The sequence below is a fragment of the Embleya sp. NPDC005575 genome (assembly GCF_040605455.1).
Lineage (GTDB): Bacteria > Actinomycetota > Actinomycetes > Streptomycetales > Streptomycetaceae > Embleya.
In genome coordinates this window covers 1-43,420 of sequence record NZ_JBEXCV010000066.1, presented here as the reverse complement: position 1 = coordinate 43,420, position 43,420 = coordinate 1, and the positions used below count along the sequence as shown (strand labels likewise).

Below are 43,420 nucleotides of genomic sequence, written 5' to 3'. Positions count from 1 at the left end.
CACTACTTTTTAGTCGTCTGGCGTAGATCCCTCGCCTCCCTCCCCCCCCCCCCCCCCGGGCCCCGCCCCGCGCCCCCGCCCCCCCCGCCGGCAGGGCGCATCGGTGTCGCACCCGGCTCGGCCCGTGCGATGCCCGCGGACCGCTTCGGGTCCCGTCGGATCCGTCCGGTTCGCGGGCGACCGGCACTCGGTCGAGCCGGGTCGGCACACGCCGTCGAGGGCCGGTGGGCACCCACTAATCTCAGCCACATGATCAGCACCGACACGCACGTACGAGTCGCCCGCCCCTCGCGCGACCTGGCCGCCGCCGAACGCTTCTACGTCGAGGGGCTGGGCCTGGAAGTCCTGTGGCGCACCACCGAGCGCGTCTCGGGCGAGTGGGACCTGGTCATGGTCGGCATCCCGGGCGGCGGTTGGCACTTCGAACTGACCATCGACCCGGAGAACCCGCTGCCGCCCACGCCCACGGTCGAGGACCTGTTCGTGCTCTACCTGGGCGAGCCGATCGACCCCGCGCTGATCGACCGCCTGGTCGCGGCCGGTGGCACCCGGACCACCGCGCACAACCCGTACTGGGACGAGTACGGCGTCACCGTCGTCGACCCGGACGGCTACCAACTGGTGCTGTGCACCAGGACCTGGAACGCGTAGTGCGGGTTGTGCGATCCGCGTCCACTCAGGCCGGCTGCGCACGCACGGGCACCGGCCGAACGCCGGCGGCGAGCGCGCGGCCCAGCGGATAGGCCAGCGCGTTCGGCGGCAGCGTGCCGGGGCGTCCGCTGAGGGTGACCTCGACCGTGCCGGGCAGCGCGTCCGGGTCCTCGGCCAGGCCCAGCCGGCGCAGCGTCTGGCGGGCGACCGCCTCGGCACTGTCGTAGAGCCCCACCCCGGCGGGCAGCGCGGCGGCGATCCGGTCGGCGACGAGTGGGTAGTGCGTACATCCCAGAACCACGCCGACGCAGTGCGCGGGGGTACGCCGCGCGGCGTCGGCGATGGCGGCCTCGACGGCCGGCTGATCGGCCCGGTCGATCGCCTCGGCCAGGCCGGGGCAGGCCACCCGCTCCACGGTGTGGCCGGCGGCAAACTCCTCGATCAGGCGGGCCTGGTACGCACTCGCGGTGGTGGCGACGGTGGCCCACACCGCGAACGGGGCGCCGGAGCCGGCTGCGGGCTTGATCGCCGGCACGGTGCCCACCACCGGTACGGCGGGCTCGCAGCGCGTGCGCAGCGTGTCCAGGGCGGTCACGGTGGCGGTGTTGCACGGCACCACGATGCCCTCGGCACCGCGCTCGGCGGCCAGGTCCGCGGCGGCCAGCACCCGTCGGGTGATCATCGCCTCGCCGCGGTCGCCCCAGGGCATGTGATCGGGGTCCATGCACAGCAGTAGGTCGAGGTCGGGCCGCAACCGTCGCAGCCACCCCGCCGTCGGCAACAGTCCCGTCCCGGAATCGATCAACGCCACAAGCATGCCGTCCAACCTAGCCGCCTCGGCTCGCGCACCCGACAAGGGGCGCGATCGTGGGCGTGGTGCCCGTCGGCCGACCGGCTCGCCGCGGTCCGCCGACCGACATCCCGCCCGCTTGCCACCGGCAACCGACGCGATTCCGGGGCCGGTGCCCGCCCGATCGTGGCCGTCGAACCCGGCCGGCCACCAGGGCCGCCACGACGCGCGGCACGACCACCCCGCGTGGGCTGTGCGGCATGCGGTTTCCGTACCGAGACGCCTGCGCCCCGCGTATGCGGCGGGACCGAGCGGGATGGATGCCGGTATCGCCCCGTGATGAGCGGGGTCGGGGGCATCGGCATGATGAGGGCCGCCGAGTCGCTCGGCACCCCACGCACCACGCATCACATCGCATGGCGCACTCACACAGCACGGAGACACGGTGGACCACGACCGCGCCGACACCTACCTCACCCTTCTCGATGCCGCGCGCCCCGCACATCCCGACGCTGCGGCCCTGGCCGATCTTCAGTGGCGGCATCTGCTCGCAGTGCCGTTCGAAAACCTCGACATCCACCTCGGCCGGCCCGTCGAACTCACCGAGGAGGCGCTCCTGGCCAAGATCCTGGACCGGCGCCGCGGCGGCTTCTGCTACGAACTCGGCGGCGCGTTCGCCGCGCTGCTGCGCGCCCTCGGCTACCGGGTCACGCTGCTCGCCGCGCGCACGTACGACGATCAGGGCCGCCTGGGCATCCCGTTCGACCACCTCGCGCTGCGCGTGGACCTGGACCGACCGTGGCTCGCCGACGTCGGATTCGGCCGGTTCACCCACCACCCGGTGCGTCTGGACCTGCGTACCGACCAGCGCGACCCGGGCGGGGTGTTCCGCGTAGTCGAAGGCGAGTACGGCGAACTCGACATCCTGCACGACGGCCGGCCCCAATACCGCCTGGAGCCGCGACCGCGCGACCTGCGCGACTTCGTGGCCGGCTGCTGGTGGCATCAGACCTCGCCCACGTCGCACTTCACCCGCGCCCCCCTGTGCTCGCGCCCGACCCCCGACGGCCGCATCACCATCAGCGACCGCACCCTCGTCCGCACCACCGGCACCGACCGCCACGAAGAACACCTCACCGACGACGCCGCCGTCCTGGCCGCCTACCAGGACCACTTCGGCATCACCCTGCCCCACCCCCCAACCCGCCCCACCCCGACCGGCATCCCGGCCACCACCCCCTGAAGCCGGCGTCGTTCTCGCCCGCGCCCGCAGTGTTCATGTACCAGCGCCGGCCGTCACCCACGCGTCTCCGCCACCCCGATCCACTCACCCGCCCACACGAAGTTTGCGTCGCAAACCTGTTTGCAACACGCCGATCGAGCCGTAGAGTCTGTAGCACAAACCAGTTTGGGGAGGATCGCAATGGATCGTAAGAGCCTCGAATCGGCTGCGGCGGACTACTCCTATCTCAGGGGACTGCTCTCGATCCCGGCCGGCGTCCTGTTCATCGTCGCCGGAGTGACGAACCTGCGATGGGGGCCGCTGGATCACGCATGGGTCACCTGGACCGCGGGGGCGCTCGTGGGCGTGGCCGGGGCGGTCTACCTGTGGGCGGCCCGCTACTACGCCGAGAACTACGGTCGGGTCACCCCGTCGGGCCGAGCCCGCACGCGAGCCGCGATCGCCACCGCCGCGGGTGCGGCCCTGGTCGCCGGCGCGGTGAACCTGGACTGGCACGTCGCCCTGCCGCTCAGCACCACCACCGCCGCGCTCGCATCGGTGATGTACGTCTCGTACGCCGTCGGCATGCGGCCGAGGCCACACCATGTGGCCGTCTGGGGCACGCTCGCGGTGGCCGGCCTGTTGCCGATCTGGGGGGATGTGGGGGCTGCGGGCAAAATCAACGGTGGTCTTATGCTCGTCGGCGTGGCAACGATAGTGACGGGGGTCCTCGATCATGCGGCGCTCCAGCGCGCCTTCGGTCCCGCCCAGGGTCCGGACCTCGGCGGCAGCGATGTCGGCGCCTAGCGACGGGCCGATCCTCGATCGGCTGATCCACGAGCCGGGCCGGCTGGCCATCATGACGGTGCTGTCCACCGTGGAGTCCGCCGACTTCGTATTCCTCCAGCGCGCAACGGGACTGACCAAGGGCAACCTCTCCAGCCACCTGACCAAGCTCGCCGAGGCCGAACTGGTCACGATCGAGAAGCGGTTCGTACACCGCAAGCCCAATACGAACGTCGCCCTGACCGCGACCGGCCTACAGCGCATCACTCAGCACTGGGACCGATTGCACAGCCTGCGCAATTTCTCGGCGCAATCCCTCTCGGAGTAGCCCGACTTCGCCGCACACCCGGACGCCGACCGACACCCCCCACCGCCACCCCGACGACTCGACACGCCGTGGCGCCGTGCTCACGCCGCAGGGGCGTCCGCCAGGTACGGCGGAGCCGGCTCGTACTGGATGTAGCGGCGTACCGCGCGGGCGTGTTCGACTCCGTGCAGGCGTCCGATCAACCACAGCGCCATGTCGATACCGGCGGAAACACCCTGACTGGTGACCAGGTTGCCGTCCACGACGTAGCGGGCGTCGCGGACCACGGTGATGTCGCCGCGTGCCGCGAGGGTGTCCTCGAACGCGTGGTGGGTGGCCACTCGGCGCCCCCGCGCGGGGCCGGCCTCGTGCAGCAGCAGCGCTCCGGTACACACGCTCGTCACCCACGCGGCGTCCCTCGCGGTACGCGCGATCCACCCGATCAACGCCTGATGGCCCACCTCGGTCCAAGTCCCGACCCCGCCCGGCACCAACAGCACGTCCAGGCGTGGGTGTTCAAGGAAAGTGTGCTCGGGTAGCAGGCGCAATCCCTTGGCGCAGCGCACCGGTTCGACGCCGGCCGCGATCGTGGTGACGGTGTCCACGCCCTCGCGCAACATCGCGGACGCGGTGAACACCTCCCAGGGCCCGACCAGGTCGAGCTCTTCGAGTCCGTCGAACATCAGCAGCCCGTAGATGGTCATAACGTCTCCTTCATCGACACAGACGACTCGGCCGACACGACCGACTCCACCGAACCAGCCGAACCCGCCGAACCCGCCGAACCGGCCAAATCCGCCGGCCTCGCCGAATTCACCGGGCCCGTGGACCGAAACCGTTCCCGATATTCACTGGGCGTGACCCCCAGATGCCGATGGAACATGCGCCGCAGCGTCTCGCCCGTACCGAATCCACACCGGCGCGCGATCGCCTCGACCGGATCCGCGCCCTCGGCCAACGCCCGACCGGCCGCCTCGACCCGCACCCGTTCCACGTATCCGGCCGGCCCGACGCCCATCTCGGCGGTGAACCGGCGCTGGAAGTGCCGCTCGCTCATGCCGGCGCGTCGGGCCAGGTCCGCCACCGAGTGCCGGGCGCCGGGGTCGGCCGACACCGCGTCCACCGCACCGCGCAACGGATCGCCCACCGGACGGGTCCCCCACAGCGGCACACCGAACTGGGACTGGCCACCCGGTCGACGCAGGAACAACACCAGCTCGCGGGCCACTTCCAGGGCCACCTCACGGCCCGCGTCGTCCTCGACCAGGGCCAGTGCCAGGTCCATCCCCGCGCTCACCCCCGCCGACGTCCACAGCCGCCCGTCCCGGACGAAGATCGGATCCACGTCCACGAACGCACCCGGGTAGGCACGCTCCAACTGCGCGGCACAGCGCCAATGCGTGGTCACCCGGCGCCCCTCCAGCAACCCGGCGGCGCCCAACAGGAACACCCCAGTGCACACCGACGTGACCCGGCGCGCCGAGACCGCCGTCGCCGCCACCCATGCCACCAACTCGTGGTCGGCGCAGGCCGCGTCCACGCCGGCCCCACCGACCACGACGAGCGTGTCCACGGTCTCCGGGGCCACGTCCCCGATCCCGAACCCGGCGGACACCGGCAACGCGCTGTGCGAATCCACCATCCCGGCCCGCCGCGCCAGCACCGAACAGCGATATCCGCCGGCCTGGGCGAACACCTCGTAGGGACCGACCAGATCCAACGAATGGAACCCGTCGAAGACGACGAAAACGACCTCGCGCTCTTTCACCCCTCCAGCGTCGCGCACACCGACCATGGCGTCCACGACACGTACCCCACGAATTACGCCATCACTTCACGGCGTCGCGACTGTCACACCCGGTCACGCCGCCGCGTCAGTGTCCGCGCGCCCGCAAGACCTGCCGGACCGCCTCGGCGACCGTGTCGCCGTCGGGCGTCGCGGGCAGTTCCAGCGGCTCGGCCCAGCACACCGCGGCCGGTTCCACCGCGCCGTACACGTGCGGGAACAGGTCCCCACCCCGCGACGGCTCCCAACGCAGCGTGGGTCCCAAGGCGCCCGGATCAACCGCGACCAGGGTCAACGCGGCGCGGCCGGCGAAGTGGCGGCGCGCAGTCTCGGCCACCTGCGCTCCCGTGGACAGGTGCACGTACCCGTCCACCAGGTCGATTCCGGACCCTTCGAACGTCCCGCGCCGCATTGCGGTCGCCCATTCGTCGGTGCCCACCAGCTTGTACACGGTCTCGTCGCTCATCCCTCGACCCTAGGACGCGCGAAACGACGCGCGAAAACGACGCGCGAAAACGACGCGCGAAACGACATGCAACACGACTTGCGAAAGCAGTCCCGCGTGGCCGCGCCGTCACTCACCACCACGCGTCCGCCTCCTCCGAGTGGGTGACCACGCTCCACGCACCGCCGACCCCGCACCGCCGCCCCGGGCCCCCAGCCCCACCCTCAGGAGCGTTCGACCCACGTCTCGTGCAGATGCCGCCACCGCAACCCGTGCACCGTCGAGGCGTCCCGCTCGAACACGACCGTCGCAGCCCGCACATCCCCGCCGCCATCCGCACGCACCTGCACCTCGCGGTACGACGCCGGCCATCACGAACTCACTCGCCGGGGCCACCACACGCACGTCCTCGATGCCGATCCGCAGCCCCGGCAACACACCCCGCGCTCGGCTCCGTCACCGACATCCCACTCCCCTGTCGAACCACCGGACAAGGCACCCGTATCCCCGCCCGACACCAACGTATCCGTCCCGGCGCCCCACACTCCCGTGCCGGCTCGGCCCCCTTCGAACGCGACCGACCGAGCCGACCAGGTCGGCCGCGACGTCACCGGCACCGCCCGATCCACTCCGCCAAGCCCCCGAGCCGACCAAGACGCCCCGCTTCGAATCCACCAGCACCGCCGTGGATTACCGCGCCCATGCTCCGACGTTGTCCCCCGCGACGCACACGAACGGACCCGGCCGCCCACCGCGATGAGCGCCCCGACCTCGGGAGACCCAGCGATGACCATCCACACCAGCCCCGACGATCCGGATCGGGACGCCGCCGGTCGGCACCTCGAACGCGAGGCCGAGCTGCATGCCCCGTTCCTGGAGCAGGCCGCAGCGCGCCTGCGCGATCTCGCGCTGTACGGCGACCACACGCTGGCCCGGGTGGACCGCATCCTCGACCTCGGCGGCGGCCCGGGCATCGCCTCCTGCCTGCTGGCCCGCTACTTCCCCAACGCCGACGTGGTCACCGGCGCGCACAGCCCGAGCCTGCTGGCCCGAGCCGGCGCCCGGGCCCGGCGCGAGGGCCTGGGCCACCGGGTCCGCACCCACCGGGTCGACCTGCCCGCGGGCCTGGACGCCCTGGGCAGCGCCGACCTGGTCTGGGCCGGCGACGTCGTACACCACCTGGGCGACCAACAGGCCGCGTTGGACGCATTGGCCCGGGTGCTGCGCCCCGGCGGGGTGATCGCGGTCGTCGAACGCGGCCTGGCCCCACGCTTCCTGCCCCGCGACATCGGCATCGGCCGGCCGGGTCTGCAGGCCCGGCTGGACGCCGCGCACGAGGACTGGTTCGCCGAGTTGCGCGCGACCCTGCCCGGTGCCCGCGCCGAGGTCGAGGACTGGCCGGCCATGCTGGCCCGCGCGGGCCTGGTGCCCACCGGTTCGCACTCGTTCCTGATCGACCTGCCGTCGCCGCTGGACGCCGCGCCTCGCGAACACCTGTACGCCGAACTGACGCACCGCCGGGCCCTGTTGGCCGACCGCCTCGACGCGCAGGACCTGGTCACCCTGGACGCCCTGCTCGACACGGACGCCGACACCGGCATCCTGTGGCGCCCGGACGCCTTCTACCTGGCCGCCACCACCATCCACACCGCCCGCGCCTGCGGTCGAAAGTGAACCGCGCCGGCCCCATCACTCGCCCGGGCCCCGAGCCCGGATCGACTCACGAGCCGGCCACCGAACGACCGCGGACATGCCACCGGGCGGCGGGGGCAGGGGTACGACCGACGCCGAGCCGATCGTGTCCCCGTCCCCGCCGCCCGGTCGTTCACCGCAGGTTCGACGTCTCCCCTGCCCCAACCGCCGCCTTGTCGCCCACCCCATCCGAAACAGCGCCCGAACTCGCGCCGGAATCCGCATGCGATCCCGCAGTGCCCTCCCCCGCACCACCACTCGCGATCGGCACACCCCGCAGGAACCGGACGCAGTACGCCGCCGCGACCACCATCACCACCACCGCCCCGACCGCCGCCGCGTTCATCCCGTCGCAGAACGCGTCCCGAGCCGAGTCCACCAGCGCCCGTCCGGAGTCTTCCGGCAGGTGCGCCGCGGCGGCCTGCGCCCCGCCGAGCGTCTCCCGGGCCGGGCCGCTCGGCGCCGTGTCCGCCATCGCGCGGTGATAGACCGCGTCGCCGATCGTGCCGAGCAGTGCCATGCCCAGCGCGCCGCCCAGTTCGCTCCCCGACTCCAACACCGCGGAGGCGGACGCGGCACGATCGGCCGGCGCGACGCCCATCGCCATCTCGGTCACCTGGGTCATCACCGCGACCACGCCCGCCGCGTACACCGCGGACCCGCCGAGCAACAGCCCCAACGAGGAGTCCGGCCGGGCCCCGGTCAGCACCGTGAAGCCGCCGGCGGCCAACACGAATCCGCCGAACATCACCCACGCCCGATCCATCCGTCGGGCCAGCACGGTGGCCACCGGAGTGGCCACCGCCACCGCCCCCGAGGGCACCAGACTCCACAGCGCGGCCCGCAACGGGCTCATCCCGAGCACCGATTGCAGATACTGCGTCGTGAAGATGGCGAAGCCGACGATCGCGAACATCGACAACACATTGGCCACCACCGAGCCGCCGAACGCCCGCATGCGCAGGAGTTCCAAGTCCAACAGGGGGTGTGCGGCCGTGAGTTGACGACGCACGAACAACGCGCCGACGATCAGCCCGAAGCCGATGCTCAGCACCGGCAGGGTGGCCGCGCCGGAGCGGGCGATCTCCTTGATCCCGTACACCACGGGCAACAGCGTGCCCAGCGACAACACCGCGCCGATCAGGTCGAACGGCCCCTGGGCAAGGCCCCGATGGCGCGGCACGAACACCGGGACCAGGAACAGCAGGATCGCCATCGCCGGCACGTTGATCAGGAAGATCGAGCCCCACCAGAAGTGTTCGACGAGCACGCCGGACAGGATCGGCCCGAGCGAGATCCCGCCGGTCATCACGGCCGTCCAGATCGCGATCGCGGTCCCGCGCTGCCTGGGGTCGGCGAACATGGTGCGAATCAGCGCGAGCGTGGACGGCATCAGCGCCGCGCCGCCCACACCCAGCAGCGCCCGGGCCGCGATCAACGTCTCCGCGTTGTGCGCGTACGCCGCCACCAGCGATGCGCCGCCGAACAACGCCGCGCCCGCCAGCAGCAGTCGACGCCGACCGATCCGATCGCCGAGCGCACCCATCACGATCAGCAGACCGGAGAGTACGAATCCGTACATGTCCAGGATCCACAACTGCTGCGTCCCGGTGGGCTCCAGCGCACGGCCGATGAACGGCACCGCGAAGTAGAGCACCGACACGTCCATGCTCACCAGCAGCAGCGGCAGCAGCAGAACGGCCAGCCCGATCCACTCCCGCCGCCCCGCCAACGGCACCGACTCGGGCCGCTCGGATGTCTCGATGTTCGTCACTGGGACTCTCCCCCGCTGGTGCACCTATACGGCGTACGCTGATGTCTCGTACAGGGTACGCATGCTTGACAGGTGGATGCAATGGCGCAGATTTCGTTGCAAATAAAGGCTTCTCAAGTAGTGCACCATAACTAGTGCACTAGGCCTCAGAGCCACGCGTGCCCTATAGTGCACCAACAACCGCCCTAGTGCACCGCCGTATCGCCTGCCCGACCGCCCGCCCAACCCGCCCGGGAGGCCCCGATGCCCCACCCCAACGACCCGACCGCCCCCTCGATCCGGATCGCCGCCGAACTGCGCCGCCGGATCGAGAGCGGCGAGTTGCGGCCCGGCGACCGGGTCCCCTCCACCCGGGCGATCACCGCCGAGTGGGGCGTGGCGATGGCCACCGCCACCAAGGTCCTGACCGCGCTGCGCGAGGCCGGCCTGGTCCGCGCCGTACGCGGCATCGGCACCGTGGTCGCCGATCCCCCCGGCCGGGCCGACCGCCCGGGCCGCCCGCGTCCGCGCGCCGAGACCATCGCCGTACCGCCCGTGCATCCCCCGCGCACCGACGCCGAACTCACCCGCGAGCGCGTCGTCTCGGCGGCCGTGGCGATCGCCGACGAACGCGGCCTGGCCGCCGTGTCGATGCGGCAGATCGCCGCCGAACTGGGCGTGGCCGCGATGACCCTGTACCGGCACGTACCCGGCAAGGAGGACCTGCTCGCGGCGATGGCCGACAACGTGTTCGCCGAGCAGCCCATCCCGTCCCACGAGCGGGTGGGCTGGCGGGCCCGGCTGGAGAGCTCGGCCCGGCTTCAGTGGCAGATGTACCGCGGGCACCCGTGGCTGGCCCAGGTCATGTCGATGACGCGTCCGCTGCCGACGGTGCGCGGCATGGCGCATGTGGAGTGGGCGATGGCCGAGTTCACCGGGCTGTCGCCGCAGGTGATGATCCACATCGCGGTCACGATCTTGAACTACGTACGCGGTACCGCCGTCAACATCGCGGCCGAGTTCGAGGCCGAGCGTGCCACCGGCATCTCCAGCGACGAGTGGATGCAGGCGCAGGACGAGACGATGGACCTGATCCTGCGCAGCGGTCACTTCCCGTTGTACACCGCCGCGCTGAGCGATCCGGGCGTGGAATTGAATCTCGATTCGCTCTTCGACTTCGGACTCGATCGCCTGCTGGACGGCATCGCCCTGCTGATCCCCCCGACCGGGTGAGCGAGCCGCGCCCGAATGGCGGGGCGTCGAGCACCGTTCACTCGCGCGGCAGGGTCACCAACCGCAGGAAGAATTCGTCGATGCCGCGCACCGCCGCCAGGAACGACTCCAACTCCACCGGCTTGGTCACGAACGCATTGGCGTGCAGGTCGTAGCTGCGCCGCACGTCGTCCGGTGCGGCCGACGTGGTCAGCACCACCACCGGGATCGTCCGCCACCGCTCGTCGGCCTTCATTGCCGACAACAACTCACGGCCGTCCATCCGAGGCATGTTCAGGTCCAGAATCACCAGGTCCGGCCGAGGGTGGGCGCGCAACCACTCGAGGGCCTCCATGCCGTCCGCGGCCCGGCACAGCGTGTGTCCCTGCTCGCGATCGAGCAACGCCTCCTCGATCATCAACGCGTCGCCCGGATCGTCCTCCACCAGCAACACCGTCAGCGTTCCTGTCATCGCGGTCCGGCTCATCGCACCCACCCTCGGTCACGGCCCCGACCGACCCGCGCCCGGACCGGCCTCACTCGGCGAATTCGGCGCGCTCGCACCACCGACTCGCGTCGAAGGCTAACGCCTTCCGTCCCTCGCCCAGGAGGGCGCACCGCACCCGCCGCCCACATCCTTGACGCAGCCCACGACATGGCCCATCGTGGTGCGCCGGCCACACTCGGCAACCAGGGGGAGTACGCCATGCGGATGAACACGGTCGAGAAGATCGTCGTCGCCAGCCCCCTCCGCCGGGCCCCGCAGATCTGGTACGAGACGCCGTTGCTGCTGCGCCTGGGCGGGCGGCTCGACCCCGGTGCGCACGCCCTGGAGATCGGCTGCGGCACCGGCAGGGGCATCGAGTTGATCCTGAACCGGTTCGGCGCGGCTCGGGTGGACGGCATCGACCTGGACTCCGCGTCGCTCGCCAAGGCCCGCCGGCGCTGGCACGGCAACAGCCGGGTGGCGCTGGTCGAGTGTTCGGCCACCGACCTGCGGGCCGGCATCGGCGCGGCGGACGCGAGCTACGACGCCGTCTTCGACTTCGCGATCGTGCACCACATCACCGACTGGCGCGCGTGCCTGGCCGAGGTCGGCCGGGTGTTACGCCCCGGCGGCCGGTTCTACTTCTCCGAGATGACCGCTCGCGCGCTGGCCCGGCCCAGCCTCGCCTTCCTGTTCGACCACCCCACCGAAGACCGGTTCGGCGACCGGGACTTCCTCGACGAACTCCCCCGGCACGGGCTCGACGTGATCGGCAGCAAGACCCTGCTCGGCGACTACTTCTTCGGCGTGGCCCGCCGTCGCTGAGCGGCCGACCGTTCGCCGAGTCTCGGACCCTCGCCGCGTAGCCCCGTCACCACCGGTGCGACCGCCACCAAGTGGCCCGGCGTGCCCGGGTGCAAACCGCTGCCGAGCGGCCCGCCGTCACCGCGCCGTCGAGCCCGACCCGTGCGCGACCCGCGCCGCGCGCGGCTAGGCTTTTCCGGCCATGCACACACCACATCCCACCTTCACGAGTTTCGTCGCGGTCGGTGACTCCTTCACCGAGGGCATGTCCGATCTCGCCGCCGACGGCACCTATCGCGGCTGGGCCGACCTCCTCGCGGAGCGGCTGTCCGTCGACACGCCGACGTTGCGCTATGCCAACCTCGCCGTGCGCGGGAAGCTGATCCGGCAGATCGCCGACGAGCAGGTCGACACCGCCACCGCGCTCGGCGGCGACCTGATCACCCTCGCCGGCGGCCTGAACGACGTGCTGCGCCCACGCTGCGACGTCGGCGCGGTATGCGCGGTGTTCGAACAGGCCGCCGCCAAGCTCGCCGCCGGCGGCGCGCATCTGGTGCTCTTCCGCAGCACCGACCCCACCCGCCGGCTGCGCTCCTCGGCCCGACTGATGCCCCGGATCGAGCAGTTGGTCGCCTTCGTGGACACCGTCGCCGCGCGGCACGACGCCACCGTCGTCGACCTGTTCACCGCGCGCGCGTTCGACGACCCCCGGATGTGGGCCGACGACCGTCTGCATCTGTCCACCGAGGGGCACCGCCGGGTCGCCGAGGCCACCGCACAAGCTCTGGGCCTGCCCGCCGAGTTCGACTGGCGCGCGCCGCTGCCCGCCGCCCCGCCGCAGGCCTGGACGGATCGCCGGCGCGCCGACGTGCGCTGGGCCAGGACCCATCTGGGCCCCTGGCTCGCCCGCCGCGCCACCGGCCGCTCCTCCGGCGACGGCCGCCCGCCCAAGCGCGCCGACCTCACCCCGTGGCGGTGAACGTCTGCTCGGCCGGGCACACCCTGCACAAGAGAGCCACCCCCGAGGAACAGCCCGCGACCCGCGCTGGTTAGGTATACCTAACTGGCACGGGACCAGTCGCAGAGCGCAGGTGAGGAGAACCTCCATGGCGGAACGCCCGGTACGCAAGAACCGCAAACTGATCGAACTCCAGGTACACAGCAGCGAACGGGTCGGTCCGCATCTGGTCCGGATCGTCGCGGGCGGCGACGGATACCGACACTTCACCGACAACGGCTACACCGACGCCTACGTCAAGGTGCTCTTCCCGCTGCCCGGGGTGACCTACCCCGAGCCGTTCGACATGGAGACCATCCGCGCCGAACTCCCGCGCGAGCACTGGCCGCGCACCCGTACCTACACGGTGCGCGCGAACAACCCGAACACCGGAGAACTGACCATCGACTTCGTCCACCACGGCGACGAGGGCCTGGCCGGCCCGTGGGCGGCGAGCGCCCGCCCCGGCGACACGCTGCGCCTGATCGGCCCCGGCGGCGCCTACGCGCCCGACCCCGAGGCGAACTGGCACCTGTTCATCGGCGACGAGAGCGCGTACCCGGCGATCAGCGCCTCGCTGGAGCGGCTCCCCGCCGCGGCCAAGGCGATCGCACTCCTGGAGGTGGGCACCGCCGCCGAGGCCCCCACCGGCACCCTGCCGGCCACCCACCCCGAGCTGGATCTCGACCTCACCTGGATCACCCGCGACGCGGGTCCCGATCTGCTCGAAGCGCTGCGCAAGCTCGACTTCCCGACCGGTCGGGTGCACGCGTTCGTGCACGGCGAGGCGGGCGTGGTCAAGGAGTTGCGCCGACACCTGGTCGACCAGCGCGGGGTCGACCGCGCCGACATCTCCTTCTCCGGCTACTGGCGCAAGGGCCGCGACGAGGACGGCTTCCAGGCGGACAAGGCCGCCGAGAAGGCCGCCGAACGCGCCACCGAACAGCGCGCCTGACCGGCAACCGACGGTCGGCGGCCCGGGATCGGGCAACGGTCCCGGGTCGCCGGGCGGGCCGCGCACGAACGTTCACTCGTCCGGTTGCCGATAATTGCGGCAAGCCCCGGGACGGGCCATGCCACCCGGGTGAAAGGGCGCCTCGGGCACTACCGCGAGCGACGAAGCCGGCACAGGGTAAAGCGCATGAGACGTCCACCACACGCCCTCCTCGCCATCGCGACCGCCCTGACCCTCACCGCGGCCGGCGCAGCCGGCGCGCACGCGAGCGACGCCCGGCCCACTCCCGGCGCACCCGGAATCGGCGATCCACTGCTGCCGCTGAGCGGCAACGGCGGCTACCGCGCCGACCATTACACGCTCGACTTCGACTGGCAGGCGCCAGGCACTGCGTTCCCGGCGACCACCACCATGGAGGCCACCGCCACCCAGGCGCTGTCCCGATTCGACCTCGACTTCGCGGGCAACACGCTCGGCCGCGTCACGGTCGACGGCAGACCCGCGACCGCCACCCGCGAGGGTGACGAGTTGGTGATCACCCCGGCCCGGCCGCTGCGCAAGGGCCGCTCGTTCACGGTGCGGGTCGAGTACACCGCCGACCCCACCCAACAGCGGCACCGCGACGACGCGATCGAGACGTTCGGCTGGATCCCCACACCCGACGGCACGGTGATCTACCCGCAGCCCGACGGCGCCAAGATGATCTTCCCGAACAACGACCACCCCAGCCTGCGCACCCGCACGACGGTCCACATCACCGCCGCCGACGACCTCGTCGCGCTGTCCAACGGCACCCTCACGCACAAGGGGCGGGCCGCGCCGGGCCGCACCCGCTGGACCTACGACAGCCGGCAGCCCGTGGCCGGCCAGCTCTTCCAGCTGGCCGTCGGCAAGTACAAACTGATCGACGGCCAGGCCGCCGACGGCACCCGGCTGCGCGACGCGGTCCCGCCGGAACTGGTCGACCGAGTCGAGCGGTACCGCTCGCTGACGCCCCGTCATCTAGCTTGGGTGGAGAGCAGGCTCGGCCCCTATCCATTCGACAGCTACGGGCTGCTCGTGGCGGACACCGACCTCGGCGTCGCGTTGGAGACCCAGTCGCTGTCCCTGATCCCGAAGGCCGACCTGCTCGGCGACAAGGTCAACGCCGAACGCAACATGGTGCACGAACTCGTGCACCAGTGGACCGGCGACAGCGTGGCCATGGAGCACTGGTCCGACCTGTGGCTGAGCGAGGGGCACGCCCGCTACTACGAGCGGGTCTACAGCGAGGAGAACGGCGGTGCCAACCTGGAGGCGCTGATGCGCGATGCCTACCGGCAACACGACATCTGGCGCCGTGACACCGGCGCGCCGGCCGAGCCCACCGAGCCCAACCTGTTCAAGCGCATGCGCTACGACGGCTCTGCGCTGGTCTTCTACGCGCTGCGCGCCGAGGTCGGCGCGGACACCTTCGCCCGGATCGAACGCGCCTGGACCACCCGCTACCGAGGCCGCGCCGCGAGCACGGCCGACTACATCAAGCTCGCCTCCGAGGTCGCCCGCCGCGACTTGGCCCCGTTCCTGACCCCGTGGCTGTACGGCGCCCACACACCGCCGATGCCCGGTCACCCCGACTGGACGGTCGACCCGGCCTGACCGAACCCGATCCGGTGACGCGGCGGTCGACGACGAGCCGGCCGCCGCGTCGGCATGTCGGGCCGCGTTGGGTCGGGGCGAAAGCGGCTTGGTCCGCCGCACGCCCCGTGATAGAAACTGGAACGAACGTCCCACTTTATTTTCCTATCGACGGGAACTCCCGTGCGCAACCCCTACCGAGAAATCTTCACCGCGCCCGGCGCCAAGGGATTCTCGGCAGCCGGCTTCATCGCCCGCATGCCCATCTCGATGAGCGGCATCGGCATCGTCACCATGCTCTCCGAACTGCGCGGCGAGTACGGTCTCGCCGGCGCGGTGGCCGCCACGTTCGCACTGGCCACCGCGCTGATCGCGCCGCAGATATCGCGCCTCGTGGACCGCTACGGCCAGGGCCGGATACTCGTCCCGGCCACCGCCGTCAGCGTGCTGGCGATGGGCGTGCTGCTGCTCTGCGCCCGCTACGACGCCCCGGACTGGACCCTGTTCGCGTGCGCTTTGCCCGCCGGCTGCATGCCCAGCATGGGTGCCATGGTCCGTTCCCGCTGGCTGGTGCTGTATCGGGGTTCGCCGCACCTGCACACCGCGTTCTCGTTCGAGTCCGTGGTGGACGAAGTGTGCTTCATCCTCGGCCCGATCATCGCCGTGCAGCTCTCCGTCGCGGCCTTCCCCGAGGCCGGCCCACTGGCCGCGATCGTCTTCTTCACCATCGGCGTACTCCTGTTCACCGTGCAGCGCGGCACCGAGCCCCCGCCGCATCCGCGCGTCGCGGGCAGGACCACGTCGGTGATGCGCATCCGGGGCCTCCAGGTGCTCGTGGTCACCCTGATCGCGATCGGCGCGATCTTCGGCACCGTGGACGTGGTCACCATCGCGTTCGCCGAGGAGCACGGCCAACGCGGCGCCGCGAGCTTCGTGCTGGCCACCTACGCGGCCGGCTCCTGCGTGGCCGGGATCGCCTTCGGCGCCTTCAAGTTCGCCACCCCGCTGCCCCGGATGTTGCTGATCAGCATCGGTTGCACCGCCGTCACCATCCCGCCGCTGCTGCTCGCGGGCAACCTGCCCGTACTCGCCGCGACCGTCTTCATCGCCGGCATGACGATCTCGCCCACCATGATCCTGACCATCAGCCTGGTCGAGCGCCTGGTCCCACCCGCGCGGCTGACCGAGGGGATGACCTGGACCACCACCGGAATCGGCATCGGCGTCGCGACCGGCTCCTCGCTGTCCGGCATGGTCGTCGACCACTTCGGGGCCCGGGCGGGCTTCGGCGTCGCCGCCGGCGCGGCCCTGCTGGCGGCCTCGGTGGCGCTGGGTGGATACCGTGTGCTGCGCCGCACCGCGCCGCGCGCGACCGGGACCACCGTCGCGCACAGCGGCTCGCTGCCCAGTGCCGCCCCCGTACGAGAAGGTGAATCCCACTGATCGAGGAAGCCGTCGACGGCCGCCGGGCCAAGGGCGAACGCCGCCGTCGGGCGCTGATCGAGGCCACGCTGCGCGTGGTCGAGCGCGACGGTGCGGCCGGGGTCAGCCACCGCACCGTCTCGCGCGAGGCGGGCCTGCCGACCAGCGCCTCCACGTACTACTTCGCCGGGGTCGACGACCTGCTCACCGCGGCCCTCACATCGTGCATGACCGCGGACGCGATCCACGTGCGCTCGATCGCCGCCGCCCCCGGCGACACCCGGCGCGCGCTGGCCGAACACCTGAACCACATCTGTACCGCGCCCGGCCTGCTGGTCGCCGAGTACGAACTGTTCCTGCTCGCCGCTCGGCGACCGGAGCTGCGCGAGTCCACCGATCACTGGATGGCCGCGGTCACCGACTTCGCGCTGCGCTTCACCACCGACCCGGTCCGGGTCCGGGTCTTCGTCGGCGCGCTGGACGGCCTGCTCATCCAGGCCCTGCTCACCGACGCGCCGCCGAGCACCGACGAGTGGGAGGCGATGATCCGCGACCTGTTGCCCGGCCCCTGCCTGGCACCGTCGCCGCCGACCCCCACCGGGTAGGCGCGACGCGCCCCGGGTGGGCCAGAATCGGGGCATGTCCCGACGCACCTCACGCCCTCGACCCCACGCCGTCACCGCCGGCTCGCCGTGCCCCTGCGGCCTGTCCGACACCTACGGCGCCTGCTGCGGCGCGCGGCACGCCGGCTCCCCCGCGCCCACCGCCGAGTCGCTGATGCGCTCGCGCTACAGCGCGTTCGCCGTGCACGACGCGGCCTACCTGCTGCGCACCTGGCATCCCGACACCCGGCCGGAGCGGCTCGATCCGGACGCGGGCACGCGGTGGCTTGGTCTGGAGGTGCTCGCGAGCACCGACGGCGGGCCGTTCCATCAGGAGGGCACCGTCGAGTTCATCGCGACCTACCGCGAGCACGGGCACCAGGACACGCTGCGCGAGCACAGCCGGTTCGTCCGCCACGACGGCGCCTGGGTGTACGTCGGCCCGCTGCCCCGCTGATGCCTCAGGCGCCGATCTCCGGGCGGATCGGCGCCAGTCGCGGATCGCGGCGCCGGGTGCGGAAGGCGCCGTCCGCGTCGACCACCATGAAGGCGCGGTCGTGGGCGAGCCCGGCGGGCGTCAGCAGCGCCCGATCGCACGGTGTGCCGGCGCGGCCCTTGATCGGATAGCAGATCGGTTCGACGACTGTGGCCATCGGGCGACCCTATCGACGGCGATCCCGCGGGCGCGGCGGCCCGCCGGCGGCGCGCCCGCGTATCGCGCCGGCCGCTCGTGTGGCACGGCGCGGCCACGTGCAGGCGCGGCCGTGGGGTCGCCCGCGGCCGCTCACGCGTCGGCCGGATGCAGTTCCTTCCAGACCCGCTGTGCGAACACCGTCTCGCCCGCGAAGCGATCGGCGTCCGCGGCGGTGGCGAGCCAACCGACGATCTCGCCCGGGATGTCGGGCGTGGCCGCGGTGAAGTTGGCCTGGAGGTGGCCGCTCGATCCGCGGGCCTTCTGCGACTCGGTGAGCACGAAGCCGGGGTCGACGTTGAACGCGCGCAGCCCGCGCTCGCGATACTCCGCGTGCAGCACGCCGGCGACCCGCCCGAACGCGGCCTTGGACGCGGCGTAGGCGATGCCCCAGCCGCCCGCGCCGGCCGGGCCGGGCGGATTCAGTCGGGCCGAGCCCGAGGTCATGTTCACCACGTGGCTGCGCGGGTGTTCGAGCAGGTGCGGCAACAGCCGCTGGATCAACACGAGTTGGTGCAGGTAGTTGCCCACGAGCAGGTTCTGCGCGGCCTCGATCGGCAGGTCGAGGATCCGGTCCATCGCACCCGGGCCCTGGTGGATGGCGTTGTTGAAGAGCAGGTCGACCCGGCCCCAGGTGTCCAGGGCCGTGTCGCAGGCGTCGAGGATGGAGCGCCGGTCCATCAGGTCCATCCGGATCGGCAGCGCCCGCCGGCCCAGCGCCTCGATCTCGCCGGCGGTGCTCTCCAGGCTGCCGGGAATCGCGAACGGCGTCGGGTCCGCCGTGGACGAGGTGGGCCCACCGCGGCCCTCCCCCTCACGCACGGTGCGGGCGGTGAGAACCACGTCGTAGCCGGCGCGGGCCAGGGCGATGGCGCCGCAACGGCCGATGCCGCGACTGGCGCCGGTGACGAGGGCGACGGGAGGGTGGTGAGGCATGCGCCGACCATGCCGGATTACCTTGACGGAGTCCAGTAAATCTTCACGAGAACTCCGAGCGGGTTCGCCCCCACCGCCCCACAGGAGGCGTGGCGCTCTAGGCTCCGTTCATGATCAACTCTGTGGGACTCGTCATCTTCGACTGCGACGGCGTCCTCGTGGACAGCGAGCCGATCGCCATCCGCGTGCACGTGGCCCTGGGCGCCGAACACGGCTGGCCGCTCACCCCGGCCGAGGTGATCGAGCGGTTCGTGGGCCGCTCCTCAGCGTCGATCGCCGAGCAGATCGCCGAGCGCGTCGGGGCGGACACCGCCGCCGAGTGGACGCGCGGCTTCGAGCGCCTGCACCGGATCGAAGTGGACACCGCCCTGAGTCCGGTCGACGGCATCGAGTACGCGGTGGACACCATCGCCGACCTCGGCCTGCCCACGTGCGTGGCCTCCAGCGGAAGCCACGACAAGATGGCGCACACGCTGGGCCGCACCGGGCTGTACGACCGGTTCGCCGGCCGAATCTTCAGCGCGAGCGAGGTCGCCCACGGCAAGCCCGCGCCCGACGTGTTCCTGCACGCCGCGGCCCGCATGGGCGTGGCCCCCGAGCGGTGCGTCGTCGTCGAGGACAGCGTCAACGGCCTGCTCGCGGCCCGCGCGGCCGGGATGCGTTCGTTCGCCTACGCGAGCGACCTGATCGCGCCGCACCTGCTGGAGGGTCCGCACACCACCGTGTTCAAGTCGATGCGCGACCTGCCGGGCTTGATCACCGACCTGGGCCCGGCGACGGCCACCGGCGTGATCAGCGGAACAACTCGCGCGGGGCTCCGGCCATCGGTGCCTCCTCGGCCATGAAGCGCCCGCACGAGGGGGTGGCGCGCCGCATGCCCGGCGCCCGCTCCCGCCGCCGGGCCGCCGCGTCGAAGGCCGGCGCGGCCCTCCGGTCCTGCCGGAGCACGGCCGCCGGCATCCGCAGGCCCGCCGACCGGTCCGCCTCGTCGTGGACGAAACTCAAGCCGTGCCCGCCGCAGCGGCCTCGTCCGCGGCGGCGACCCTGGTGACCACCTCGATCGCCCGAACGGCCGGCACACCCAGTGCGACCAGCGAGGCCACCGCCTGGTCGACCGCGGTCACCTGCACGTCCTCGTTCACCGCCTGGAGCAGCGCCACGCACATCCCCTCCAACGCGAGCGCCAGCACCGGCGCCGGCAGGTGGTCGGCGAATACTTTGGTGCGCTGACCCGCAGCGATCAGTTCGATCGAGCGCTCCCGCACCGGCGCCAGCATCGCCGGGATCCCGCCGTCGTCCAGATTGCGCTGGGCAAAGCTGATCAGCAGTCGATATCGATCGCCGCCGCGCCAGGCGGCGAGATCGAAGCGGGCCACCGCCTCCTCGGGCAAATCCCCGTCCCGCATGGCGCCCTCGACTGCGCCCAGGATGTCCCGCCGCGCCTCCTCGGCCAGCCCCGCGACCAGTGCCTCACGGCTGGGGAAGTGCCCGTACACGGTGCGCCGCACCACGCCCGCCGCCCGCGCGATGTCGTCCATCGACGCGTCCGCGTCCCGGATCAGTTCCGTCCGGGCCACGGCCAGGATGCGCTCCCGATTGCACTGCGCGTGGCGCCGCCGCGGCGGCGCGGCGGCGCCCGCCTCCGCGTGGTCGGCCTCGGCCGGAGCCCGCTCGGCTCCCGATTTCGTCTGCATGGCGCGTCCTTCCTGGGGTGACCCGGAGCCTGCCAGAAATCCACTCCCGACGGCACCGACTCCCGCACCGAGTCGGCGAATCACCCGGTTCACACCGATTCGTTCCAGCATATTTGCACAGCACTGTGCAACCAACTAAGTTGCACACCGTTGTGCAAATACTGCGGCTGCGCCGGCCGCCTGTCCCGAAAGGCGTTCCGATGTCCGTATTCGCCACCACGCCGGTCGACCGGATGGACCGGCCGTACTCGCGCCGCTGGTGGGCCCTGGGCGTGCTCTGCCTGAGCCTGCTGATCATCGTCATGGCCAACACGTCGCTGATCGTGGCCGCGCCCGACATGACGCGCGACCTGGGCCTGTCCAGCCGCGACCTGCAATGGGTGATCGACGCCTACACCGTGCCGTACGCGGCGCTGATGCTGGTGCTGGGCGCGATCGGCGACAAGTACAGCCGGCGCGGCGCGCTGATCACCGGCCTGGTCGTCTTCGCGGCGGGCTCGATCGCCGGTTCGCTGGTGCACTCGACCTCGGGCGTGATCATCGCCCGCGCGGTGATGGGCCTGGGCGCCGCGGTGATCATGCCCGCGACGTTGTCCCTGCTGGTCGCGTCCTTCCCGCGCAGCGAGCGGGCCAAGGCGATCACCGCGTGGACCGCGACCTCGGGCCTGGCGATCGCGCTCGGCCCGCTGCTCGCGGGTTGGCTGCTGGAGAGCCACGCGTGGGGTTCCACGTTCCTGATCAACGTGCCCGTCGCGCTGATCGCCGTGGTCGCCGCGCTGTTCGTGGTCCCGCCGTCGAAGGCGCACGACTACGGCCGGCTCGACCTGGTCGGCGGCGCGCTCTCGATCGCGACGCTGGGCTCGCTCGTGTACGCGATCATCGAGGGTCCGCACTTCGGCTGGGGCGCCGGCCCGGTGGCCGCGCTGGTCGTCTTCGTCGTCGGTCTGGCCTCGTTCATCGCCTGGGAACTGCGGCACCCGCGCCCGATCTTCGACCTGCGCAAGTTCGGCGAGCGGGTCTTCTCCGGCTCGATGCTCGCCGTACTGCTGTTCTTCCTGGGCACCTTCGGCGCGATCTACTTCCTCACCCAGCACCTGCAGTTCGTGCTCGGGTACAGCCCGCTGGAGACCGGCGTGCGACTGCTGCCGCTGGCCGGCGCGGTGTGCCTGGGCGCGATCGCCACCGGGCAGCTCACCCCGCGGCTGGGCATGCGGGTGACGGTGACCACCGGCATGGCACTGGGCACGATCGGCGTACTGCTGATGACGCGCGTCTCGGACGGTTCCGGCTACGGCGACTTCCTGGCCCCGCTGCTGCTGCTCGGCGTCGCGATCGGCCTGAGCGTGTCGCCGTGCACGGAGGCGATCATGGGCTCGTTCCCGGAGAACGAACTGGGCGCGGGCGGCGGCGTCAACGACACCGCGGTGGAGTTGGGCGGCGCACTGGGCATCGCGATCCTGGGCTCGGTGCTGGCCACCTCGTACGAGTCGGAACTCACCAAGGCCGTCGACGGCAAGCTGCCGCCGGCCGCGATGGACGTTGCCAAGGATTCGATCGGCGGCGCGCTCGCCGCAGCCGACCAGGTCGGCCGGGTCGCGGGCCCGCAGCAGGCACACGCGCTGGTCCAGGCCGCCGACCACGCGTTCACCCAGGCGGTCGCGCACACCAGCCTCGTCGGCGGGATCGTACTCGCCGTGGGCACCATCCTGGTCGGCCTGATCCTGCCGAACCGCACCCGCACCCAGGCGGCGCGCGCGGACGTGACGGACGCGAGCGTCGACGCGCCGGAGCGGGAGAAGGAGTCGGTGGGCTGAGCCACCGGTACGGCGACAAGGGCGGTCGACCTCGCGTCGACCGCCCTTTCGGCTGCCCGGGTCCTCGGCCCCCGCCCCACGTCAGCCCTTGGGTAGCGTCCGTACCGCGCGACCCACCCACACCTCGAAACGCTGCCACTCGACGATCTGCACACGGGTCTCCGGCTCCGGCCAGTCGAGCAGCGCGTCGCCCGCGTCGAGCAGATCCCGGTGGGGGTGCTGGTCGTCGATCCGACCGGACGTCTTCGCATACGCGGGCAGGAACTCCTCGGCGACTGCCGCCCCGTGGGTCAGCGAAAGACTGAGCCGGAGCCGTGCCGGGTCGATGCCGCGCCGACGATCCGCCGGCCCAGCCACAGGAGTTGCTCGGCGTGGAAGTCCCGGTGAATGAAACCGGGGCAAGCCGATGCCCGAAGGGGCCTCGGCGTGACGCGAGTCGCCGACCATTGGCAGGATCTGGTGCCACCGGAGTATGTGTTCGAATAGTGGCGTGCATGGGGGATCGGGTGAGTGGAATGGACTGGCTTCCGTTTCTGCGGACGTGGAGCGAGGAGTGGATCGACGCACTGGAGCCGGAGGAGGCCGAGGTCTTCCCGCAGTCGGCGCGGGCGGCGGGCTGGCTCGGGTTCGCGCCGGCCGGCGAGGAGCGCATCCGGGCGCTGGAGAAACGGTTGGCACAGCCGCTGCCGCCGTCGTACCGCTCGTTCCTGGCGATCAGCGACGGGTGGCGCAACGTCGGCGAGTTCATCTACGCGTTGGGCTCGACCGAACAGGTCGGCCGGTTTCGCGAGTTGTCCCCCCAGTGGTGCCGGATCCTGCTCGGGCTGGAGGAGGACGAGCACTTCCGCGCCGTCTTCGGCCGCGCGGTGCAGATCTCGCTGGAGGGGGACGCCGCGGTGCTGCTGCTGGATCCGGGCGAGGTGGACGCCGACGGCGAGTGGACGGCGTACTTCCATGCCTCGTGGACCGGTGACGCGCCGCGGCGGTACGCCGGGTTCGCCGCGTTGATGCGGAACGAGTACCGCTCGTTCCACCGGCTGCGCAAGCCGGACAACGCGACGTCCCGGGCGTTGGAGGTGCGGATCGAGGAGGCCAGGGTGGCCTGCCTGGCCGGCGCGGTGGACGAGCCGCTGGCGGTCTTCGAACAGGGCAGCTCGTTCGGCCGCTTTCGCGCGGAGTTGCTGCGCTTTCAACTGCACGCGCTGCTCGGCGGGGCGGTGGAGGCGAAGCGGGCCTTCGCCACGATCGTGCGCGGCGAGCAGGACGATCCGGCGCGACGCGCGTTGATCGGCCGCGAACTGGTGCCGGCTTTCGGCGCGCTGGATCGCGGCGAGCGACGGCCGGCCCTCGCGCAGAGCATCTTCGAGCGCGAACTGGACGAGCTGCGCGAGCGGTTCGACGATGCGGCGATCGGCGACGGTGGCCCGGACGGCCCGTGGGCGGAGGTGCTCGCGCAGGCGCGCGCGGCGGCGGAGGTGGGTGCGGGTGACGCGGCGTGGCGCACGGTGCTGGGCGGGCTGGCCCACTGGCGGCCGCTCGGCCCGGATCACATCGCGCCGGTCGCACTGCTGGGCGACCCGGTCCTCGGCCCACTGTGCACTCCGGAACGGGGTCGCGAACTGCTCGGCATCGCACGGGCGGGCCACTGACGAAACGCGATCGCGAGCAGGCACCCTCGCAGCACGGCGTTCCGCGGCCGGCGGGTGAGCCGTGGGCTCGGGCCGGCGAATGGGTCGTCGGCTCGGGGCGCCGGGTGAGTCGGGGCCCGGGTCCGGTGAGTCGGCGGCCCGGGTCCGTCGGGTACGCCGTGGGCCCGGGCCCGCAAATCAGTCATCGGCTCGGGCCGGGGGTGAGTCGTGGACCCCGCTCCGCGGACGAGCCATCGACCCGCGGCGCCGGGTGATTCGTGGGCCCGGGATCGGCATCGGCTCCGTTCGGCGGATGAGTCGTCGGCCCCTGCTGATCGGGAGCATCGAAGCGCCGATCCGCAGTACCGACCGACCTTCCGGCCGATCCGCCGACCGACCCGCACGCGCATCGGATCCCGCACGCGATCCCGGGTCCCGGACCCGCACCCCTCACCCGCCGCTACGCGGACAGTGCGTCGGGATCCGGGATCACACACGCCGCAGCGACCTCGTCGAGCGAGAGGCCCAGTTCGAGGGCGAGCGCGGCAATCGTGAAGAACGCGGGCGTGGGAGCGCGGCCGGTCTCGATCTTGCGCAGCGTTTCCGGAGACAGACCCGCCGCAACGGCGACGTGGCCGATGCTGCGCTCTCCGCGCGCACGGCGCAACAACGCGCCGAGATGCAGGCCGCGCTCGCGCTCCAGTGGGGTCAGTGGGGTTCGCACCATGAGCGTGATACTAATACCGGTATAAGAATTGGCCAAGGAGGGGACCTCGTGGTCGAGATCAAAACCCGAGCCGAAATCGCCGCGATGCGCGAGGCCGGCCGTATCGTGGCGAACGCCCTGGAAGCGACCCGCAAGGCCGCCGCCATCGGCGTATCGCTCAAGGAGCTGGACGAGGTCGCGCACGCGGTGCTGCGCGAGGCGGGGGCCACGTCCCCGTTCCTGGGCTACAAGCCGTCGTTCGCGCCGGTGCCTTTCCCGGGCGTGATCTGCGCTTCGGTCAACGACGTGGTGGTGCACGGCATCCCGACGAACTACCGGCTGCGCGACGGCGACCTGATGAGCGTCGACTTCGGCGCGACGCTGCGCGGCTGGACCGGCGACGCCGCGATCACCTTCACCGTGGGCACACCCCGCCCACGCGACCTCGAGCTGATCGCGGCGACCCGGCGCGCGCTGGAGGCGGGCATCGCGGCGGCCGTCCCGGGTGGGCGCCTGGGCGACGTCTCCGCCGCAATCGGCGCGGTCGCCCGCGGTGCCGGCTACGGCATGCCGCAGGACCTCGGCGGCCACGGCATCGGCCGCACGATGCACGAGGACCCACACGTGCGCAACGAGGGCCGCTCGGGTCGAGGCATGCTGCTGCGCCCGGGGCTGACCGTGGCCCTGGAGCCGATGCTGATCGCCGGCGGCAAGGACCGCTGCTTCACCGCCAAGGACGGCTGGACCATCCACAGCGCCGACGGCTCCCGAGCCGCCCACTTCGAACACACCATCGCAATCACTGAGGAAGGCCCACAAATCCTCACCCTGCCCTAGCCCCACCCACCCCAGGTACACGGCAAACCGGGTGCGCGGCGGGTCCGGCGGGTGTGCGCGCAGGAGGGTGGCGAGCCGAATGGGCAGGGTGGCCGCGGAGGTTGCGGGCGCGCACGGCACGGCACGCACAGCGGGCGCGACGGTCCGGCGAGCCCAGCGAAGGCGGCGAACCCACTGAGCGCAGATCCGCGCCGGTCGGCCCAGCGAGGCCGGCAAGGCCGGCGAACCGCCTTCGGCCCCGCCCGCCGCGCCCGCGCGGATCGCGGGTGGCTGGGACCAGTCTTCGGGGGCGGCGGTCGCACCCCCAGGTGGTCAGGCCCTATGCCACCCGCACCGTGCGTCCTTCCCGGCGGGACACCACGCACGCCTCGGCCACGGCCTGGGCCGCGAGGGCGTCCGGGCCGGGGCACGGGCTGGTGATTCGGCCGGCGGCCATGGCGACGAACGCGGCGAGTTCCGCGCGGTACGCGTCGCCGAACCGGGTCAGGAAGTCGCCCTCGGTGACGCCGCCGCACGCGTGCGTACCGTCCGTGCCCGCCAGTTCCAGGCGTACGTCGTATCCCGGCCCGTGTTGCCGACCCGCGTGCGCGGTGCCGAGGGTGCCGTCGGCGAGGCGGAAGAGCACCGCCGACACGTCGACGTCGTCGCACTCGCGGAACACCGCCGCGCCCCGGTTCGCGCCGATCGCGGTCACCTCCACGATCGGCATGCCGGTGACCCACGGCACGATGTCGAAGTCGTGAATGTGCGTGTCCCGATAGATGCCGCCCGAGGTCGGCACGAACTCGGGCGGCGGGGGCCGGCGATCCACGCTCACCGCGTGCACCCGGGTCACCGTGCCGAGCGTGCCCGCGCGCACCGCCGCCCGAGCCGCGATGTACATCGGATCGAACCGGCGCTGGAAGCCCACCTGGAGCCCCGCGCCGTGTGCCCCCACGTACTCGACGGCCTCCCGCGCGATCGTCGGGTCGAGCGCGATCGGCTTCTCGCACAGGATCGGCAGCCGCGCGTCCGCCGCCCGGCGCAACAGTTCCATGTGCACCGCCGTCGGCGCCGCGATCACGACCGCGTCGATCCCGGCGAACACCTCGGGCAACCGTGTCGCCTCGACCCCGGCCCGCGCCGCGAACGCCTCGGCGCGCCCATGGTCCGCGTCCGCGACCACGACCCGCTCGACCGCCTCCATCCCACTCAGCGCCCGGGCATGAAACGCCCCGATCCGCCCGACCCCAAGCACGCCGACCCGCATTGCTCCCCTTTCCGACATCCGATCCGATGTCCGATCCCGTCGACCATCCCACCGGCCCACCCGCGCCGGACACCCGGCCCCGCCGCCGATTCCGCGTCGAGTGATCCTTCGCCCGACCCGGCGCCCACCGAAGCGGCCCACAGCGCTCCTCGCAACGCCCGCCGAAGCGACCACCAACGAGTGTCACCCGGCAGGGCCGACCGGGTGGCGGCCCCGGACACACCCGCCCCCGTGCACGAGTAGGTCGCGGAGAGCGGGTAGTCGTGGGCAAATGACGATCTCCCGACGCTCGCTGTTCCGTACCGCACCGATCGCGCTCGCCCTGATCGCCGTGCCCACCGCCCGGAACGCCCTTGCCGCCGGATCCGGTCCGGGCGACGATGCCGGCGCGGTCGCGGGCACCGCCACCGGGACCACCGCCGACCCGAATGCCGTTCCGATCCCGGACCAACCGCCGATGCCCGCCCCCGTCCCGACCGGCATCGGCCCCCGCTGGGCGACCGAAATCCCGGCCGCGACCACCCAGTTGCTGCTGGTCGTCGGCGAGCACCCGGACAGCGACCGGGCCACGGCCTCGTTCTGGACCCGGGGCCCGAGCGGCTGGCGCAGCGAAGGCAGCCGACCCGCGCGCAACGGCCGGCTCGGCTGGACACCCGACCACCACGAGGGCGATCTCCGCTCGCCGATCGGCGTCTTCACGCTCACCGACGCCGGCGGCCTGCGGCCCGACCCCGGCACCCGGCTGTCCTACGACCGGTCCGACGACTTCGCCATCGACGGAACCGGCCTCGCCGGAGAACCGCTCGCCGGCACGTTCGATCACGTGATCGCGATCGACTACAACCGGGTCCGCGGCACCTCGCCGCTGGACCCCACCCGCCCGCGCGGCGAAGAATTCGGCGGCGGTATCTGGCTGCACATCGACCACGGCGGACCCACCCACGGCTGTGTGACGCTGCCGGCCGAAGCGCTGCCGGAACTGCTGCGGGCGCTGGACCCGGCGGCACACCCGGTGGTGGTGATGGGCGACGCGCCGACCCTGGCGCTGGGCGGCCCCGCTTCCTGATGCCGTGGCGGGACTCTTACCCTGTGCGGGTGACTTCCGCCAAGCTCCGTCCGCTGCCCGCCGAAGTGGCCGTCCTCCTGGATCAACTCACGCCCTGTCCGCGCCTGGTCGAACACCTGCGCATCGTGCACGACGTCGCGTACCGGCTGTGTGACTGGGTCGCGGCGACCTACCCGGACCTGGCCTTCGACCGCGACGCGGTGCTGTTCGGCGCCGCCACCCACGACATCGGCAAGACCCTGCACCCGGCGGAATTGGCCGGGCCCGGGTCGTGTCACGAGCAGGCCGGCTACGACCTGCTGACCGCCCAGGGCGTGTCGCCCGCCCGGGCCCGCTTCGCCCGCACGCACGCGGCGTGGAATCCGAACGATCCGGACGAACTGCTCGTGAGCCTGGCCGACAAGGCGTGGAAGGGCAAGCGGGTCGCGGCCCTGGAACAGGACTTGATCAGGCTGCTCGCGACCGCCTCCGGACAGCCCGAGTGGGAGACCTTCCAAGCCCTCGACGACTTCCTGACCACGATCGACACCGACACCCTGCTGCTCTGACCCCCGTCGGCCCCGGCGTCGGCACCCACCATCGACCCCCGGCGTCGACCGCCGCCGTGCCGCCGCCCGAACCCCATCCGCCGGTCGCTCAGCGCGGCAGCCTGCGCCACACCCGCCGCGGCACCACCCGCATGCCCGCGAACACCGGCTGCAGTACGGCCGGCACCCACACCTCGCCCTTCCCCCGCAGCAACGCCCGGATCGTCGCGTCGGCCACCTGGTCCGGGGTGCTGGACAGCGGCGCGGGTGACATGCCCTCGGTCATCCGACCCACCACGAAGCCGGGCCGAACCAGCAGCAGTCGCACCCCGCTGCCCGCGAGCGCGTCGGCCAGGCCGCTCGCGAAGCCGTCCAGACCGGCCTTGGCCGAGCCGTACACGTAGTTCGCGCGGCGCACCCGCACACCCGCCACCGACGAGAACACGACCAACCGGCCGTGCCCCTGCGCGCGCAGCACGGTCGCCAGGTGGGTCAGGATGCTCACGTGCGCCGTGTAGTCGGTGTGTACGACGGCGACCGCGTGTGCCGCGTCCAGCTCGGCCCGGCGCTGATCGCCCAGGATGCCGAACGCGGTGACCACAATGTCCAACGGGCCGTGCCGGGCGATCACCTCGTCCAGCATCGGCCGATGTCCGGCCAGGTCGTCCGCGTCGAACTCGACCCGATCCACGTGCCGGGCGCCGGCCTTGCGCAGCAGCGCCTCCTCGTCGTCGAGGTCGTAGCTGCGCCGCGCCGCCAACACGATGGTCCGCGCCCCGCGCGCGGCCAGCCGCTCGGCGACCGCCAATCCGATCTCACTGCGGCCCCCGAGGACCAATACGGTTCCACTCACCCGCACAGTCTGCCGGATTCGGACGCCGGGCCCGCTCCCCACGGGCCGCCCGGACTCAATAGCCTTGCCTGCGTGACGGTGAACACGAACGCGGGTGCCGCCGCCGGAACCACGACGGCGGGTACGAGCGCGAACTCAGACCAGTACGACGACGGGCGGCGGATCGTGCTGCGCGGACCGCATACCCTCGAGCACGCGGTCGAGCCGGTGCACACGATCCTGGCCGAGTTGGTTTTGGGCGGCGCCGCACTCGGGTGGGTCGCCCCGCCCTCGCGTGCCGAGGTGGCCGCCCTGCTCACCGACCTGGCCACGGCTCAGCGCGCCGGCAACGCGTCGGTGCGGTTCGCGTACGCGGGCGAGGAATTGCTCGGGTTCGGCTACTGGCGCCGCTACGCCCGGCCCACCCACCGCCCCAACGCCGACCTGGAGAAGCTCGCGGTGGCCCGGTCGGCACACGGTCGCGGCATCGGCCGGTTGCTCACCACGGCGCTGATCGAGGACGCCCGCGCCGAGGCGATCGAGATCCTCACCCTCGACGCCCGCGGCGACAACGTGAACGCGCTGCACCTGTACCGTTCGCTCGGTTTCGTGGAGTACGGCCGGCTGCACGACTTCGTGGCGATCGGCTCGGCCCGCTACGACAAGGTCTTTTGTTCGGTCGACCTACGCACACCCACCGCGTGACCGGGTGGCGTGGGCCCGCCGGCAGGCGATGGCGCGGTGCGCGGATAGGGTCCGGGACCGAGGTCGATCGGCGCCGGCCGAGTGGTCCGGCGCCGGGCGGCGCGGAGTCGCCTCCTGGGGAGTCGCCTCGCGCGAAGCCCCGGCCGGCCGCGTGGATGAACGGGCCGGCCGATTTCGCGACCGGTGTCGAGGTGGCCCTGCCTGCGGACGACGACCTGGTCGCGGCGCTGTTGGAGCTGGCCGTCCCGCACGAGGACTTCAACGAACTTGTCGCGACCCGGGCGGCGTTGCTCGCCGATCCAAAGCTGCGCGAGTTGTTCGAACAGGCCGTCCGGGCCCTGGTCGCGGGTATCGGCACGGTCGAGCAGCACCTGGAAGTCCCGCCGTTGCCGGCCGCGTCGGGCCCGGTCCGGCGCTGGTTCCACGTGTACGTGTTCATCGCCGCGCGCCCGTTCGTGCTGGCCTACCATCGCTCCCTCGGCATCCCCGCCGAGGTCTCCCGCCGCACGCTCGCCGATCTCGGCCGACACCTCGCGGTGCACCGGCGTCGGCGCGGCACGGGTGGGTTGCTCGCGCTGCACTGGCCCAAGCTGCACTTTCGCGGTGAGCTCTATCAGTTGGGCCGGCTGCAATTCCAACGCTCGTTCGTGCTCGAACGAGCCGCCACGAGCACCGCCGAACTGGGTCTTGACTACCGACCGCAGGATCCCGCGCTCGCGCTGCACATCCCGGACTTCCACGGTCCGCTGACCCCGGCGGCGTGCGACGAATCGCTGCACCTGGCCGGCGAGTTCTTCCCGCGTCACTTCCCGACCGAGCGCTACCGACTCGCGGTGTGCGGCTCGTGGCTATTGGATCCGCAACTGCGCGAATACCTGCCGGAGCACTCCAACATCATCCGCTTCCAGCGCCGCTTCCACCTGCCCACCGAGTCGGCCGACCGGATCCTCGACGACACCGCCGCGGTCGGCTTCGTCTTCGGCGACCCCGATCTGCCGCCGGAGTCCCTCCCCCGCGACACCACTCTCCAACGCGCCATCGGCGACCACCTCCGCGCCGGCAGGCACTGGCACGTCCGCACCGGCTGGTTCGAACTCTGACCCCGCCGCCGTGTGTGCTCCCCCGCTCGCGTGGCCCGCTCCCCGTGCCCGGTACGACGTGTGGGAAACCCTCGACCCCAAGCGCCTGGAGTTCTATCGCCTGCTCGACGAGTTCTGCTGAGCACGCGGCCGCTCGCGCGGCGTCCACCACGGCCCGGAACCCGCCCATCTCCATGGCCGGGCACCGTGCCGAGTACGACCGACAACGCGCGAGCCACCCCCGCGACAGCGGCCCGCTCACGCCTCTTCGCGGACGAACACCCCCGCGCGCGCCGCCACCACCGCCGCGTCGGCCGAGCGCCGCGCATGCCCTGCGTCGACCGGCTCGTGCGTAATGAACAACCGGTAGTAGAGCGCGCCCACGGCCGTGCGCACCACCTCGCCCGAATCGGTGCCCACCGGCAACTCGCCCCGCGCGACCGCCCGTTCGACGACCTCCTCGGCCTGCCCGAGCCGGCCCACCAGGAACCCGTGCAGGGCTTCGCCCGTGGTCGGCTCGTGCACCGCCGCGGCCACCAGCGCCCGCGCGGTGGGCCCCTGGTCGGGGTCCTCGAACCCGCTCACCACCATCGCGGCGATCGCCCGCAGATCACCCTGCACGGTGCCGGTGTCAGGGAGCGGCCACGGCTCCTCCGCCGCCAGATCCAACGCGTCCGCGGCCAGCCCGGCGGCGTTCCGCCAGCGCCGATACACCGTGGTCTTGTGCACCCCCGAGCGCGCGGCGACGGCCTCCACGGTCAGCCCGTCGAAGCCCTTGTCCGCCAATTCGGCCAATGTGGCCCGTCGCACCGCGTCCCGCGTGCGCGCCGTCCGCCCACCGGGCCGCACACCACCGACGCCGTTCACGCGCCGCACCGCGCCGACCGGACCGGCCCCACCGCGATCCGCATCCGCATCCGCGCCGACCACATCCGGGTCAGCCAAAAGCAACCCAGTTGCATTAGTTCTTCTCCATCCGTCATGCTCACCCTAACGCGACTTCGTTGCATTAGTCGCTGAGGAATCCTCCCGCACGACCCCAGGGAGCGCCGCAGCCATGACCGGACGCCCAACACCGCCACCCCCTCGGTCCGTTCACCCCACCTCCCGGAGGCCGACCCTGCCTTCCACCCGCACCGCACACACCCCACACACCCCACACACCGGCCGCAACACCCTGCGTGACGTCTCGAAGACCGGACCCTGCGCGAGCGATTCACCGGCACCCCGAATCCGCCTGACCGAGGGAACCCTCGTATGACGACTCCCACCATCCGCGAACTCCCGCTCACCGGGCCCGAGTCCGGCCCGTACGCGATCGTCCTGGGCCCGGACGGGGCGCTGTGGTTCACCCTCGTGCACGTGGGCCGGATCGACCGGCTGGACCCGGCCGGGACGCACACCACCCACGACCTCGGAGACCCCGCGTGCGGGCCGACCATACTGACCGCGGGCCCCGACGGCGCGCTGTGGTTCACCGAATACAAGGCGCATCGCATCGGCCGGATCACCACCGCCGGTGCGGTGACCCACTTCGACCTGCCCACTGCGGCCTGCGGCCCGTTCGGGATCACCTCCGGGCCGGACGGGGCGCTGTGGTTCACCGAGACCGCCGCGAACCGGATCGGCCGGATCGACCCGGCCGGCAACGTCACCGGCTTCGCGTTGCCGATCGCGGACGCGTTCCCCTCCGCGATCACCACCGGTGCCGACGGCGCGCTGTGGTTCACGCTGAACGCCGCCGACGCGCTCGGGCGGATCACCACGACCGGCGAGGTGACCGTGCATCCGTTGCCCACCAAGGGCGCCGCCCCGGTCGGGATCGCGGCATCCACGGACGGCTCGTTGTGGTTCACCGAGATCGGCGCGGGCGCGATCGGTCGGCTCGGCCCCACCGGGGAGTACCGCCGATTCCCGCTGCCGAACCCGCATTCTCGCCCGCACGCGGTAACGCTGGACACGGCCGGCCACTGCTGGTTCACCGAGTGGGGCACCGGTCGGGTCGGCCGACTCTCCGTCGAGGGCACTCTGACGGAGTACGACGTTCCAACCGCCGGCGCCGAACCGCACGGCCTCGCGCAGGGCCCGGACGGCGCAATCTGGGTTGCCCTGGAGATCGGCGCACTGGCCCGGGTCACTCCCTGAAGAACACCAAAAACGCCCTGATGAGCGCCGATTCGGTAAGACGCGGCGAACTCCCCGAGCACATGCGGTCCGACACGCCTCGGACGAGCCACGCGCCCCTGACGCGCCCGGCACACGCCCCCCGCGCACGAATGTGCAAGACACGCGACACATCGCCAAATAATGCCAATCGGCCAGAAAAGTGCCTAAGGTCGGAAGCACGGGGCATCGCCGAGCCCGGCGGTGAAGTCACGATGATGGAGCGCCAGATGCTTACTCAACACATCCGTCAGCCCGCGCCGGTCACGCCGACTCAGGCGGGTACCGTCGCGACGCTCATGATCGAGGAGGAGACGACCATCAGTGACGCGCCGCTGTTCGTGCCGGAAGACCTCGGCGCCGGACTGCTGCTGCTCGGCCTACTGCTGTCGCCGAAGCCCCCGAAGGAGCGCTAAACCGGCTCAGATGTCCGTGACATCACCGGTTTCGACGGGAAGTTGACAACACCCATGCCCTTCGCCGACACCTCGCCACACGAGGACTACACGGCGGCGGTCGAGCGAGTGGCAGGTCGTGCCCTCGGTGTCCTCATGGACGTCGAGGGCACGGTCGTACCCGCCGGATTCGCCCCCGCCGACCCTCGATTGGCCAACCCCCACGACCCCGACGCCGACCTGCCCGGCCTGCGCGTGCTGGGCTCCGACGCATTCGCCCCACACCTACTGCGCGGCACGCCGCTGCCGGCCGACCAGGCCGAGGCCGCCGCCCGCGCCTTCGCCCTGTTCCCGCCCGATACGCTGGGCACCTCGCCCGACACCGCGTGGATCATCACCTGGCGCGACTGGGCCACCGCGCGCACCCTGACCCGCTTCGGCCTGGCCGTGGACGTGCCCCTGCCGGGCGACGGCGCGCAGGTCGCCGACGCGACCACCTGGCAGGCCTGGTCGGTGCGGATGGCCCAACTGTCTTCCCTGGCCCTGCCCGGCTTGGACGGCCCGATCCACGCCGCGGCACGGCAGAACGCCGACTCGCTGGCCCGCGGAGTGGTGCGGGCGATGTTGCGCCGCGACTACCGCACCGCCGCGCGGATCGCCCGCTGGCTCGCCCTGCTGGCCGCCGACGGCGTCGCCTTCCCCCTGGAGTTGGACCCGCTGCTGCGCCATGTGCGCCTCTTCGGCGGCGGCAGCACGCGCACCGTACTCGACACCCGCATCGCTCAACACGTGACCGGACTGGAGGAGTCATGACCGGGGGACTCGTGCGCGGCGACGTGCTCAAGACCGCCCACACGATCGGCTCACGGGCGCTGCGCTGGCTACAGGACAACGCCCGGTTCGGCCCGTTGCCCACGCACACCGTGGTCGACTTCAACGACCGCGACAGTGCGTACAAGCCACTCGGCGAGATCGCGCTGGCCGGCTCGCTGGTGCTGCGCGAGGGCCTCGCTGGACCCGGCGACCTGGCCGCCGCACGCGCGTTGATCGAGTTCGCCTGGGGGCAGTTCCGCGACGGGGACTTCCTGTACGAACGCCAGGTGCGGCACCCGTTGATGACCGATCCGCTGGAGACGTACGCGCACTTCGTCCGGGCCGGCATCCGGCACGAGCGAATGGATCGGCTGCTCGCACACCTGTCGGAGCTGCGGTCGGTGCGCGCGATCGAGATGATGCCCAACCGCCGGCTCGCGGTGGCCAACGCGAGTCGGGTCGCGGGGGTGGCCTGTCGCCCGGACTGGCCCGCACTCGCCGCCGATTCGTGGCTGGGCAGAACCCCCGAGCCGTGGGTGATCGACTGGATGACCGCGTACAACATGACGCACGCGGTGTTCCACATCACCGACTGGGGCGCGCACCCCGAGCTGTTGCCCGCCGAGATCCGCGATTACCTGCGGGCGTGGCTGCCGGTGTGGGTCGACGTGTGGGCCGAGGTAGCCCAGTACGACCTGGTGGGCGAGCTGTTGATCGTCGACGCGTGCCTGGCCGAACCGGTGTGCGACGCGCAGGGGTGGCAGACGCTCGCGGCGGCGCAACACCCGAACGGGCTGCTCCCGCGCGATGCGGACCCGGTGGACGAGGATCCGGAGCGGGCGTTCAAGGACCACGAGCACACGGCGGTGGTGGCGGTCGTGGCCGGCACCGTCACGCTGGCCCGTTCGCTGGGCACCGCGCCGGCGCCCACGCTCGGGTGAGCGACACGAACGCGGCGCCGATCGAGCCACTGCTGCGGGCCGCCCCGGCGGAGGGTGCGCTGGTGGTGGCCACCATCCGGGCGGGCGAACACTCGGTGGTGTGTCGCGGGACGGCGGTGGATGCGGACTCCCGCTTCGAACTGGGCTCGGTGACCAAGACGTTCACCGCGCTGCTCCTCGCCGACGCGGTCGCGCGCGGCGAGGCCCGGTTGAGCGACCCGCTGATCACCTACCTGCCGCCGACCGCGCGCCCGCGCTGGTCCTCGGACATCACCCTGCTGCACCTGGCCACGCACACCTCCGGGCTGCCGCGGCTCCCGCGCGGTTCGCTGCGCACGGCGCTGCCGGCGTGGTACTCGAATCCCTACGCGGGCTACGACGAGAAGCGCCTGTTCGCGCTGCTGGGGCGGGCCCGGCCGCATGCGCGGCCGGGCACCCGGGTGTCCTACTCCAACCTGGGCGTGGGCCTGCTCGGACACGCGCTCGCGCGCGCCGCCGGGCAGCCCTACCCGGATCTGTTGGTCACCCGGCTGGGCGTGCCGCTGGGCCTGACGATGACCACGTGCGACCCGAACGGGCCGCAGGTGACCGGGTATCTGCGCGGCCGGCCCCGGCCGCCGTGGAAGATGCCGGGGCTGCCCGCGGCGGGCGCGCTGCGCAGCACCGGCACGGACCTGACCCGGTATCTGGCCGCGCACCTGGCGCCGGCCGACGTGCAACCGGCCCCGCTGGCACGGGCGTTGGTCGAGGTGCGCCGCCCCCGGCTGATCGCGCCGCACACCGGCGATCGGCTGTGCCTGGTGTGGAACCTGCGCCCGCGGGCCGGGCACGATCTGATCTTCCACGGCGGGGCGACCCGGGGCTTCACCGCCTTCGTGGGCTTCAGTCCGCAGGCCGGGGTCGCCCTGGCGGCGCTGGTGAACACGGCGGCGGGGCCGCGGGCACCGTTCCTCCAGGTCGCGTACGAGTGCCTACGCGAGCTCGCGGCGACGGCCATGCCGGGCTGAACCCGAATGGGCGCCGCGGGCAGCGGGGTTCGGGAACGCACATGGACGGCCCCGGCACCGGGGTCGGGTCCGAGGACACGAACGGACGGCCTGCGCGCCGGCCCGGGTCCGAGGGCCTGAACGGGCCTCCCGGGCACCGGCGTTCCGAACACGAACGAACGACCCGGGCACCGGGTTCGGGGCGCGACGACAGGCGGCCCGCGCCGACGGCCCCGGCCGGGTCGCCGTGACGGATCCCATCGCGGCACCGGGCTCCCGAACGCGCGGCTCGAACTTCCCCTGCCCGGGCGGGCGGGCGGCGCGGGCGACCGGGTCGCCGCCGTAGGTCCCGGCGCGGGCACCCCGCACCCGAGGGCGCGTCGGGCGCGGCCCGGCCGCTATGCGTTCTCCTCCTCGGCGTCCAGCGAGTCGGCGATTGCCCGGAGCCAGATCACCACCGCCTCGGCTCCCGGGTCGACGGTGCCGATCGCGCGGTCGCCGAGGTAACTGCTGCGCCCCCGGCGGGCGCTGTGGCCGGCCGTCGCCTCGGTGCCGGCCACGGCCGCGTCGATCGCCTCGGCCAGACTCGCACCGCCCGCCAGCACCTCACCGGCCGGTACGAGGGCGTCCAGCATGGTCCGGTCGCCGACCTGCGCACCGCCGAGTTCGCCGATCGCCCGGGCACCGGCAACCAGTGCCTCGCGCCAACCGCGCGGCCCGGTGTCCTGCGCCACGACCGTGGCCGCGCGCAGGAGCAGCACCGAGTACAGCGGGCCGGACGTGCCGCCGAGCGCCCGCCGCACGGTGTCCGCCAGGCCGCGCAGCACGGCGGCCGGCGTACCGCCGCCGTAGCCGGGCAGCTCGCTCCCGATCGCCTCGGCTCCGCGCGCGAGGCTGATGCCCAGGTCGCCGTCGCCGACGATCCGATCCAGCTCGGTCAGGTGCGGCTCGGCGTCGGTCAGCGCCGCGCACACGGCGTCGATCGCCCGGGTCAGCGGCGTCGGTTCGGTCAGCGGGGTGCCGGCTTCGATGTTGCCGGGGGCGGGCGCGGCCGGCAGCACGGTGACCCGACCCACGCGGCCGACCACCGGGGTCGGCCATGCGGGCGCCGAGGTGGCCGCGTCCAACCGGGCCAACCGGGCATCGTCGACCCGGAGCAGGGACAACGACATGCCGGCCATCTCCAGCGCGGTCAGGAACGAGCCGCGCCAGGCCCGTTCCAGGACCAGGCCCCGACTCGCGAGGTAGCGCACCGCGCCCCGCAGCACGATGTCAAGCTCCATCGTGGGGGTGCCGCCGAGGTTGTTGACCAGCAACACGACCCGGTCCCCCGCGGCCAAGCCGGTCTCCGCGACGATCCGGTCGAGCAGTTCGGTGACGAAGTCGTCGGCGGGGGCGATCTTGTCCCGCCGCACGCCCGCCTCGCCGTGGATGCCCAGGCCCAGTTCGACCTCGTCCTCGCCGAGTTCGAACCCGGGTCGGCCGGCCGCCGGCACCGTGCACGGGGTCAGTGCGACGCCCATCGTGCCGATCGCGCGCGCCGCCGCCTCGGCCTCGGCCGTGACCTCGGCGAGAGTCGCGCCGGTCTCCGCCGCCGCGCCCGCGATCTTGTGCACGAACACCGTCCCGGCGATCCCGCGCCGGCCCGCGGTGTCGTCGCCGGTCGCGAGCGCCACGTCGTCCGCGACCACGACGGTCTCGACGGCGATTCCCTCGGCCCGCGCCAACTCGGCGGCGAGCCCGAAGTTGAGCCGGTCCCCCGTGTACGACTTGACCACCAGCAACACGCCCGCCGGCCCGGCGACGGTGCGGATCGCGGCCAGGATGGTGTCGGTGGACGGCGAGGTGAACACGTCCCCCGACACTGCCGCGGTGAGCATCCCGGCCCCGACGTACCCCGCGTGTGCGGGTTCGTGGCCGGCTCCTCCGCCGGAGATCACCGCGACTCGGCCGTGCTCGGCATGGGCCCGGGCATCGGCGCGCAGCGCGACGTTCGCATCAGCCAGCAGCGCGATGTCGGGATGGGCGAGGGCCAACCCTTCGAGCATCTCGGGGACGACGTCGCGGGCGGCATTGATCAGCTTCTTCATGGCTGAATCTCTACCTGGAAGCGCACCGGACCAACCCCATCGGGGGGTCGCGTAGGGCGCGACCGGGTGCGCCGACCGCCGCGCGCGCTACTCCGTCGACACCGGCGCGCGTACCTTCCGGCACGCGCCCGGGCGCGGGACGCCGTCCACCGACACGCAGATCCCGTACACCCGGGCCTGCGACGTCCAGCCGTTGGCGCGGCCCCGGTTGTTGCTGATCTGCACGCGCGCACGCGTGCCGTCCAGTGCGGAGACCAGGTGGAGGTACATCTTTCCGGCGACCCGGGCGAGCACGACGTCACCGATTTCGAGGCGGGCCGGGTCGACCGGCGCGACGGCCACGAGTTGGCGACTGCGGATAAGCGGGACCATGGAGGCCCCGCGCGGGCGAAACTCGACGGTGGCGCCGTGCGCCACCTTGGCGGCAATGCTGTCCATCATCCCCATCGCGCAACAGGATGACGGATGAACGCCGAGCCTGCCACGGGTTTTTTCTCGCCTTCGGGCGTCGGCCCGAAGACCCTCGCCGCAGCGGTCGACGCGCGGGTTTGGGAGGTCGATCTCCCGACCGGGTCGCACCGGAAGCGACGGATGGTGGCTCCCGGGTGTGGCGACGCTCGAACGCGCCCGACGCCGGCCACCGGACAACCCGGTTGCCGGGAAAAGCAGGGATCGGACAGAATTGCCCGACCAGTGAAGGCGGCGACGACTGCGGCGACCGCCCGTACCATCTGCGGGGGCACGTGTGATCCAGACCAGCGCGATAGTCGGGGTGAGCGCCGTGGCGCTCGGGATGGTGCTGACGCCCGGGCCGAACATGATGTACGTGACCTCGCGCAGCATCACCCAGGGCCGCCGGGCCGGCCTGGTGTCGCTGCTCGGCGTCGGACTCGGCTTCTTGATCTACATGTCGATGGCCAACCTCGGCCTGTCCGCGGTGTTCCTGGTGGTGCCGCAGCTGTACATGGCGGTCAAGTTCGCCGGTGCGGCCTACCTCGGCTGGCTCGCGTGGCAAGCGCTGCGGCCGGGTGGCATCTCGGCGTTCGCGCCGCAGGAGCTCGCGCCGGACTCGAATCGGCGGCTGTTCACGATGGGTCTGCTGACGAACCTGCTGAACCCCAAAGCCGCGATCATGTACCTGTCGCTGATCCCGCAGTTCGTCGACCCGGCCGCCGGACACGTCCTGCTCCAGGGATTCGCTCTGGGCACCATCCAGATTCTGATCAGTCTCACGGTGAACACGATCCTGGTCCTCGCGGCGGGCACGATCGCGGTGTTCCTGGCCAGGCGGCCGTCCTGGCTGCGGATCCAGCGCTACGTGATGGGCACCGTGCTGGGCGGACTCGCCATCAAGATGGCCACCGATCGGAGCCACCCGGCAACGGCGTGACACGCCGCGCGACGCGGAGATCGGCACGCGGCTCGACGAGTACGCGAAGCAGGACGCCATCGGTCCGCGCGCTGATCCGGACCGGCGAGGTCACCGCGGCCGAGGTCGAGCAGGCCGCGACCTTCGTCGGCTGGCACCGGGGCGAGCTGCCGTCGGCCGGGCCGGCTACTCGGCGACCGGTTCGGGCAACGCGACCGGCACGGGGGTCGCGACGGTGCGCTTGCGGGCCGACTCGCGTGCGTACTTGGGCAGTTCCTCGACGTCGAGCAGTCGTGGCAGCAGGTCGACCTCGGTGGTCAGGGCCCGGAAACACTCACCGATGGTGAGGTCGTGGTGGGCGGGGCGGGAGACGATCGTGATCACGTCCCCCGAACCGATCTCGCCCGGTTCGATCACCCGCAGGTACGTGCCCGGCAGTGCGCGCTCGGTGAACGTGCGCACCCAGCGCCGCTCGTCCAGCCACAGCGCGAAGGTCGCACACGGGATGCGCGGCAGGGACACCTCCAACAGCGGTCCGGCCGCGCCCACTCGCCAGCGCTCGCCTATCAGCGCGGCCTCCAGGTCCAGGCCGGACGTGGTGAGGTTCTCCCCGAAACTGCCGTTGCCCAACTCGCGCCCGAGCTCCAGCGCCCACATGTCCAGGTTCTCGCGCGAATAGGCGTAGACGGCCTGATCGTCCCCGCCGTGGTTGTGCCGGTCGTACACCCCGTCGCCGACCAGCCCGCTGACCAGTCCCTCGGGGCCGGATCCGGGCGCGCGCACGGCGACCGGATGGTCGACGGGTCGTTTGTCTATTCCGGTCGTCCCGACGCCGGACTTGGTCGGGTTGGGGCGCGGCCGGGCAAGGTTCACCGAGATCACGTGCGGCATGTCGGCAGGCTACCGGGCCAACGGCGGCCCGGATCGGGCCGATTGCGACAGCACCGACCGCGTATCCGGGCCAGACCGGGGCAAAAACCTGTTATCGGCGCCCTCGGGGACGCCGTGGCCCGTCTGTCCGGGCTTCAGGGAGGGACCACGACATGAGTTCGCTGTCGAAGACGATCAAGAAGATCCAGAGTTATATCCGCCGCAATCCGCGTCAGGTCGAGCGGGGCCGCCGGCTCGTGCGCGACCGGCTCGGACGTCGGCGCGGCGGCAGCGGGCGCGGCCCGGGCAACCCGCCGAGCAACACGGCCTGATCCGACCGACCCGGGGCGAACGCACCGCGCTCGCAGGCGAATCCGGTGCGCGCGCCCCGGCACCCGCGTCGAGCGCGGGTGGCGCTCATTCGATCAGGGTCCGCTTGGCCCGCACGACGCAGAACTCGTTGCCCTCCGGGTCGGCGAGTACCGTCCACGATTCGGTGCCGGTTTGGCCGACGTCCACGCGGCGGGCGCCGAGGGCGACGACCCGCTCGATCTCCGCCTCCCGCTCGCCGGGTGCGGCGCCCGGGGTCAGGTCCAGGTGCAGCCGGTTCTTGACCGACTTGACGTCCGTCACCGGCATGAAGCAGATGCCGATCGGCGCACCCGGCTCAGTCCCGATGACCACCTCACGCTCGCGCTCCGACAGGATCTCCCATCCCAGCACGTCGGCCCAGAAGCGAGCGAGACCCGGCAGGTCGTGCGCGTCGATGACAATGTGGTGCAAGGAAATGGCCATGCCCGCCATTGTGTGGCGCGGGGTCGATCGATCCAATGGGATTACCACCCACGTACGCACCCGCGTCGCCTGCCGCCCGGACGCCGGCGACCGCACATCGGCCGCACATGGCTGATGCCGACAGCGCCCGACCGTCGCGTGCTCGGCCCGTCTTCGCCGCGCCCACCGGGCCGGGGTCGGATCGCACGGTCGTGTCACACTGGCCCGCATGCCGAAGTCCGCCGCAGAGGTACGCGCCCGCTTGGAGACGTTCTACGACGCGATGGCACGTCGATCCACTCGCACGGAGACATTCGGCGGGTTGACCCTGTTCATCCGGGAGGGCCACGGGTGGCCCCGTTACGCACGACCCACGCTCGACAGCTCCGTCGAGCCCACCGCCGCGGACGTCCGCGCGGTGCGGGCGCGGCAGAGAGAGTTGAAAGTGCCCGAGTCGTTCGAATGGGTCGACGAGACCACCCCGGCACTGCGTGCGGCCGCGATCGAGGCCGAGTTGCACGTGCACGAGCACCCGCTGATGGTGCTCGATCCCGCCGAACGACCTGCCGAACGCCCGGCCCTGCCGGACCTGGTGACGGTGCGTCGAATCCGCGCGGACGCGACCGACCTGGCGATCGTGCACAGCGTCGCGGCGGTCGGCTTCGCGAACCCGGGCACCGCGTCCGGAACCGACGGCCCGGCCGAGCGGGACACCACCGCACTCGGCCAGGACCCGGACCTGCTCTCCTACCTCAACGAGCGGCTACGCTCCGGCGAGACGGTGATGTTCGCCGCGTACAGCCCGGCCGGACCGTTGTGCGTGGGCAGCTACCAGCACCTGTACGACACAACCGAGATCGTCGGCGTGGCCACCCTCCCGGCGGCCCGACGCGGCGGCCTCGCCGCTGCGGTGACCTGGGAGCTGGCCGGCCATGCGCTCGACGGCGGGAGCGACACGGTGTTCCTGTCGGCGGGCGACGAGGACGTGGCGCGCATGTACGGCCGACTCGGTTTCCGGTCGGTGGGCACGGCGCTGATCGCCGAAGCACCGTGAGCGGCGGGAAGGAGCCCGAGTCGGGCCCCGCGAAGCCGCTCGTACTGCCCGTCCCGCCGGGCCGCAATCCCACCGCCGCCGAGATGGCCGCCGCACACGGCCGGACCATCCCGGACGTGATCGGGCCGAACCTGCGGGTGTTGTTCTGCGGGATCAACCCGGGCCTGTGGTCCGGCGCCACCGACAGGCACTTCGCGCGTCCCGGGAACCGGTTCTGGCCCGCGCTGTACGCAAGCGGGTTCACGCCTCGGCTGCTCGCTCCGGCCGAGCAGGACCAATTGCTCGCGCTCGGCCTCGGCATCACCAACGTGGTGGCCCGCACCACCGCTCGCGCGGACGAGTTGACCAGGGACGAGTATGTCGCGGGCGGCGCCGCGCTCACGGCCAGGGTGCACACGTACCGACCGGTCTGGCTGGCGGTCTTGGGCATCGGCGCGTATCGCACCGGCTTCGGCCGGCCCAAGGCGGTGGTCGGCCGGCAGCGGGAGACGATCGGCGACACCGGGATCTGGGTGCTGCCGAACCCGAGCGGGCTGAACGCGCACTGGACGGCGGCGGCCCTGGCCGAGGCATTCGCCGAACTCCGCGCGGCGAGCGGTCCGGAGCCGGGCTCGGGGTCGGAAGCGGGCTCGGGGTCGGAAGCGGGCTCGGGGTCGGCGGCCTCGGCCGCCCC

47 protein-coding genes and 1 pseudogene are annotated in these 43,420 nt (G+C 72.2%); 30 read left to right on the top strand and 18 right to left on the bottom strand.

Annotated elements, in window-relative coordinates:
• Positions 1-249: 249 nt before the first annotated feature.
• Positions 250-651, top strand: a complete 402-nt coding sequence (locus ABZS54_RS22550) for a VOC family protein (protein WP_355538801.1) — start codon at positions 250-252, stop codon at positions 649-651.
• A gap of 25 nt (positions 652-676) precedes the next feature.
• On the opposite strand, the gene ABZS54_RS22545 is transcribed toward ABZS54_RS22550, so the two are convergent.
• A complete protein-coding gene (locus ABZS54_RS22545) occupies positions 677-1,468 on the bottom strand; it encodes an aspartate/glutamate racemase family protein (RefSeq protein ID WP_355538799.1) in 792 nt (263 codons plus the stop codon).
• Positions 1,469-1,886: 418 nt separating this feature from the next.
• Between ABZS54_RS22545 and ABZS54_RS22540 the strand changes: the two genes are divergently transcribed.
• From ABZS54_RS22540 to ABZS54_RS22530, 3 genes are all read left to right on the top strand, one after another.
• The gene (locus ABZS54_RS22540) at positions 1,887-2,684 is read left to right on the top strand and encodes an arylamine N-acetyltransferase (protein WP_355538797.1); all 798 of its coding nucleotides are present in this window, start codon (positions 1,887-1,889) and stop codon (positions 2,682-2,684) included.
• Positions 2,685-2,864: 180 nt separating this feature from the next.
• Positions 2,865-3,470, top strand: coding sequence for a hypothetical protein (locus ABZS54_RS22535; protein ID WP_355538795.1), 606 nt, complete (start codon positions 2,865-2,867; stop codon positions 3,468-3,470).
• The gene (locus ABZS54_RS22530; protein WP_355538792.1) at positions 3,457-3,777 is read left to right on the top strand and encodes a transcriptional regulator; all 321 of its coding nucleotides are present in this window, start codon (positions 3,457-3,459) and stop codon (positions 3,775-3,777) included. The genes ABZS54_RS22535 and ABZS54_RS22530 overlap by 14 nt, the downstream gene beginning before the upstream one ends.
• A gap of 80 nt (positions 3,778-3,857) precedes the next feature.
• Here ABZS54_RS22530 and ABZS54_RS22525 read toward each other — a convergent pair whose 3' ends face one another.
• The 3 genes from ABZS54_RS22525 to ABZS54_RS22515 all read right to left on the bottom strand — a co-directional run bounded on the left by ABZS54_RS22525 (position 3,858) and on the right by ABZS54_RS22515 (position 6,008).
• The gene (locus ABZS54_RS22525; RefSeq protein ID WP_355538790.1) at positions 3,858-4,460 is read right to left on the bottom strand and encodes a DJ-1/PfpI family protein; all 603 of its coding nucleotides are present in this window, start codon (positions 4,458-4,460) and stop codon (positions 3,858-3,860) included.
• Entirely contained in the window at positions 4,457-5,524 is a 1,068-nt protein-coding gene (locus ABZS54_RS22520; RefSeq protein WP_355538787.1) for a GlxA family transcriptional regulator, read from the bottom strand. The genes ABZS54_RS22525 and ABZS54_RS22520 overlap by 4 nt, the downstream gene beginning before the upstream one ends.
• A 106-nt stretch (positions 5,525-5,630) precedes the next feature.
• Complete coding sequence (locus ABZS54_RS22515) at positions 5,631-6,008, bottom strand: DUF952 domain-containing protein (RefSeq protein ID WP_355538784.1); 378 nt, start codon at positions 6,006-6,008, stop codon at positions 5,631-5,633.
• Positions 6,009-6,773: 765 nt separating this feature from the next.
• Here ABZS54_RS22515 and ABZS54_RS22510 point away from each other — a divergent pair.
• Complete coding sequence (locus ABZS54_RS22510) at positions 6,774-7,661, top strand: class I SAM-dependent methyltransferase (RefSeq protein ID WP_355538781.1); 888 nt, start codon at positions 6,774-6,776, stop codon at positions 7,659-7,661.
• Positions 7,662-7,812: 151 nt separating this feature from the next.
• Here ABZS54_RS22510 and ABZS54_RS22505 read toward each other — a convergent pair whose 3' ends face one another.
• On the bottom strand, positions 7,813-9,453 hold the full coding sequence (locus ABZS54_RS22505; protein ID WP_355538778.1) for an MFS transporter: 1,641 nt from the start codon (positions 9,451-9,453) through the stop codon (positions 7,813-7,815).
• 243 nt (positions 9,454-9,696) lie between these two features.
• On the opposite strand from ABZS54_RS22505, the gene ABZS54_RS22500 reads away from it, so the two are divergent.
• Positions 9,697-10,665, top strand: a complete 969-nt coding sequence (locus tag ABZS54_RS22500; RefSeq protein WP_355538775.1) for a TetR/AcrR family transcriptional regulator C-terminal domain-containing protein — start codon at positions 9,697-9,699, stop codon at positions 10,663-10,665.
• Between the two features lie 37 nt (positions 10,666-10,702).
• On the opposite strand, the gene ABZS54_RS22495 is transcribed toward ABZS54_RS22500, so the two are convergent.
• On the bottom strand, positions 10,703-11,131 hold the full coding sequence (locus ABZS54_RS22495) for a response regulator (protein WP_355538772.1): 429 nt from the start codon (positions 11,129-11,131) through the stop codon (positions 10,703-10,705).
• A 168-nt stretch (positions 11,132-11,299) separates the two neighbouring features.
• Between ABZS54_RS22495 and ABZS54_RS22490 the strand changes: the two genes are divergently transcribed.
• From ABZS54_RS22490 to ABZS54_RS22460, 7 genes are all read left to right on the top strand, one after another.
• On the top strand, positions 11,300-11,956 hold the full coding sequence (locus tag ABZS54_RS22490) for a class I SAM-dependent methyltransferase (RefSeq protein ID WP_355538769.1): 657 nt from the start codon (positions 11,300-11,302) through the stop codon (positions 11,954-11,956).
• A gap of 181 nt (positions 11,957-12,137) precedes the next feature.
• Positions 12,138-12,914: an SGNH/GDSL hydrolase family protein gene (locus ABZS54_RS22485; RefSeq protein ID WP_355538766.1), complete on the top strand. Its 777-nt coding sequence runs from the start codon at positions 12,138-12,140 to the stop codon at positions 12,912-12,914.
• Between the two features lie 127 nt (positions 12,915-13,041).
• Entirely contained in the window at positions 13,042-13,887 is an 846-nt protein-coding gene (locus ABZS54_RS22480) for a siderophore-interacting protein (RefSeq protein ID WP_355538763.1), read from the top strand.
• A gap of 186 nt (positions 13,888-14,073) precedes the next feature.
• Positions 14,074-15,525 (top strand): M1 family metallopeptidase, encoded by a 1,452-nt coding sequence (locus tag ABZS54_RS22475; protein WP_355538760.1) that lies wholly within the window; start codon positions 14,074-14,076, stop codon positions 15,523-15,525.
• A 162-nt stretch (positions 15,526-15,687) separates the two neighbouring features.
• Positions 15,688-16,947 carry an MFS transporter gene (locus tag ABZS54_RS22470; RefSeq protein WP_355538757.1) on the top strand — a complete coding sequence of 420 codons (1,260 nt, stop codon included), beginning with the start codon at positions 15,688-15,690 and terminating at the stop codon, positions 16,945-16,947.
• A 74-nt stretch (positions 16,948-17,021) separates the two neighbouring features.
• Complete coding sequence (locus tag ABZS54_RS22465) at positions 17,022-17,531, top strand: TetR family transcriptional regulator (protein WP_355538754.1); 510 nt, start codon at positions 17,022-17,024, stop codon at positions 17,529-17,531.
• A 34-nt stretch (positions 17,532-17,565) separates the two neighbouring features.
• A complete protein-coding gene (locus ABZS54_RS22460) occupies positions 17,566-17,985 on the top strand; it encodes a YchJ family metal-binding protein (protein WP_355538751.1) in 420 nt (139 codons plus the stop codon).
• Between the two features lie 7 nt (positions 17,986-17,992).
• Here ABZS54_RS22460 and ABZS54_RS22455 read toward each other — a convergent pair.
• Both ABZS54_RS22455 and ABZS54_RS22450 read right to left on the bottom strand, forming a co-directional pair.
• Positions 17,993-18,181: pseudogene (locus tag ABZS54_RS22455) on the bottom strand (MOSC N-terminal beta barrel domain-containing protein); the annotation flags it as partial.
• Between the two features lie 131 nt (positions 18,182-18,312).
• Positions 18,313-19,155: an SDR family oxidoreductase gene (locus ABZS54_RS22450; protein WP_355538748.1), complete on the bottom strand. Its 843-nt coding sequence runs from the start codon at positions 19,153-19,155 to the stop codon at positions 18,313-18,315.
• 110 nt (positions 19,156-19,265) lie between these two features.
• On the opposite strand from ABZS54_RS22450, the gene ABZS54_RS22445 reads away from it, so the two are divergent.
• A complete protein-coding gene (locus ABZS54_RS22445) occupies positions 19,266-20,000 on the top strand; it encodes an HAD family hydrolase (protein WP_355538745.1) in 735 nt (244 codons plus the stop codon).
• A 156-nt stretch (positions 20,001-20,156) separates the two neighbouring features.
• Here the strand turns inward: ABZS54_RS22445 and ABZS54_RS22440 are convergent, their stop codons facing one another.
• Positions 20,157-20,849 carry a TetR/AcrR family transcriptional regulator gene (locus tag ABZS54_RS22440; RefSeq protein WP_355538742.1) on the bottom strand — a complete coding sequence of 231 codons (693 nt, stop codon included), beginning with the start codon at positions 20,847-20,849 and terminating at the stop codon, positions 20,157-20,159.
• Between the two features lie 200 nt (positions 20,850-21,049).
• On the opposite strand from ABZS54_RS22440, the gene ABZS54_RS22435 reads away from it, so the two are divergent.
• Positions 21,050-22,663, top strand: coding sequence for an MFS transporter (locus tag ABZS54_RS22435; protein WP_355538739.1), 1,614 nt, complete (start codon positions 21,050-21,052; stop codon positions 22,661-22,663).
• 81 nt (positions 22,664-22,744) lie between these two features.
• On the opposite strand, the gene ABZS54_RS22430 is transcribed toward ABZS54_RS22435, so the two are convergent.
• Positions 22,745-23,020: a hypothetical protein gene (locus ABZS54_RS22430; RefSeq protein ID WP_355538736.1), complete on the bottom strand. Its 276-nt coding sequence runs from the start codon at positions 23,018-23,020 to the stop codon at positions 22,745-22,747.
• A 158-nt stretch (positions 23,021-23,178) separates the two neighbouring features.
• Here ABZS54_RS22430 and ABZS54_RS22425 point away from each other — a divergent pair, with 158 nt between their 5' ends.
• Positions 23,179-24,312: an SMI1/KNR4 family protein gene (locus tag ABZS54_RS22425; RefSeq protein ID WP_355538733.1), complete on the top strand. Its 1,134-nt coding sequence runs from the start codon at positions 23,179-23,181 to the stop codon at positions 24,310-24,312.
• A 439-nt stretch (positions 24,313-24,751) separates the two neighbouring features.
• Here ABZS54_RS22425 and ABZS54_RS22420 read toward each other — a convergent pair whose 3' ends face one another.
• A complete protein-coding gene (locus tag ABZS54_RS22420; RefSeq protein WP_355538730.1) occupies positions 24,752-25,018 on the bottom strand; it encodes a helix-turn-helix transcriptional regulator in 267 nt (88 codons plus the stop codon).
• Between the two features lie 48 nt (positions 25,019-25,066).
• On the opposite strand from ABZS54_RS22420, the gene map reads away from it, so the two are divergent.
• On the top strand, positions 25,067-25,834 hold the full coding sequence (map, locus tag ABZS54_RS22415) for a type I methionyl aminopeptidase (RefSeq protein WP_355538727.1): 768 nt from the start codon (positions 25,067-25,069) through the stop codon (positions 25,832-25,834).
• Between the two features lie 319 nt (positions 25,835-26,153).
• Here the strand turns inward: map and ABZS54_RS22410 are convergent, their stop codons facing one another.
• Complete coding sequence (locus tag ABZS54_RS22410; protein WP_355538724.1) at positions 26,154-27,143, bottom strand: Gfo/Idh/MocA family oxidoreductase; 990 nt, start codon at positions 27,141-27,143, stop codon at positions 26,154-26,156.
• A gap of 211 nt (positions 27,144-27,354) precedes the next feature.
• On the opposite strand from ABZS54_RS22410, the gene ABZS54_RS22405 reads away from it, so the two are divergent.
• Together ABZS54_RS22405 and ABZS54_RS22400 are read left to right on the top strand one after the other, a co-directional pair.
• On the top strand, positions 27,355-28,149 hold the full coding sequence (locus ABZS54_RS22405; RefSeq protein WP_355538722.1) for a L,D-transpeptidase family protein: 795 nt from the start codon (positions 27,355-27,357) through the stop codon (positions 28,147-28,149).
• A gap of 23 nt (positions 28,150-28,172) precedes the next feature.
• Positions 28,173-28,697: an HD domain-containing protein gene (locus tag ABZS54_RS22400; RefSeq protein ID WP_355538719.1), complete on the top strand. Its 525-nt coding sequence runs from the start codon at positions 28,173-28,175 to the stop codon at positions 28,695-28,697.
• An 88-nt stretch (positions 28,698-28,785) separates the two neighbouring features.
• On the opposite strand, the gene ABZS54_RS22395 is transcribed toward ABZS54_RS22400, so the two are convergent.
• Positions 28,786-29,529, bottom strand: coding sequence for an SDR family NAD(P)-dependent oxidoreductase (locus tag ABZS54_RS22395; protein ID WP_355538716.1), 744 nt, complete (start codon positions 29,527-29,529; stop codon positions 28,786-28,788).
• A gap of 162 nt (positions 29,530-29,691) precedes the next feature.
• On the opposite strand from ABZS54_RS22395, the gene ABZS54_RS22390 reads away from it, so the two are divergent.
• Both ABZS54_RS22390 and ABZS54_RS22385 read left to right on the top strand, forming a co-directional pair.
• The gene (locus ABZS54_RS22390; protein WP_355538805.1) at positions 29,692-30,213 is read left to right on the top strand and encodes an N-acetyltransferase; all 522 of its coding nucleotides are present in this window, start codon (positions 29,692-29,694) and stop codon (positions 30,211-30,213) included.
• 155 nt (positions 30,214-30,368) lie between these two features.
• Positions 30,369-31,313 carry an acyltransferase domain-containing protein gene (locus tag ABZS54_RS22385; protein ID WP_355538713.1) on the top strand — a complete coding sequence of 315 codons (945 nt, stop codon included), beginning with the start codon at positions 30,369-30,371 and terminating at the stop codon, positions 31,311-31,313.
• A gap of 237 nt (positions 31,314-31,550) precedes the next feature.
• Here the strand turns inward: ABZS54_RS22385 and ABZS54_RS22380 are convergent, their stop codons facing one another.
• Positions 31,551-32,159, bottom strand: a complete 609-nt coding sequence (locus ABZS54_RS22380) for a TetR/AcrR family transcriptional regulator (RefSeq protein ID WP_355538710.1) — start codon at positions 32,157-32,159, stop codon at positions 31,551-31,553.
• Between the two features lie 390 nt (positions 32,160-32,549).
• Here ABZS54_RS22380 and ABZS54_RS22375 point away from each other — a divergent pair, with 390 nt between their 5' ends.
• The 5 genes from ABZS54_RS22375 (at position 32,550) to ABZS54_RS22355 (ending at position 36,611) form a co-directional block, all read left to right on the top strand.
• Entirely contained in the window at positions 32,550-33,437 is an 888-nt protein-coding gene (locus ABZS54_RS22375; RefSeq protein WP_355538707.1) for a virginiamycin B lyase, read from the top strand.
• A 248-nt stretch (positions 33,438-33,685) separates the two neighbouring features.
• A complete protein-coding gene (locus ABZS54_RS22370) occupies positions 33,686-33,871 on the top strand; it encodes a hypothetical protein (protein WP_355538704.1) in 186 nt (61 codons plus the stop codon).
• A 54-nt stretch (positions 33,872-33,925) separates the two neighbouring features.
• The gene (locus tag ABZS54_RS22365) at positions 33,926-34,663 is read left to right on the top strand and encodes a hypothetical protein (RefSeq protein ID WP_355538701.1); all 738 of its coding nucleotides are present in this window, start codon (positions 33,926-33,928) and stop codon (positions 34,661-34,663) included.
• Positions 34,660-35,604: a hypothetical protein gene (locus ABZS54_RS22360; protein WP_355538698.1), complete on the top strand. Its 945-nt coding sequence runs from the start codon at positions 34,660-34,662 to the stop codon at positions 35,602-35,604. Before ABZS54_RS22365 ends, ABZS54_RS22360 begins: the two co-directional genes overlap by 4 nt.
• Positions 35,601-36,611, top strand: coding sequence for a serine hydrolase domain-containing protein (locus ABZS54_RS22355; protein WP_355538695.1), 1,011 nt, complete (start codon positions 35,601-35,603; stop codon positions 36,609-36,611). Before ABZS54_RS22360 ends, ABZS54_RS22355 begins: the two co-directional genes overlap by 4 nt.
• A 377-nt stretch (positions 36,612-36,988) precedes the next feature.
• On the opposite strand, the gene dhaK is transcribed toward ABZS54_RS22355, so the two are convergent.
• The gene (gene dhaK, locus ABZS54_RS22350; protein WP_355538692.1) at positions 36,989-38,680 is read right to left on the bottom strand and encodes a dihydroxyacetone kinase subunit DhaK; all 1,692 of its coding nucleotides are present in this window, start codon (positions 38,678-38,680) and stop codon (positions 36,989-36,991) included.
• A gap of 87 nt (positions 38,681-38,767) precedes the next feature.
• Positions 38,768-39,121, bottom strand: coding sequence for a S26 family signal peptidase (locus tag ABZS54_RS22345; RefSeq protein ID WP_355538690.1), 354 nt, complete (start codon positions 39,119-39,121; stop codon positions 38,768-38,770).
• A gap of 304 nt (positions 39,122-39,425) precedes the next feature.
• On the opposite strand from ABZS54_RS22345, the gene ABZS54_RS22340 reads away from it, so the two are divergent.
• The gene (locus ABZS54_RS22340) at positions 39,426-40,070 is read left to right on the top strand and encodes a LysE family translocator (RefSeq protein ID WP_355538688.1); all 645 of its coding nucleotides are present in this window, start codon (positions 39,426-39,428) and stop codon (positions 40,068-40,070) included.
• A gap of 165 nt (positions 40,071-40,235) precedes the next feature.
• Here ABZS54_RS22340 and ABZS54_RS22335 read toward each other — a convergent pair whose 3' ends face one another.
• On the bottom strand, positions 40,236-40,940 hold the full coding sequence (locus ABZS54_RS22335) for an MOSC domain-containing protein (RefSeq protein WP_355538685.1): 705 nt from the start codon (positions 40,938-40,940) through the stop codon (positions 40,236-40,238).
• Between the two features lie 152 nt (positions 40,941-41,092).
• Between ABZS54_RS22335 and ABZS54_RS22330 the strand changes: the two genes are divergently transcribed.
• Entirely contained in the window at positions 41,093-41,251 is a 159-nt protein-coding gene (locus ABZS54_RS22330; protein ID WP_355538682.1) for a hypothetical protein, read from the top strand.
• Between the two features lie 85 nt (positions 41,252-41,336).
• Here ABZS54_RS22330 and ABZS54_RS22325 read toward each other — a convergent pair whose 3' ends face one another.
• Positions 41,337-41,714 carry a VOC family protein gene (locus tag ABZS54_RS22325; RefSeq protein ID WP_355538680.1) on the bottom strand — a complete coding sequence of 126 codons (378 nt, stop codon included), beginning with the start codon at positions 41,712-41,714 and terminating at the stop codon, positions 41,337-41,339.
• 208 nt (positions 41,715-41,922) lie between these two features.
• Between ABZS54_RS22325 and ABZS54_RS22320 the strand changes: the two genes are divergently transcribed.
• Both ABZS54_RS22320 and mug read left to right on the top strand, forming a co-directional pair.
• The gene (locus ABZS54_RS22320) at positions 41,923-42,747 is read left to right on the top strand and encodes a GNAT family N-acetyltransferase (protein ID WP_355538677.1); all 825 of its coding nucleotides are present in this window, start codon (positions 41,923-41,925) and stop codon (positions 42,745-42,747) included.
• Positions 42,748-42,830: 83 nt separating this feature from the next.
• Positions 42,831-43,420 (top strand): G/U mismatch-specific DNA glycosylase (gene mug / locus ABZS54_RS22315; RefSeq protein WP_355538803.1); only part of this gene is annotated, 590 nt, incomplete at its 3' end.

What these genes read in the sequence shown, in the direction of transcription:
- ABZS54_RS22550 (WP_355538801.1), top strand. Translation starts at nt 250, where the DNA reads ATGATCAGCACCGACACGCACGTACGAGTCGCCCGCCCCTCGCGCGAC.
- ABZS54_RS22545 (WP_355538799.1), bottom strand. Translation starts at nt 1,468, where the DNA reads ATGCTTGTGGCGTTGATCGATTCCGGGACGGGACTGTTGCCGACGGCG.
- ABZS54_RS22535 (WP_355538795.1), top strand. Translation starts at nt 2,865, where the DNA reads ATGGATCGTAAGAGCCTCGAATCGGCTGCGGCGGACTACTCCTATCTC.
- ABZS54_RS22530 (WP_355538792.1), top strand. Translation starts at nt 3,457, where the DNA reads ATGTCGGCGCCTAGCGACGGGCCGATCCTCGATCGGCTGATCCACGAG.
- ABZS54_RS22525 (WP_355538790.1), bottom strand. Translation starts at nt 4,460, where the DNA reads ATGACCATCTACGGGCTGCTGATGTTCGACGGACTCGAAGAGCTCGAC.
- ABZS54_RS22515 (WP_355538784.1), bottom strand. Translation starts at nt 6,008, where the DNA reads ATGAGCGACGAGACCGTGTACAAGCTGGTGGGCACCGACGAATGGGCG.
- ABZS54_RS22510 (WP_355538781.1), top strand. Translation starts at nt 6,774, where the DNA reads ATGACCATCCACACCAGCCCCGACGATCCGGATCGGGACGCCGCCGGT.
- ABZS54_RS22500 (WP_355538775.1), top strand. Translation starts at nt 9,697, where the DNA reads ATGCCCCACCCCAACGACCCGACCGCCCCCTCGATCCGGATCGCCGCC.
- ABZS54_RS22495 (WP_355538772.1), bottom strand. Translation starts at nt 11,131, where the DNA reads ATGAGCCGGACCGCGATGACAGGAACGCTGACGGTGTTGCTGGTGGAG.
- ABZS54_RS22490 (WP_355538769.1), top strand. Translation starts at nt 11,300, where the DNA reads ATGGCCCATCGTGGTGCGCCGGCCACACTCGGCAACCAGGGGGAGTAC.
- ABZS54_RS22485 (WP_355538766.1), top strand. Translation starts at nt 12,138, where the DNA reads ATGCACACACCACATCCCACCTTCACGAGTTTCGTCGCGGTCGGTGAC.
- ABZS54_RS22480 (WP_355538763.1), top strand. Translation starts at nt 13,042, where the DNA reads ATGGCGGAACGCCCGGTACGCAAGAACCGCAAACTGATCGAACTCCAG.
- ABZS54_RS22475 (WP_355538760.1), top strand. Translation starts at nt 14,074, where the DNA reads ATGAGACGTCCACCACACGCCCTCCTCGCCATCGCGACCGCCCTGACC.
- ABZS54_RS22460 (WP_355538751.1), top strand. Translation starts at nt 17,566, where the DNA reads ATGTCCCGACGCACCTCACGCCCTCGACCCCACGCCGTCACCGCCGGC.
- ABZS54_RS22450 (WP_355538748.1), bottom strand. Translation starts at nt 19,155, where the DNA reads ATGCCTCACCACCCTCCCGTCGCCCTCGTCACCGGCGCCAGTCGCGGC.
- ABZS54_RS22445 (WP_355538745.1), top strand. Translation starts at nt 19,266, where the DNA reads ATGATCAACTCTGTGGGACTCGTCATCTTCGACTGCGACGGCGTCCTC.
- ABZS54_RS22440 (WP_355538742.1), bottom strand. Translation starts at nt 20,849, where the DNA reads ATGCAGACGAAATCGGGAGCCGAGCGGGCTCCGGCCGAGGCCGACCAC.
- ABZS54_RS22435 (WP_355538739.1), top strand. Translation starts at nt 21,050, where the DNA reads ATGTCCGTATTCGCCACCACGCCGGTCGACCGGATGGACCGGCCGTAC.
- ABZS54_RS22425 (WP_355538733.1), top strand. Translation starts at nt 23,179, where the DNA reads ATGGACTGGCTTCCGTTTCTGCGGACGTGGAGCGAGGAGTGGATCGAC.
- ABZS54_RS22420 (WP_355538730.1), bottom strand. Translation starts at nt 25,018, where the DNA reads ATGGTGCGAACCCCACTGACCCCACTGGAGCGCGAGCGCGGCCTGCAT.
- ABZS54_RS22405 (WP_355538722.1), top strand. Translation starts at nt 27,355, where the DNA reads ATGACGATCTCCCGACGCTCGCTGTTCCGTACCGCACCGATCGCGCTC.
- ABZS54_RS22385 (WP_355538713.1), top strand. Translation starts at nt 30,369, where the DNA reads ATGAACGGGCCGGCCGATTTCGCGACCGGTGTCGAGGTGGCCCTGCCT.
- ABZS54_RS22375 (WP_355538707.1), top strand. Translation starts at nt 32,550, where the DNA reads ATGACGACTCCCACCATCCGCGAACTCCCGCTCACCGGGCCCGAGTCC.
- ABZS54_RS22370 (WP_355538704.1), top strand. Translation starts at nt 33,686, where the DNA reads ATGCTTACTCAACACATCCGTCAGCCCGCGCCGGTCACGCCGACTCAG.
- ABZS54_RS22365 (WP_355538701.1), top strand. Translation starts at nt 33,926, where the DNA reads ATGCCCTTCGCCGACACCTCGCCACACGAGGACTACACGGCGGCGGTC.
- ABZS54_RS22360 (WP_355538698.1), top strand. Translation starts at nt 34,660, where the DNA reads ATGACCGGGGGACTCGTGCGCGGCGACGTGCTCAAGACCGCCCACACG.
- dhaK (WP_355538692.1), bottom strand. Translation starts at nt 38,680, where the DNA reads ATGAAGAAGCTGATCAATGCCGCCCGCGACGTCGTCCCCGAGATGCTC.
- ABZS54_RS22345 (WP_355538690.1), bottom strand. Translation starts at nt 39,121, where the DNA reads ATGATGGACAGCATTGCCGCCAAGGTGGCGCACGGCGCCACCGTCGAG.
- ABZS54_RS22335 (WP_355538685.1), bottom strand. Translation starts at nt 40,940, where the DNA reads ATGCCGCACGTGATCTCGGTGAACCTTGCCCGGCCGCGCCCCAACCCG.
- ABZS54_RS22330 (WP_355538682.1), top strand. Translation starts at nt 41,093, where the DNA reads ATGAGTTCGCTGTCGAAGACGATCAAGAAGATCCAGAGTTATATCCGC.
- ABZS54_RS22325 (WP_355538680.1), bottom strand. Translation starts at nt 41,714, where the DNA reads ATGGCCATTTCCTTGCACCACATTGTCATCGACGCGCACGACCTGCCG.
- ABZS54_RS22320 (WP_355538677.1), top strand. Translation starts at nt 41,923, where the DNA reads ATGCCGAAGTCCGCCGCAGAGGTACGCGCCCGCTTGGAGACGTTCTAC.